At 65.6% G+C, this 55,710-nt stretch carries 56 protein-coding genes (2 of these 56 running past the window's edge); 25 read left to right on the forward strand and 31 right to left on the reverse strand.

Features of this window, described 5'->3' with window-relative positions; translation table 11 throughout:
• Window positions 1-1,356, reverse strand: partial view of a transcription termination factor NusA gene (nusA, locus tag BSQ44_RS03080; protein ID WP_072601890.1) — the 5' portion only. The gene continues 249 nt to the left of window position 1, outside the view; the window shows 1,356 of its 1,605 coding nt (coding positions 1-1,356); it begins with the start codon at window positions 1,354-1,356; the stop codon falls past the left edge of the window.
• A 46-nt stretch (window positions 1,357-1,402) separates the two neighbouring features.
• On the reverse strand, window positions 1,403-2,023 hold the full coding sequence (gene rimP / locus BSQ44_RS03085) for a ribosome maturation factor RimP (RefSeq protein WP_072601891.1): 621 nt from the start codon (window positions 2,021-2,023) through the stop codon (window positions 1,403-1,405).
• 337 nt (window positions 2,024-2,360) lie between these two features.
• Between rimP and irrA the strand changes: the two genes are divergently transcribed.
• On the forward strand, window positions 2,361-2,768 hold the full coding sequence (gene irrA, locus BSQ44_RS03090; RefSeq protein ID WP_235633330.1) for an iron response transcriptional regulator IrrA: 408 nt from the start codon (window positions 2,361-2,363) through the stop codon (window positions 2,766-2,768).
• 88 nt (window positions 2,769-2,856) lie between these two features.
• On the opposite strand, the gene BSQ44_RS03095 is transcribed toward irrA, so the two are convergent.
• Complete coding sequence (locus BSQ44_RS03095; RefSeq protein ID WP_114580041.1) at window positions 2,857-3,396, reverse strand: SH3 domain-containing protein; 540 nt, start codon at window positions 3,394-3,396, stop codon at window positions 2,857-2,859.
• A 199-nt stretch (window positions 3,397-3,595) separates the two neighbouring features.
• On the opposite strand from BSQ44_RS03095, the gene BSQ44_RS03100 reads away from it, so the two are divergent.
• Window positions 3,596-4,600 (forward strand): 2-hydroxyacid dehydrogenase, encoded by a 1,005-nt coding sequence (locus BSQ44_RS03100; protein ID WP_072601893.1) that lies wholly within the window; start codon window positions 3,596-3,598, stop codon window positions 4,598-4,600.
• 37 nt (window positions 4,601-4,637) lie between these two features.
• On the opposite strand, the gene BSQ44_RS03105 is transcribed toward BSQ44_RS03100, so the two are convergent.
• The 3 genes from BSQ44_RS03105 to BSQ44_RS03115 form a co-directional block, all read right to left on the reverse strand.
• Window positions 4,638-5,921, reverse strand: coding sequence for a TRAP transporter large permease (locus BSQ44_RS03105; protein WP_072601894.1), 1,284 nt, complete (start codon window positions 5,919-5,921; stop codon window positions 4,638-4,640).
• 33 nt (window positions 5,922-5,954) lie between these two features.
• Complete coding sequence (locus tag BSQ44_RS03110; RefSeq protein ID WP_072601895.1) at window positions 5,955-6,467, reverse strand: TRAP transporter small permease; 513 nt, start codon at window positions 6,465-6,467, stop codon at window positions 5,955-5,957.
• Between the two features lie 72 nt (window positions 6,468-6,539).
• Window positions 6,540-7,541 (reverse strand): TRAP transporter substrate-binding protein, encoded by a 1,002-nt coding sequence (locus BSQ44_RS03115; protein ID WP_072601896.1) that lies wholly within the window; start codon window positions 7,539-7,541, stop codon window positions 6,540-6,542.
• A gap of 625 nt (window positions 7,542-8,166) precedes the next feature.
• On the opposite strand from BSQ44_RS03115, the gene BSQ44_RS03125 reads away from it, so the two are divergent.
• Window positions 8,167-8,493, forward strand: a complete 327-nt coding sequence (locus tag BSQ44_RS03125; protein WP_072601898.1) for a hypothetical protein — start codon at window positions 8,167-8,169, stop codon at window positions 8,491-8,493.
• Between the two features lie 61 nt (window positions 8,494-8,554).
• Here the strand turns inward: BSQ44_RS03125 and BSQ44_RS03130 are convergent, their stop codons facing one another.
• From BSQ44_RS03130 to BSQ44_RS03165, 8 genes are all read right to left on the reverse strand, one after another.
• Entirely contained in the window at window positions 8,555-8,971 is a 417-nt protein-coding gene (locus BSQ44_RS03130) for an aconitase X swivel domain-containing protein (protein WP_072601899.1), read from the reverse strand.
• Window positions 8,968-10,224: an aconitase X gene (locus BSQ44_RS03135; protein WP_083534406.1), complete on the reverse strand. Its 1,257-nt coding sequence runs from the start codon at window positions 10,222-10,224 to the stop codon at window positions 8,968-8,970. Before BSQ44_RS03135 ends, BSQ44_RS03130 begins: the two co-directional genes overlap by 4 nt.
• Window positions 10,225-10,228: 4 nt before the next feature.
• The gene (locus BSQ44_RS03140) at window positions 10,229-11,008 is read right to left on the reverse strand and encodes a molybdopterin-synthase adenylyltransferase MoeB (protein ID WP_072601900.1); all 780 of its coding nucleotides are present in this window, start codon (window positions 11,006-11,008) and stop codon (window positions 10,229-10,231) included.
• A 31-nt stretch (window positions 11,009-11,039) separates the two neighbouring features.
• Window positions 11,040-12,167 carry a DNA replication/repair protein RecF gene (recF, locus tag BSQ44_RS03145; protein WP_378214936.1) on the reverse strand — a complete coding sequence of 376 codons (1,128 nt, stop codon included), beginning with the start codon at window positions 12,165-12,167 and terminating at the stop codon, window positions 11,040-11,042.
• A gap of 52 nt (window positions 12,168-12,219) precedes the next feature.
• Window positions 12,220-13,338: a DNA polymerase III subunit beta gene (dnaN, locus tag BSQ44_RS03150; RefSeq protein ID WP_072601902.1), complete on the reverse strand. Its 1,119-nt coding sequence runs from the start codon at window positions 13,336-13,338 to the stop codon at window positions 12,220-12,222.
• Between the two features lie 191 nt (window positions 13,339-13,529).
• A complete protein-coding gene (gene dnaA / locus BSQ44_RS03155; protein WP_378214900.1) occupies window positions 13,530-15,086 on the reverse strand; it encodes a chromosomal replication initiator protein DnaA in 1,557 nt (518 codons plus the stop codon).
• A gap of 817 nt (window positions 15,087-15,903) precedes the next feature.
• Entirely contained in the window at window positions 15,904-16,170 is a 267-nt protein-coding gene (gene rpsT / locus BSQ44_RS03160; protein ID WP_072601903.1) for a 30S ribosomal protein S20, read from the reverse strand.
• 296 nt (window positions 16,171-16,466) lie between these two features.
• Window positions 16,467-16,967 carry an MmcB family DNA repair protein gene (locus BSQ44_RS03165; RefSeq protein ID WP_072601904.1) on the reverse strand — a complete coding sequence of 167 codons (501 nt, stop codon included), beginning with the start codon at window positions 16,965-16,967 and terminating at the stop codon, window positions 16,467-16,469.
• Between the two features lie 263 nt (window positions 16,968-17,230).
• Here BSQ44_RS03165 and BSQ44_RS03170 point away from each other — a divergent pair, with 263 nt between their 5' ends.
• From BSQ44_RS03170 to BSQ44_RS03180, 3 genes are all read left to right on the forward strand, one after another.
• A complete protein-coding gene (locus tag BSQ44_RS03170; RefSeq protein ID WP_072601905.1) occupies window positions 17,231-17,851 on the forward strand; it encodes a L,D-transpeptidase in 621 nt (206 codons plus the stop codon).
• A 167-nt stretch (window positions 17,852-18,018) separates the two neighbouring features.
• Window positions 18,019-19,614, forward strand: coding sequence for an alpha-amylase family glycosyl hydrolase (locus tag BSQ44_RS03175; protein ID WP_072601906.1), 1,596 nt, complete (start codon window positions 18,019-18,021; stop codon window positions 19,612-19,614).
• An 86-nt stretch (window positions 19,615-19,700) separates the two neighbouring features.
• On the forward strand, window positions 19,701-21,335 hold the full coding sequence (locus tag BSQ44_RS03180) for an alpha-amylase family protein (protein WP_072601907.1): 1,635 nt from the start codon (window positions 19,701-19,703) through the stop codon (window positions 21,333-21,335).
• Between the two features lie 27 nt (window positions 21,336-21,362).
• On the opposite strand, the gene BSQ44_RS03185 is transcribed toward BSQ44_RS03180, so the two are convergent.
• Window positions 21,363-21,521 (reverse strand): YqaE/Pmp3 family membrane protein, encoded by a 159-nt coding sequence (locus BSQ44_RS03185; protein ID WP_072601908.1) that lies wholly within the window; start codon window positions 21,519-21,521, stop codon window positions 21,363-21,365.
• A gap of 175 nt (window positions 21,522-21,696) precedes the next feature.
• A complete protein-coding gene (locus BSQ44_RS03190; protein ID WP_072601909.1) occupies window positions 21,697-22,473 on the reverse strand; it encodes an MBL fold metallo-hydrolase in 777 nt (258 codons plus the stop codon).
• 267 nt (window positions 22,474-22,740) lie between these two features.
• On the opposite strand from BSQ44_RS03190, the gene BSQ44_RS03195 reads away from it, so the two are divergent.
• The 3 genes from BSQ44_RS03195 to murJ all read left to right on the forward strand — a co-directional run bounded on the left by BSQ44_RS03195 (window position 22,741) and on the right by murJ (window position 28,841).
• The gene (locus BSQ44_RS03195; RefSeq protein ID WP_072601910.1) at window positions 22,741-24,345 is read left to right on the forward strand and encodes an EAL domain-containing protein; all 1,605 of its coding nucleotides are present in this window, start codon (window positions 22,741-22,743) and stop codon (window positions 24,343-24,345) included.
• 76 nt (window positions 24,346-24,421) lie between these two features.
• Window positions 24,422-27,217, forward strand: a complete 2,796-nt coding sequence (locus BSQ44_RS03200; RefSeq protein WP_072601911.1) for a [protein-PII] uridylyltransferase — start codon at window positions 24,422-24,424, stop codon at window positions 27,215-27,217.
• 43 nt (window positions 27,218-27,260) lie between these two features.
• A complete protein-coding gene (murJ, locus tag BSQ44_RS03205) occupies window positions 27,261-28,841 on the forward strand; it encodes a murein biosynthesis integral membrane protein MurJ (RefSeq protein WP_072601912.1) in 1,581 nt (526 codons plus the stop codon).
• Here murJ and BSQ44_RS03210 read toward each other — a convergent pair.
• Together BSQ44_RS03210 and BSQ44_RS03215 are read right to left on the reverse strand one after the other, a co-directional pair.
• The gene (locus BSQ44_RS03210) at window positions 28,816-29,220 is read right to left on the reverse strand and encodes a type II toxin-antitoxin system VapC family toxin (protein ID WP_072601913.1); all 405 of its coding nucleotides are present in this window, start codon (window positions 29,218-29,220) and stop codon (window positions 28,816-28,818) included. The two genes, murJ and BSQ44_RS03210, sit on opposite strands and share 26 nt — an antisense overlap.
• Complete coding sequence (locus tag BSQ44_RS03215) at window positions 29,220-29,465, reverse strand: type II toxin-antitoxin system VapB family antitoxin (RefSeq protein ID WP_072601914.1); 246 nt, start codon at window positions 29,463-29,465, stop codon at window positions 29,220-29,222. Before BSQ44_RS03215 ends, BSQ44_RS03210 begins: the two co-directional genes overlap by 1 nt.
• Before the next feature lie 163 nt (window positions 29,466-29,628).
• On the opposite strand from BSQ44_RS03215, the gene trpS reads away from it, so the two are divergent.
• From trpS to BSQ44_RS03230, 3 genes are all read left to right on the forward strand, one after another.
• A complete protein-coding gene (trpS, locus tag BSQ44_RS03220) occupies window positions 29,629-30,696 on the forward strand; it encodes a tryptophan--tRNA ligase (protein ID WP_072601915.1) in 1,068 nt (355 codons plus the stop codon).
• Window positions 30,697-30,786: 90 nt separating this feature from the next.
• Window positions 30,787-31,278: a universal stress protein gene (locus tag BSQ44_RS03225; protein WP_072601916.1), complete on the forward strand. Its 492-nt coding sequence runs from the start codon at window positions 30,787-30,789 to the stop codon at window positions 31,276-31,278.
• A gap of 107 nt (window positions 31,279-31,385) precedes the next feature.
• The gene (locus BSQ44_RS03230; protein ID WP_072601917.1) at window positions 31,386-31,955 is read left to right on the forward strand and encodes a NifU family protein; all 570 of its coding nucleotides are present in this window, start codon (window positions 31,386-31,388) and stop codon (window positions 31,953-31,955) included.
• Between the two features lie 99 nt (window positions 31,956-32,054).
• On the opposite strand, the gene BSQ44_RS03235 is transcribed toward BSQ44_RS03230, so the two are convergent.
• From BSQ44_RS03235 to BSQ44_RS03250, 4 genes are all read right to left on the reverse strand, one after another.
• Window positions 32,055-32,714 (reverse strand): peroxiredoxin, encoded by a 660-nt coding sequence (locus BSQ44_RS03235; RefSeq protein ID WP_072607826.1) that lies wholly within the window; start codon window positions 32,712-32,714, stop codon window positions 32,055-32,057.
• A gap of 272 nt (window positions 32,715-32,986) precedes the next feature.
• Window positions 32,987-33,397: a curlin gene (locus BSQ44_RS03240; protein ID WP_072601918.1), complete on the reverse strand. Its 411-nt coding sequence runs from the start codon at window positions 33,395-33,397 to the stop codon at window positions 32,987-32,989.
• 216 nt (window positions 33,398-33,613) lie between these two features.
• A complete protein-coding gene (gene csgH / locus BSQ44_RS03245) occupies window positions 33,614-34,015 on the reverse strand; it encodes a curli-like amyloid fiber formation chaperone CsgH (RefSeq protein ID WP_072601919.1) in 402 nt (133 codons plus the stop codon).
• A gap of 79 nt (window positions 34,016-34,094) precedes the next feature.
• Window positions 34,095-34,529 (reverse strand): curlin, encoded by a 435-nt coding sequence (locus BSQ44_RS03250; RefSeq protein ID WP_072601920.1) that lies wholly within the window; start codon window positions 34,527-34,529, stop codon window positions 34,095-34,097.
• A gap of 244 nt (window positions 34,530-34,773) precedes the next feature.
• Between BSQ44_RS03250 and BSQ44_RS03255 the strand changes: the two genes are divergently transcribed.
• Window positions 34,774-36,294, forward strand: a complete 1,521-nt coding sequence (locus BSQ44_RS03255; RefSeq protein WP_072601921.1) for a malonate--CoA ligase — start codon at window positions 34,774-34,776, stop codon at window positions 36,292-36,294.
• Between the two features lie 21 nt (window positions 36,295-36,315).
• Here the strand turns inward: BSQ44_RS03255 and BSQ44_RS03260 are convergent, their stop codons facing one another.
• From BSQ44_RS03260 to BSQ44_RS03285, 6 genes are all read right to left on the reverse strand, one after another.
• A complete protein-coding gene (locus BSQ44_RS03260; protein ID WP_072601922.1) occupies window positions 36,316-36,870 on the reverse strand; it encodes an ActR/PrrA/RegA family redox response regulator transcription factor in 555 nt (184 codons plus the stop codon).
• Window positions 36,871-36,939: 69 nt separating this feature from the next.
• Window positions 36,940-38,262 (reverse strand): ActS/PrrB/RegB family redox-sensitive histidine kinase, encoded by a 1,323-nt coding sequence (locus BSQ44_RS03265; protein ID WP_072601923.1) that lies wholly within the window; start codon window positions 38,260-38,262, stop codon window positions 36,940-36,942.
• Window positions 38,263-38,351: 89 nt separating this feature from the next.
• Entirely contained in the window at window positions 38,352-40,817 is a 2,466-nt protein-coding gene (hrpB, locus tag BSQ44_RS03270; RefSeq protein WP_072601924.1) for an ATP-dependent helicase HrpB, read from the reverse strand.
• Window positions 40,817-41,455, reverse strand: a complete 639-nt coding sequence (locus BSQ44_RS03275) for an ATP-binding cassette domain-containing protein (protein ID WP_072601925.1) — start codon at window positions 41,453-41,455, stop codon at window positions 40,817-40,819. The genes hrpB and BSQ44_RS03275 overlap by 1 nt, the downstream gene beginning before the upstream one ends.
• Window positions 41,456-41,467: 12 nt before the next feature.
• A complete protein-coding gene (locus BSQ44_RS03280; protein ID WP_072601926.1) occupies window positions 41,468-43,144 on the reverse strand; it encodes an ABC transporter permease in 1,677 nt (558 codons plus the stop codon).
• A gap of 40 nt (window positions 43,145-43,184) precedes the next feature.
• A complete protein-coding gene (locus BSQ44_RS03285; RefSeq protein WP_235633402.1) occupies window positions 43,185-44,366 on the reverse strand; it encodes an ABC transporter substrate-binding protein in 1,182 nt (393 codons plus the stop codon).
• A gap of 192 nt (window positions 44,367-44,558) precedes the next feature.
• Here BSQ44_RS03285 and BSQ44_RS03290 point away from each other — a divergent pair, with 192 nt between their 5' ends.
• On the forward strand, window positions 44,559-44,762 hold the full coding sequence (locus BSQ44_RS03290) for a hypothetical protein (RefSeq protein ID WP_072601928.1): 204 nt from the start codon (window positions 44,559-44,561) through the stop codon (window positions 44,760-44,762).
• Window positions 44,763-44,772: 10 nt separating this feature from the next.
• On the opposite strand, the gene phnF is transcribed toward BSQ44_RS03290, so the two are convergent.
• Window positions 44,773-45,516: a phosphonate metabolism transcriptional regulator PhnF gene (gene phnF, locus BSQ44_RS03295; protein ID WP_072601929.1), complete on the reverse strand. Its 744-nt coding sequence runs from the start codon at window positions 45,514-45,516 to the stop codon at window positions 44,773-44,775.
• A 97-nt stretch (window positions 45,517-45,613) separates the two neighbouring features.
• Here phnF and phnG point away from each other — a divergent pair, with 97 nt between their 5' ends.
• The 3 genes from phnG to BSQ44_RS03310 are packed head-to-tail and all read left to right on the forward strand — an operon-like array spanning window position 45,614 to window position 47,824.
• Entirely contained in the window at window positions 45,614-46,084 is a 471-nt protein-coding gene (gene phnG, locus BSQ44_RS03300; RefSeq protein ID WP_072601930.1) for a phosphonate C-P lyase system protein PhnG, read from the forward strand.
• 11 nt (window positions 46,085-46,095) lie between these two features.
• A complete protein-coding gene (gene phnH / locus BSQ44_RS03305) occupies window positions 46,096-46,710 on the forward strand; it encodes a phosphonate C-P lyase system protein PhnH (protein WP_072601931.1) in 615 nt (204 codons plus the stop codon).
• Between the two features lie 4 nt (window positions 46,711-46,714).
• Entirely contained in the window at window positions 46,715-47,824 is a 1,110-nt protein-coding gene (locus BSQ44_RS03310; RefSeq protein WP_072601932.1) for a carbon-phosphorus lyase complex subunit, read from the forward strand.
• Window positions 47,825-47,838: 14 nt separating this feature from the next.
• On the opposite strand, the gene BSQ44_RS03315 is transcribed toward BSQ44_RS03310, so the two are convergent.
• Together BSQ44_RS03315 and BSQ44_RS03320 are read right to left on the reverse strand one after the other, a co-directional pair.
• A complete protein-coding gene (locus tag BSQ44_RS03315; RefSeq protein WP_072601933.1) occupies window positions 47,839-48,270 on the reverse strand; it encodes a type II toxin-antitoxin system HicB family antitoxin in 432 nt (143 codons plus the stop codon).
• Window positions 48,271-48,276: 6 nt separating this feature from the next.
• The gene (locus tag BSQ44_RS03320) at window positions 48,277-48,483 is read right to left on the reverse strand and encodes a type II toxin-antitoxin system HicA family toxin (protein ID WP_072601934.1); all 207 of its coding nucleotides are present in this window, start codon (window positions 48,481-48,483) and stop codon (window positions 48,277-48,279) included.
• A 110-nt stretch (window positions 48,484-48,593) separates the two neighbouring features.
• On the opposite strand from BSQ44_RS03320, the gene BSQ44_RS03325 reads away from it, so the two are divergent.
• The 8 genes from BSQ44_RS03325 to phnE (BSQ44_RS03360) form a co-directional block, all read left to right on the forward strand.
• Window positions 48,594-49,469, forward strand: coding sequence for an alpha-D-ribose 1-methylphosphonate 5-phosphate C-P-lyase PhnJ (locus BSQ44_RS03325; RefSeq protein WP_072601935.1), 876 nt, complete (start codon window positions 48,594-48,596; stop codon window positions 49,467-49,469).
• Window positions 49,469-50,245 (forward strand): phosphonate C-P lyase system protein PhnK, encoded by a 777-nt coding sequence (gene phnK / locus BSQ44_RS03330; protein ID WP_072607827.1) that lies wholly within the window; start codon window positions 49,469-49,471, stop codon window positions 50,243-50,245. Before BSQ44_RS03325 ends, phnK begins: the two co-directional genes overlap by 1 nt.
• Window positions 50,246-50,247: 2 nt before the next feature.
• Complete coding sequence (gene phnL / locus BSQ44_RS03335; protein WP_072601936.1) at window positions 50,248-50,955, forward strand: phosphonate C-P lyase system protein PhnL; 708 nt, start codon at window positions 50,248-50,250, stop codon at window positions 50,953-50,955.
• Window positions 50,952-51,569, forward strand: coding sequence for a DapH/DapD/GlmU-related protein (locus BSQ44_RS03340; RefSeq protein ID WP_072601937.1), 618 nt, complete (start codon window positions 50,952-50,954; stop codon window positions 51,567-51,569). The genes phnL and BSQ44_RS03340 overlap by 4 nt, the downstream gene beginning before the upstream one ends.
• A gap of 122 nt (window positions 51,570-51,691) precedes the next feature.
• Window positions 51,692-52,534 (forward strand): phosphonate ABC transporter ATP-binding protein, encoded by an 843-nt coding sequence (gene phnC / locus BSQ44_RS03345; protein ID WP_072601938.1) that lies wholly within the window; start codon window positions 51,692-51,694, stop codon window positions 52,532-52,534.
• A gap of 82 nt (window positions 52,535-52,616) precedes the next feature.
• Entirely contained in the window at window positions 52,617-53,528 is a 912-nt protein-coding gene (phnD, locus tag BSQ44_RS03350; protein ID WP_072601939.1) for a phosphonate ABC transporter substrate-binding protein, read from the forward strand.
• 86 nt (window positions 53,529-53,614) lie between these two features.
• Entirely contained in the window at window positions 53,615-54,583 is a 969-nt protein-coding gene (gene phnE, locus BSQ44_RS03355; protein ID WP_072601940.1) for a phosphonate ABC transporter, permease protein PhnE, read from the forward strand.
• A 4-nt stretch (window positions 54,584-54,587) separates the two neighbouring features.
• Window positions 54,588-55,710 carry the 5' portion of a phosphonate ABC transporter, permease protein PhnE gene (gene phnE / locus BSQ44_RS03360; protein WP_072601941.1) on the forward strand. 410 nt of this gene lie beyond the right edge of the window, so the window shows 1,123 of its 1,533 coding nt (coding positions 1-1,123); the start codon lies at window positions 54,588-54,590; its stop codon lies off the right edge, out of view.

Consider the following 55,710-nt stretch of genomic DNA (forward strand, 5'->3'; position numbering starts at 1 on the left):
GAGCGTCACCATCATGGCGGTGGTCACGCCGGGCACCTCACGCAGCTCGTCCTCGACGCCCAGCTCGCGCCGCTTGGCGTCGTGCTCGGCCTCGATGCGCTCGAGATATTCCCGCGCGCGTGCCTGGATCTCCGACGCCGTGTCCTCGTCGAACCCGTCGATCGACGCGATCTCGTCGGCGTCGACGTAGGCGACTTCCTCCACGGAGGTGAAACCTTCGGACGCCAGGACCTGACCGACCATCTCGTCGACGTTCAGGGCATCCATGAACAGGTTGGAGCGTTCCACGAACTCCTTCTGACGGCGCTCGCTCTCCTCCTGCTCGGTGAGGATGTCGATGTCCCAGCCCGTCAGCTGCGAGGCCAGGCGCACGTTCTGTCCGCGCCGGCCGATCGCAAGTGACAGTTGGTCATCGGGAACGACGACTTCAATACGTTCGGCATCCTCGTCGAGCACCACCTTGGCGACTTCGGCCGGCTGCAGCGCGTTGACGATGAAGGAGGCCGCGTCGTGCGACCACGGGATGATGTCAATCTTCTCGCCCTGCAATTCGCCGACAACCGCCTGCACGCGGCTGCCGCGCATGCCCACGCACGCGCCGACCGGATCGATCGACGAGTCGCGCGAGATCACCGCGATCTTGGCGCGCGAACCCGGGTCGCGGGCGACCGACTTGATCTCGATGATGCCGTCGTAAATTTCCGGCACTTCCATCTGGAACAGCTTGGCCATGAACTGCGGATGCGTGCGCGAGAGAAAGATCTGCGGACCGCGCTGCTCGCGGCGCACGTCGTAGACATAGGCGCGCACGCGGTCGCCATACTTGTAGTTCTCGCGCGGGATCAGCTCGTCGCGGCGGATGATCGCCTCGCCGCGGCCGAGATCGACGATCACGTTGCCGTATTCGACGCGCTTGACCGTGCCGTTGATGATCTCGCCGATGCGGTCCTTGTACTCGTCGTACTGCCGGTCGCGCTCGGCCTCGCGCACCTTCTGCACGATCACCTGCTTGGCCGACTGCGCCGCGATGCGGCCGAAATCCATCGGCGGCAGCTGCTCGGCGATGAAGTCGCCGACCTGTGCGTCCGGGTTGCGGTCGCGCGCGTCGCGCAGCGAGATCTGCCGGCCGAACTCCTCGACCTCCTCGACCACCTCCATCAGGCGCTGCAGCTTCATCTCGCCCGTGGTCGGGTTGATGTCGGCGCGGATGTTGGTCTCCTGACCGTAGCGCGAGCGCGCCGCCTTCTGGATCGCGTCGGCCATCGCCGCGATGACGATGCCCTTGTCGATCGATTTCTCGCGGGCCACGGCGTCCGCGATCTGCAGAAGCTCCAGCCGGTTTGCACTGACTGCCATGATGGTCTCCCTTGCTTCGCCCCGGCGCTCCGGCCGCGCTGCGAATTCAGTCCTGCGTTTGTTGTTCGTCCTCGCCGTCCGGCTCTTCGCCGCGGCGTTTCTTGCGTTCCTGGCGCGCCTTCTTGTCCTTCTGGAGCGCCTCGCGCACGAGGTCGTCCGTCAGCACCAGCCTTGCCTCCGAGATGAGATCGAACGGGATGCGCACCACCAGCTCGTCGCCGTAGCTCGCCTGGTCGCGCTCGATCACCACCTCGGTGTCGTTCGCCTCGGCGATCTTGCCGCGGAACCGCTTCTTCTCGGCCACCGGCATCGAGGTCTCCAGCTTGGCCAGGTGCCCGGCCCAGTGGCTGAAGTCGCTCTTGCGCACCAGCGGCCGGTCGATGCCGGGCGAGGAGACCTCCAGGTGATAGGCCTTGTCGATCACGTCCTCGACGTCGAGCAGCGGCGACACGGCGCGGCTCACCTCCTCGCAGTCCTCGACCGTCATCGTGCCGTCGAGGCGCTCGGCCATGATCTGCAGGGTGAGCCCGTTCTGTCCCGACAGCCGCACCCGCACCAGCCGGTATCCCATCGAGCGCAGCAGCGGCTGGATGAGCAGTGCCACGCGCTGGTCGGTTCCGGTTTCGCGGATGATGCGGTCGTCCGCCTCGGTCGTCTGGTCCGTCATTCCCGTGCGTATGTCTCCGGAAGGGCCGCGCGGGTAACAAAAAAGAGCGGGACCGGGTGGACCCACTCTTGCGCCGTACGACCAAGAATTTGATCGCTATATACCGGTTCCCGCGAAGGATTTCAAGAAGCTTGAGACGCCCCGGCGCCAGAGCCCACCGTCAGCCGCCCGCCAGACCCTTTCCCGCCTCCACGACGAACCCGTTCCCGCGGCCCGTTTCCCCGGCCACGTATTGATCTCGACCGGTGGAACGAATATATCGTGTGGCTGGCATATTGCGCGATCCATCGGGTCCGCGGGGCACGAGACACTGGAAGACCTTCTTATGGAAGAGACAATGGCAGGCATCGTCGGCAGGGTGCGCGAGGCGGGTCTGCGCCCGACCCGGCAGCGCGTCGCGCTGGCGGACATGCTCTTCGCCAAGGGCGACCGTCACATCTCCGCCGAGGAGCTGCACGAGGAAGCCGTGCAGGCAGGCGTCCCCGTGTCGCTGGCCACCGTCTACAACACGCTGCACCAGTTCACCGAGGCCGGCATGCTGCGCATCCTGGCCGTCGAGGGCGCCAAGACCTATTTCGACACCAACACCTCCGACCACCACCATTTCTACGTCGAGGGCGCCAACACCGTGATCGATATCGCCAACGGCCCGGTCACCGTGCACAACCTGCCCGAGCCGCCCGAGGGCATGGAGATCGTCAACGTCGACATCGTTGTGCGCCTGCGCCCCAAGACCGCGCGCTGACACCCGAATCTTCCGCGACCACGAAAAAAGCCGCCCGCGAGGCGGCTTTTTCATGTCCACACCGACAGGACCGGCGTGGCGAAGCGCCTCAGTCCTCGACAGTCTCGCCCGGATAGACCCCCCACACCAGCGACTGCTCGATCCAGCCGTCGTAGCCGGCGAAGCTCATGCGGCACCATTTGCCGTCGCAGGCCTTCACCGTGCCCATCACGCCCGGCTGCAGCTTGGCCACCACGCGCGCGTCCTCCTGCGGCTTGGCCAGCAGCGGGATCTCGATCTGCTTGCCCTGCTGCCAGGGCGCGGCCAGCGCGGTGCGCTTGCCCGAAAGCAGCGACTGGTTGATCCAGCCCTCCGCGCCCTCGGCGTCGCGCACGCGGCGCCAGGTGTCGTATTCCTGCACGATCTCCATCGGCAGGCCCGACTTCAGGTACATCCAGTCGACCGAGTAGTTCAGCCCCGGCCCGATCCTCAGGTTCACCTTGCTGGCCTTGAGGCTGACGAAGCGCGGCAGCGGCAGGCCGCTGGGGCCGAGCGTCACCGGCTCGGCGCCGGCCGCCGCATGGGCCGGCGGCGCGCCCTGGGGGCTGAGGAGAAGTGCAGCGGCCAGCGCCAGCGGGGCGGCGGCCATGCGGAAGGCACAGGGAAGGGACACGATACGAACCTCGACTTCCATGTCACGCCGGTCCGGCGGCCGGACCTCGGCGATCCCGTTTTTCTTTGTCTTGGCCCGGCCCTGTTGCTAGAGAGGGCGAGGGCCGTTCACAGGGTTTGGATTATCGCCCGTCTTGGTTAAAGAGGTCTCAACAGGACCCGGAAACGAGGAAATCATGGCGGGCAAGAAGAAGCCTCTCGTCGTCATCACGCGCAAGCTGCCCGACCCGGTCGAGACGCGCATGCGCGAGCTGTTCGACGCCCGGCTCGTCGTCGACGACCGTCCCATGACCCAGCCCGAGCTCGTCGCAGCCGTGCGGCAGGCCGACGTCATCGTGCCCACCATCACCGACCGCATCGACGCCGCGCTCATCGAGCAGGCCGGGCCGAACCTCAAGCTCATCGCCAATTTCGGCAATGGCGTCGAGCACATCGACGTCGACGCCGCGGCGAAGAAGGGCATCACCGTCACCAACACGCCCAACGTCCTCACCGAGGACACGGCCGACATGACCATGGGCCTGATCCTCACCGTGCCGCGCCGGCTGATCGAGGGTGCGGGCATGCTCACCAAGGAAGGCGGCAAGTGGTCCGGCTGGTCGCCCACCTGGATGCTCGGCCGCCGCATCTGGGGCAAGCGGCTCGGCATCGTCGGCATGGGCCGCATCGGCACCGCGGTGGCGCGCCGCGCCAAGGCCTTCGGCCTGTCGATCCACTATCACAACCGCAAGCGCGTGGCCCCCGCCATCGAGGACCAGCTGGAGGCGACCTGGTGGGAAAGCCTCGACCAGATGCTCGCCCGCATGGACATCATCTCGGTCAACTGCCCCTCCACCCCGGCCACCTTCCACCTCCTGTCGGCGCGCCGGCTGGCGCTGATGCAGCCCTCGGCCTACGTCGTCAACACCGCGCGCGGCGACATCATCGACGAGGCGGCGCTGATCCAGATGGTCCAGGACGGTCGCCTCGCCGGCGCCGGGCTGGACGTCTTCGAGCACGAGCCGGCGATCAACCCCAAGCTGGTAAAACTCGCCGCCCAGGGCAAGATCGTGCTGCTCCCCCACATGGGCTCCGCCACCATCGAGGGCCGCGTCGACATGGGCGACAAGGTCATCATCAACATCCGCGTCTGGGCCGATGGGCATCGGCCCCCGGACAGGGTTCTGCCGCACAGGGGGTGAGGGAGGACGCTTCGTTCCCTTCCGCGGCTTCCGGAAGTCAGTATCCGCTGATACGCGGCAGCCAGGTCGAGATTGCGGGAACGAATGTGAGGAGCAGCAGGATCGCCGCGTAGGCGACGAGGAAGTACGGCATGTTGCGTATGATCTCGCTGACGCGCACCTTCACGACGGAAGATACCACGAAGAGGAGGGCGCCCACCGGCGGGGTTACAAGCCCGACCGTCAGGTTCACGATCACCACGATCGCGAAGTGGATCGGATCGATGCCGAGAGTATGGGCTATGGGGCTGAGGATCGGCACCAGAATGAGGACACCCGGCAGCGGGTCCATGAACAAGCCGAACGCGATCAGCAGCAGGTTGACGGCAAGGAGGAAGACGATGGGGCTCAGGTCCCAGGCCCCGATCGTGCCGGCGATGCTTTGCGGTATGCCTTCGATGATGATGATCCATGCAAAGGCGCGCGCTGCCGCCAGGATGAGCAGGATCGCCACGGAAATCAGTGCCGAGCGAAGAAGGATCCCGGGCAGGTCGCGCAGACGCAGCGACCGGTAGACGAACATCCCGCAGAGCAGCGCATAGAAGACGCCGACGACGGAAGCTTCCGTCGGGGTGAAGACGCCGGTGCGAATGCCGCCGACGATGATGACGATCATCATCAAAGCCGGAACGGCCCGAAGTGTCGTCCGTGCCATCTCGCGCCATGGCGGGCGCGGATCGCCTCCTTTGTAGCCACGCTTCCGGCTCACGTGCCAGTTCACGGCTGCCATCGAGAGCGAAATGAGCAAGCCCGGAATTATTCCTGCCATGAAGAGCGCTCCCACGGAGACACGACTGTCCTGCATGGCATAGAGGATCATGATGATCGAAGGCGGGATGATCGGTCCCACCACGGCGCTGGAGACCGTCAGCGCGCTGGCATAGCTCTTGTCGTAGCCCCCCTTTTCCATCATCCGGATCATCATGGCGCCGGGGCCGGCCGCGTCTGCCAGTGCAGAGCCGGAGATGCCTGCGAACATCGTCGACGATAACACGTTCGCGTAGCCGAGGCCTCCGCGATAGTGGCCGACGAATTGGGAGGCAAAGCGCAGCAGCACCTGCGTCATCGCGCCTCCGGTCATGAGTTCGGCGGCAAGTATGAAGAAGGGGACAGCCATCAGGGGGAAGCTGTCGAGACCGGAGAACATCTCCTTGACGACGACGATCTGGGGATAGCTGCTGCCGAGACTGATCGCGGCTCCGGTGGCGATGGCGAGCGCGAAGGCGACCGGCATGCCGATCAGAAGTAGACCGAAGAACGCGACGAACAGGATTACTGCCATCGGGATTCTCCACGCATCATGCGCGATGAGCTTTCAGTCGAGGCGGAGCGCATCGTCTTGCGGATCGTCCAGCGTTTCGAGGCGGCTCTCCAGCACGTAGGACTTTGCGACCAGCAGCAGATGCACGATCAGCAGGATGAAGCCTATCGGCATTGCGGCATAGATGTAGCTGAAGGAAACCCGGGTTGCGGGAGTCACCTGGAAGCGCATTCGCGACAGGTAATCGTATCCCATCCAGACCATGACGACGCAAAAGGCCAGCAGCAGTATGGCGACGACCGTGCGCGTCAGCCGTTGCGCTGGCAACGGCAGCATCTCCTGAAAATTGTTTATGGCCACATGGCCGCCGAAGCGAAGGGCCAGGCCAGCCCCGATGAACGTCATCCATATCATCAGGTAGCGGGCGACTTCTTCGGACCAGGTGATGGAGAAGTTTGTCAGGAAACGGAGAGAGACGTTCGCGAACACGATGCAGGACATGGCCGCCAGCAGCAGCACGAGCGCCCACTTGTTCGCCTCGACGAACCAATGCTCGAACGCCTTCAACTCGCCCTCCCGAAGTTGCAACGGCGCGCAGGGTGCTTCCCTGCGCGCCTGGCGGATCGCGGTGCCGACCGCCTACTTTGTGGCGATGATCTGGTCGATCAGTTCCTTGTCGTACGTCTGATAGTACTGCTCGTACGCGCTCGCCAGTTGCTCCTGGAACGCTGCCTTCTGCTCGGCCGAGAGCTCGCCGACTTTCATGCCGGCTTCCTTGAGCTTGGTAACCCCGGCGCTTTCGACGTTGTCCACGAAGCCGCGCATCGCGCTTACCGCCTCTGTCGCGCCTTTGCGGAAGGCTTCCTGATCCTCTGGCGTCATCTGCTCCCACAATTGCTTGGAGACCAGAAGCATGGCCGGCGAATACACGTGCCCGGAAAGTGTGAGATACTCCTGCACTTCCGACAGCTTGGCTGAGGTGATCACCGAAAGCGGGTTTTCCTGCCCGTCGATCGTACCCTGCTGCAGCGCACTTATGACTTCCGGCCACGCCATCGGCGTCGGTGCCGCTCCCAGCGCCTCGAACGCCGCGATGTGAATCGGATTCTCCATCGTCCGGAGCTTCAGGCCCTGGACGTCCTCCGGGGATGCGATCGGGTTGCGGTTGTTCGTGATGTGACGAAAGCCCTGCTCGCCCCACGCGAGGGCGACCAGGCCGGCATCGTCGAACTTGGCCAGGATGTCCTGACCGATCGGGCCATCGAGTACGTTGCGCGCATGAGCGAGGTCACGGAACAGGAACGGAATGTCGAACACACCGGTCTCCGGCACGAAGTTGCTGAGCGTGCCGGATGAGACGATCGTCGCTTCCACGGTTCCGAGCTGAAGTCCTTCGATCACCTCGCGCTCACCGCCGAGGCCGGAGGATGGGAAGTGACGGAACGAGTAGCGACCGTCCGTCTCGGCCTCGACCACTTCCTGCCACTTCTCCGCGGCGACTCCGTAGTGCGAGTCTGGCGCGGCGGCCAGGGCGTAACCGATCTTCACCTCCTGCTGGGCGGATGCCGGCGCAGCCCAGACCAGACCTGCAAGCGCCAGCGCCAGAGCGGCGGGTGCAGTCGACCTTGCAAACATATTCATCAATTCTCACTCCCAGTTGCGCAGCGTCTGCTACATTCGAGGTTCCTCACCTACTGCCTTTCCTGCAACACCGCTACCCGGAAAAGGGCGGGGGAGCGGCCATCTTCCAAAGCCATTGCCCAAGCAAGCTGGCTCGCGAGACTGCGACGTGCGAGTGGAACGCCCGGCCGGGACAGCACCGTCTTCATGGCGAAAGACCCCGGTGCGAGCGTGGACAAATCCCTCCCCGCGGAAAAAATCCCCGCCGCCAACTCCCTGATTTCCTTCCCCGACTGCCGACTGCCCACTCCCGACTGCCTCCATTCCATCCACGTCTCCCGCACCCCCGCTATCCTTCTCCTCGCAGCCTGCCGTCGGGAACGGGACGTACGACCGGACGACCCAGGCAGGTGTGGCGCCGGAGGATGCCCGCGAACGGTGGCGGGCGTGTTCCGGCCCCCGTCCGGACCGGAGCTGCCCCGCGAGGGGATGGCCGGGATGGCCGGGGGGAAAACGCCGCCGGCGCATGGCAGCGCGTCGAAACACAAAAAGAAACGGACGCGATGCCATGCGCCGTCTCCCGACTGGAAAACCCCGGCCTGAAGGCGCGGGAACGCGCCCGCGCGCCACGACGAAAGGACGAGTGATGGCAAGGAAATCGCGACAGCCCAGATGGACCCCGAACCCCGAATGCGAGGCCGCCTTCGAGCGCATCACGCGGAACGCGCACCAGTGCGCGGCGCTCCTGTGGGGCGAGAAACCCTGCGAGAACCCTGAAGAGGAGGCTTCCGGCCGCGCGCTGATGCTGGCCATGGCCATGGGCTACTTCCTCTGCCGCATCGACCCGAAGGACGCCCTGGCGCTGTATTCCGGCAAGGGCAGCTTCGCCGATTTCGACTACAAGCCCTATCCGCCCGGCTATCGGGTGAAGGACGGCCTCTTCAGCGGCCCCACGATCGCGCCGATGCAGTGAACCGTCGCGCGGAGAGGGGTACTTTCTGACGGGTTGAGAGCGCATCCAAAGACAAAGCGCTCTAAGTGCCCGCCTCCAGCGCCCCCTCGGCACTGACGGCGACCGTCGTCCCGGCAAAGCGCTCGTGAAGCGTCCGGTCGAGCCGCAGCGCCGGCGGCGCCGGCCAGCCCATCTCGCCCGCCACGATCAGGCCCAGCAGCAGGATCGCGTCCGGCTCGTGCAGGACGATCGCCGCCGGCGCCCGGCCGGCGTGGACGAGTTCGAGCAGCACGGCCGACGCCGAGGACGAGCCGATCGTGCCCGGCAGGAAGAGCACGCGCCCGGCGACGCTTTCGCCGTGCTGCGGGTGGCGCACGTCGGCGATGGTTCCGGTCTTCGGATCGACCCCGCCCCAGAAGCTGATCGGCGCCGAAAGCACCAGCGCCGGCCCGCCCGCCGCCGCGCCGGCCACCAGCACCTCGCCCCGCGCCGGGCTCACGCGTCAAGCTCCCGCAGCACCGGCCGCCCCGCCACCGCGCTCTCCACGCAGTCGGCCAGCGACGCGTAGAGCACCGCGTACCCGGTATTGCCCGGCGCGTATTGGGCGAACTTTCCCGAATTCGTCATCAAAACGCCGCCCGCCACCTCCGCCATGATCGGCGTCACCACCACGCAGGTGTCGGCCACGATCACCACCCCCGCCCGTTCGAGTGCAACGCGCCGTTCGGGGCCGGAGGCGTCGAGCGCGTGCCGACCGGTGCAGGCGAAGAGCGGCACGGCAAGCTTTCGGCCTGCCACCAACCGCTCCAGCGCCTCCAGTTCGCGCGGCGAAAGATGCGGACTGCCGATCGCCACCGCGTCGATCCTGTCCGCCCTCTCAGCCGTCGACAGCCGCCGCTGCGCGTCGAGCGCCATGGCCGGCGTGACCGCGATGACCTGCTCCGGTGGCTGCCCGCCCAGCGCCGCCTCGAGGTCCGGCGCCTCCGGCGTCACGCCCGCGATATGGAACAGCCCCACCGCCCCCGTCGAAGCCGCCGCCGCCCCGAAGGCCTTCAGCGCATCCTCGCCCGGGTGGCCGGCAATCCCCGTGACGACACCTACGGCGTTCCCGACCATGCGCCCGAAAAGACTGCCCAACACCGGCCACGCGATCTCCGAGGCGAGGAACGCGGGGGGTAGCGCCGAAACATCGAACACGATCCTCGCCCGCCGGTTCTCCACCCGATGCAGCCCGTTATCCGGCGCCCGTCCCGTGATCGCGCAGGCGATGTCGAGAAAATCGCCGTACCGGTTCGTGCGCGCCCCGAGAACGGAGTTGCAGAACACGACGGCGTTGGATTCCCCCCAGGCGACGTCGGTGCCCTTCTCCGGCCGATGCCCGGCCTGGTAAGGCGCGCAGGTCCAGGAGGGTTCGCAGCCGAGGTCGCGATACGCCCGCATCATCCGCCGCGCCATCTCGCGCTCGGTCCCTTCGAGCCGCACGCGGCAGCTGCCGGTGAGATCCAGCGCCCCGACGTTCAGCGTCGCCCGCACCGCAACCTTCGCCCCGCCGGCCACCAGTTTTTCCGCGAACAGGGTCCCGGAATCGCCATGGTACAGCGCCCCGTCGATATGGGCCGACCGGACCGGAATCAGCCGCGTCGCGCCGATCAGCCGGGCGCTCTCGGCCAGGATGCGCATGGCCATCGACGCGCCGTCGCCATCCCGGCCGGCCGCGATCGCGCGCTCCTCGTCGGTGAGCTGCAGCGCCACGCCCCTACTCGGCCGCCTCGCGCCGGGCACGGTAGCGCATCACGTCGAAGCGCGCGCCGAGCGCGTCGTAGAGAAGCAGCCGGCCGATCAGCGGCTCGCCGATGCCGGCGATGAGCTTGATGGCCTCCATCGCCTGCAGCGTCCCCATCACGCCCGTCAGCGCGCCGAGCACGCCAGCTTCCGCGCAGGAGGGCACCAGCCCCGCCGGGGGCGGTTCGGGAAAGAGGTCGCGATACGAGGGCAGGGGCTCCCCCTCCGGCCCGTTCTCGAAGGGCTTCAGCACCGTCAGCGACCCGTCGAAACGCCCCACCGCCGCCGCCACCAGCGGCTTGCCCGCCGCCGCGCAGGCGTCCGCGACCAGATAGCGGGTATCGAAATTGTCCGAACCGTCGATGACGAGATCGTAGGCCGAGACAAGCTCGGCGGCGTTACCGGCATCGAGACGGACATGATGCCGCTCTACTGCCACATGCGGATTGATCCGGCCGATGGTCTCCGCCGCGCTGTCGACCTTGGCCTTGCCGACCGCCCTGGTGTCGTGGATCACCTGTCTTTGCAGGTTGGACACCGAGACGATGTCGTCGTCGACGATGCCGAGCGTGCCGACCCCGGCGGCGGCGAGATATTCCAGCACCGGGGCGCCGAGGCCGCCGGCGCCGATCACCAGCACGCGGGCGCGCTTGAGCTTCTGCTGGCCCGGCCCGCCGATTTCCGGCAGCACGATGTGGCGCGCATAGCGCTCCAGTTCCTCAGGCGTCAGCGGGTCAGGGCGGCTCTCGTTCATGCCGGGATCATACGCCGCGGCACGCGGAAAGTCAGCCGGCCTCGTCGGCGCGGATCGTGCCTCCCGACACGGTCAGAAACTGTGCCCGTCCGTCGAGCGCGGAGAAGAGGTCGCGTTCGGTGCCGGTCATGAAGACCTGGCAGCCCAGGTCTTCCAGGATGTCAAAAAGCGCGGCGCGGCGGCCCCGGTCGAAATGCGCGGCGATCTCGTCGAGCAGGAGCACCGGCGCCATCCCCGCGATCTCGCCGGTCAGCCGCGCATGCGACAGCACGAGCCCGACCAGCAGCGCCTTCTGCTCGCCGGTGGAGCAGAGCTCGGCGGGCATGTCCTTGGGGCGGTGGCGGGCGAGGAGGTCTGAGCGGTGCGGACCTTCGAGCGTGCGGCCGGCGGCGCGGTCGCGTTCGCGTCCCTCCGCCAGGCGGCGGCGAAAGTCTTCCTCGGCGTCGAGAGACGCGCTCGCGGCAAGCGCTTCCTCCAGGGGGCCGGAAAGCGCCAGGTCGGCCTTCGGGAAAGGACCGGTGTCGGGCGCCCGCTCGATCATGGCCTTGAGCAGCCGCACCATCTCGAAGCGTGCCGCGGCGATGGCGGCGCCGGTCTCCGCCATCTGCGCCTCGATGGCCTCGAACCAGGCTTCGTTTCTTGATCCCTCCGCCAGCAGGCGGTTGCGCCCGCGCATCGCCTTCTCGTAGTCGAGCGCGCGGCGGCCATGGGCGGGGTCGATGGTCAGCACGAGCCTGTCGAGGAAGCGCCTGCGGTCGGAGGCCGGACCGGTGAAGAGCCCGTCCATAGCCGGCGTCAGCCACATCACGCGCAGCCATTCCAGCATCTCGTCGGCCGATCGTGCGGTCGCGCCGTTGATGCGGACCTTGCGCCCCCCGTCCCCCTCGGCTGCGATTTCGCCCGCGCCGGTGCCGATTTCGGCCTCGCCCGACGGACCTTCGATCCGCGCATGGATGGCGAAGCCCCCGGGAGCGGCCTCGCGAACCAGGTCCGCATAGGGTGCCCGGCGAAGCCCGCGGCCGGGCGAAAGCAGGGAGATCGCTTCCAGGAGATTGGTCTTGCCCGCGCCGTTTTCGCCCGACAGCACGACGGCGCCCGGAGCGAAATCGGCGGCGAGGCTGGCGTAGTTGCGAAAGTTCGTCAGCTTGAGCCGGCCGATCGCGGCCCGGCGAGGCCGGCCGGCGGCTTCGCGATCCTCGTCGGCCACCGCCTCAGACGCGCATCGGCATCAGGACGTAGAGCGCCTGTTCATCCGCGAGATCGGTGATGAGCGTCGGAGAGCCGGCATCGGCGAGCATGAATTGCGCCTCCGATCCGTTGAGTTGCGCCGCCACGTCGAGGAGATAACGCGCATTGAAGCCGATCTCGACGGGATCGGAATCGTAGTCGGCCGCGATTTCCTCGACCGCGCTGCCGGAATCGGGATTGTTGACCGTCAGTGTGACCTGGCCGTCGGCGATCGACAGCTTGACCGCGCGGCCGCGCTCGGAGGAGATGGTGGAGACGCGGTCGACGGCCGCCGCGAAGCTCTGGCGATCGATCACGAGCTTCTTGTCGTTGCCCGACGGGATGACCCGCTGGTAATCCGGGAAGGTGCCGTCGATGAGCTTCGAGGTGAGTACGACGCTGCCGATGGTCAGCCGGATCTTGGTGTCGGACAGCTCCACGACCACCTTCACGTCCGGATTGTCGACGAGTTTCTGGAGTTCGCTGACCGTCTTGCGCGGGATGATGATGCCCGGCATGCCTTCCGAACCGGCAGGCGCCTCGATCTCGGCGCGCGCCAGTCGGTGGCCGTCCGTCGCGACGGAACGCAGCATGAGCTTCCCGCCGCTCTCGTGCGTGTGCAGGAAGATGCCGTTGAGATAGTAGCGGGTCTCCTCGGTCGAGATCGCGAACTGGGTCTTGTCGATCAGGCCCTTCAGGGCCGGCGCCTCGAGGCGGAAGATGTGGGAGAAGGAGCCCGCGGTCAGTTCCGGGAAGTCGGACTGCGGCAGGCACTGCAGCTTGAAGCTCGACCGGCCCGAGATCACCGACATGGAGTGGCCTTCCGGATCGGTCTTCAGCATCACCTCGGCACCGTCCGGCAGCTTGCGCACGATGTCGTAGAGCAGATGCGCAGGGACCGTCGTCGCTCCCGCCTGTTCGATCTGCGCGGGCGTCGCCTCCGTCACCTCGAGATCGAGATCGGTCGCCTTCAGCTCCAGGACCGCGCCGTCGGCCTTCAGCAGCACGTTCGACAGGATCGGGATCGTGTTGCGCCGTTCGACCACGCGATGCACGTGGTTGAGCGACTTGAGCAGGTTGGAACGTTCGAGTGTGACGCGCATGACGGACCGGTCTCGTGATCAGGGATGCTTCGAGCGCGAAGCGCAGAAACGAACGGCCCGAAACGGGCCGACAACGAGGGGCAAAATGACAGGAAAAGCGCGGCAAAGGCAAGCCCGCGCGAGGGCTACGCCCCCTTCGCGCGGGCATTCCCGGGGGAAAAGCGCCCCGGTCCGCCGCCCCGCGCGACCGGTCAGGCCGCCTGGTCGTTTATGAGCCTGCGCAGCAGCTCCAGTTCCTGCTCCAGCTTCTCGTCGGTGCCCGAGAGACCTTCGATCTTTCGCACCGCATGCAGCACGGTCGTATGGTCGCGTCCGCCGAACCGCCGCCCGATCTCGGGAAGGGAGCGCGGGGTCATCACCTTCGACAGATACATCGCCACCTGACGCGGCTTGACGATCGTGCGGGTGCGCCGGTTCGAGAGCAGCTCGGTCTTGGATACGTTGTAGTGGCGCGCCACGATGCGCTGGATATCCTCGATCCGCACCCGCTTCGGTTCGCCCGACCGGAACATGTGGCCGAGCAGTTCGTCGATGCGGTCGATCGTCAGCTGTGGTTCGAACGACTGCCGAAACAGCAACTGGTTGAAGGCGCCCTCGAGTTCGCGGCCGCTGCCGGTGACGGTGCGAGCGACGTGCTCCAGGATCTCGTCGGGAATTGCCAGCGACTGGTCTTCCGAGCGGGCCGCTTCCAGACGCTGCTTCAGCATGGACAGGCGCATGGCCATGTCCGGCGCCGACATTTCGAGCGAGACCCCGCCCTGCAGACGCGACCGGACGCGCGGTTCCAGCGATTCCAGATCAGACGCGGGACGGTCGGCAGCGACCACGACCTGTTTGGCGCTGTCGAGCAGCATGTTGATGAGATGGCAGAACTCGTGCTGGATCGACTTGCCCTGCAGGAACTGCATGTCGTCGATGATGAGCAGGTCGATGTCGCGAAGCTGTTCCTTCAGCGTCAGGGCATTGTTGTCGCGGATCGCGGTGGCGAAACGCCACATGAAGTACTCCGCCGTCAGGTAGACGACACGCGAGCCGGGGCGCCGCGCCAGCGACTCGGCGGCGATCGCCTGGAGCAGGTGCGTCTTGCCGAGCCCCACGGAGGCGTGGATGAAGAGCGGATTGAAGCGGATCGAGGTGGATGCATTCTCCGCCACCGTCCGCGCGGCGGCGAAGGCCACGCGGTTCGAGGGACCGTCCACGAAACTGTCGAACGTGTAGCGTCCGTCCAGCGGCGACCCGAGGATGCTCTGCCGAGGGGCGTTGTCTTTTATCGGGGCGCGGGGCTGCGCCTGCTTCGGTGCCGCCAGGACACCGTTGCCCAATGCCGTCTGGGGATTGCGCGTGGCCGGCTTGGCCGGGGCCGGCTCGGCCTCGATCAGTCCGCGGGTCGACCTGGCAGCGGTACGGACGACGATTTCAAGCCGCAGGATCTCGGGCTGTTCCTTCTTCCAGAGCTCGGTGATGAGGGACAGATAGTGATTGTTGATCCAGGAGCGCAGGAACGCCGTGGGTACCGATAGCCTGACAACGCCGCGCGAAGCTTCCGCAAGCTTCATGCGTCCGAACCAGCTCGAATAGACGTCCGCGCCGAGGCGCGCCTGCAACTGAGCCCGCAACTTGTCAAAGATGGAGTCTGCTTCCGAAGCTCCGCCGCGCATCGTGCCTTCTCCGCCGTTGTTGACAATGAAAGGAAGCCCCGCCTGTGCCCCCGTTTCAATTCCGCCGTACATGTCCTCGTTCCTTTTCATTGATCAAAGCTGCCCTCTCGCTCGCAACGGAACGGTCGCGAACGTCCTCGATTTTATCAGGCGGCCGCAGGCCGCACTCCTCGCTACACGTCCCCATTTCCTGCCGCCCCATTCGGGACGGCACGTCCCACTCCAGGCGCTCACGCGCCTTGGTCCCCAGTTTTCGGACAGCGCAAGGACCCCGCCCTGGCGCATACGCCAGGAGACACACGTCCTCACCTTACGCTGGACACGACGCTGACCGCCGCCTCAAACGGGCAAAACTCTAGCGCTCACCGGTTTCAATCCGGCGTGTGAGCGGTTCGAATTTTCCTGGGTATTAAGGGCCGCAGCCCTGTCCCGTTTGATGCTTAGACCTTAGAAAATGCGCTTCCGAGAGGCAAGGCCGCTTCATCGGTTTTTTACGGATATGGCGTAGCCGAGAGGTTGAAATCGGAGCCCTGAACTCAACCGTTCGGATAATTGCTTTGTGAATCAAACTGTTCCGAAACCGGGCATTTTGCGTAAGCGGCTATTAAAGAAATGATAATTTTCTGCTTGACATAATTAATTCACGCTAGCGTGAGGCTGCTGATGAACAAGCTGTGGACATCCCCGCGCAAGCTGTTGTTTTTGCTCCAGAAATCGTGAGCGCCGCTTTGCGGTTGCAAGGGTCCGTTTCCCCACGCCGGTCTGCAGGACGGTTATGCCGGCAAACGAAAAGCGTCCCGTTTTTCGCAATGCACTATGATGCCATGGGCAAGCCATTGGAGGCAAACGAAAAGCCCGGCGTTGCCGCCGGGCTTCATCAAGAATTGCTTAGCCGTATGACGTTGCGTCAGGCGCCGAGAGCCTTCACGCGCTGTGCCAGACGGGACACTTTCCGCGAGGCGGTGTTCCTGTGCAGGACGCCCTTCGTCGCGGCGCGCATCAGCTCCGGCTGAGCGTCCCTGAAAGCCGTCTCGGCCGCCGTCTTGTCTCCGGAAGCGATTGCTTCCTCGACCTTGCGCACGAAGGTGCGCACGCGCGAACGGCGGTTCTTGTTCATTTCGGTCCGGCGGGCGATCTTGCGCGTAGCCTTCTTGGCCGAGCTCGTATTGGCCATGGTGCCTCTCTCGTTTTGCCAGGGTCGCGCCACTCCGATGCCGGCAGGCGCGAAAACAAACGGGCGGCCGGATGGGCCGCCTCAGTCGTGCGGGCTTATAGTCGAGCTTCGGCGATGCGTCAACGCCTTCCGGCGGTGAAATACGAGAGTTTCACGGGCCCGATCGAGTCCTACCAACGGACGGTCGATCGTGCCGGGAGTCTCACCGACGAGGCTCCGATGAGGCGACGGAATGCTCCTCGCTCCGGGGAGCGGTGACGACTTTTATTATATGAGTTCGCCAGCGACCGCAGCCGTCAATCGCTCTCGCCTTCGATGGAGGGCACCGAAACGCCGGCCATCTCGGCGGCAAGCAGCCGCGCCGCGCCGGCGCGAGCGAACCGCATCAGGAGGGACTTGCGGGTGGCCGGCGCCAGCCGGTGTTCGGGAGCGTCGCGGACCACTTCCGCGCCGTAGCCGTCCGACAGGATGAAGCCGCACTCCTCCGGGAAGATCGAGGCCGGGACCTCCGGATGGGTGGCGAAGAAGAAGCGATCTGAGTGAAGCCGGTACTCCGGCCATTTCCGGTCGACGCGGAAATCCTCCACCGAGGACTTGATCTCTATGATCCATATCTCGGCATTGCGGGTGATCGCGATCAGGTCGGCCCGTCGGCCGGATGCAAGCGAAAGCTCCGGCAGGACGTGCGCGTTCATCTGCAACAGCATGCGCTGGACGCCGCGCCGGACCAGAAGCGCGCGTTCCGACTGACGGCCGTCGACGAGGGGATTGAGGGGAATCGGCGAGACGATGGGCATCGGCGCAGAATGCCACCATCGGGTTCGAAGCGAAACCTTCCGTCCAGCAGGTGCAAAAAGGCTCCTGCCATAGCGGCGGTCGCGAGGCCGGTCGGGGCTCCGGGGAACGAAGATGTTGCCGAACTGCAATAATTGTGGCTGAATTCCGCCCGTGGGGACGCGCCGGTGCCGATGAGGCTTGGCAAAATCAAGGTAAACTGCCGTTAAGATTTCGGACCTAATCATGGCTCGAATCGGGCAGGGCCTTCAATCGGGAACGAAGCATGAGAACAAGAGCAATCGTCGTCGCGGCGGGGTTGGCACTGGCGACGGCACTCGCGGGCTGCACGTCCGACGGCACCATCAGCATGTTTTCCTCCTCGTACGGATCGAAGAAGGATTCCGGCTACCAGCTGCCGTCCATTCCCATCTCCAAGGTGCCGCGGAAGTATCATCGGCAGACCGTCCGCTACGACACGAAGGAGAAGCCGGGTACCATCATCGTCGATACCAACGAGAAGTTCCTCTATCTCGTCATGCCGGAAGGCAAGGCGATGCGCTACGGCATCGGCGTCGGGCGCGAGGGCTTCGAGTGGAAAGGCACGGCGCGCGTGGCCATGAAGCGCGAGTGGCCGACCTGGACCCCGCCCTCCGAGATGATAGGCCGGCAGCCGGAACTTGCAAAATGGCGCGGCGGCATGCCGCCCGGTCTGATGAACCCACTCGGCGCGCGGGCGCTCTACCTGTTCAACAAGAATGGCGACACCGGATACCGCCTCCACGGCACGCCGGAATGGAATTCCATCGGGCAGGCGATGTCTTCGGGATGCATCCGGCTGATCAACCAGGACATCATCGACCTCTACGAGCGCGCGGAGAACGGCGCCAAGGTCATCGTTCTCTAAAGAAGAGCGCGGGTCGCCCCATCGCGGCGGCGACCCTTCGATCGTGCCCGGATCCGGCAAAGGCCCGGCACGATCACACCACCTGACGGGTTATTAAGCGCATTCCGGTCGGAACAGTTTGCGGGCGCGGTGTATTGCGTCCTGTGAACAGCCACGGGAGTGCTCAGATGCCGGACCAGATCTGGTGGAAGCGCGGGATCGTCTACCAGATCTACCCGCGATCCTTTCAGGACACCAACGGAGACGGGATCGGCGACCTGGAAGGCATTCGCCGCCGGCTCGACTATCTTGCCTGGCTCGGTGTCGAGGCCATCTGGATTTCGCCCTTCTATCCCTCGCCCATGGCCGATTTCGGCTACGACGTGTGCGACTATCGCGGCGTCGATCCGATGTTCGGGACGATGGAGGACTTCGAGCGGCTGGTTGAAGACGCGCACGCCCGCGACCTCAAGGTTATCCTCGACTTCGTGCCGAACCACACTTCCGAGGAACATCCCTGGTTCCGGCAAAGCCGGCAGTCGCGCGACAACGACAGGCGCGACTGGTACATCTGGCGCGATCCCGCTCCCAACGGAGGGCCGCCCAACAACTGGATCAGCAATTTCGGCGGCTCCGCGTGGCAATGGGACGAAGCCACTGGACAATACTACTACCACGCCTTCCTGAAGGAGCAGCCGGACCTCAACTGGCGCAACCGCGAGGTTCGCGAGGCGATGTACGATGCCATGCGCTTCTGGCTCGACCGCGGTGTCGACGGGTTCCGCGTCGACGTCATCTGGCATCTCATCAAGGACGCGGAGTTCCGCGGCAACCCGCCCAACCCCTCCTTCCAGCCAAGCCAGGCGGAGATCAACCGTTTTCTTCAGGTGCATTCGGCCGATCAGCCGGAGGTGCACGAGGTGATCGCCGAGATGCGGTCGGTTCTGCAGGAGTATCCGGAGCGGGTGCTGATCGGCGAGATCTACCTGCCGCTCGAAAGGCTCGTTGCCTATTACGGCGAGGACCTGAAGGGCGCGCACCTGCCGTTCAACTTCCAGCTTCTCCAGGCCAGCTGGCGCGCGGAGGAGATCGCCAGGCTGATCGTCGAATACGAGGACAAGCTCCCCGATGGCGGCTGGCCGAACTGGGTGCTCGGCAACCACGATCAGAAGCGGATCGCCGCGCGCGTGGGGCTGGAACAGGCGCGGCTTGCCGGCATGCTGCTCCTGACCCTACGCGGGACACCCACCATGTACTACGGCGACGAGATCGGCCTCGGCGAGGTGCAGATCCCGCCGGAGGCCGTGCAGGACCCGTGGGAGAAGAACGAGCCGGGCCTCGGCGTCGGCCGAGATCCCGCGCGCACCCCGATGCAGTGGGAGGACGGGGCCAACGCTGGCTTCACGGCAGGAAAGCCCTGGCTGCCGCTCGCAGCCGATAATGGCGATTGCAACGTCGCCTGCCTTCGTGATGACAAGAACTCGATTCTGTCGCTTTATCATCAGCTGATCCATTTCCGGCAGAGACACCCCGCGCTGAGCGTCGGCTCCTTCGAACTCAGTGGTGCCGAGGGCAACGTGCTGGCCTTCGAGCGCCGCCACGGCGACGAACGCTTCCGGATCGTGCTGAACTTCAGCAAGGAGAACCGCTCCTGCGCGATCCCTCGGGGATCGAAGGCACGTATCGTGCTGTCCACGGCTCTCGACCGCACAGGCGAGGAACTGGATGGATCGGTCGAGCTGCGGCCGAACGAGGGCATCCTGGCGACCCTCGAGCGCGACTGACCGACAAAGAGCCATCCCATCTGCTGTCGGAACGTGACCGCGCGGGAACCGTTGTCATGCCACATTGAAACGGGACGGGTTTGCCGATGCTGGACCTCTGGTACAAGAACGCGGTCATCTATTGCGTCGACGCGGACGCCTTCATGGATTCCAACGGCGACGGGGTCGGCGACTTCAAGGGCCTCGCCGACCGGCTCGACTACATCGAATCGCTCGGCGCCACCTGCATCTGGCTGCTGCCCTTCTATCCGAGCCCCAACCGGGACAACGGCTACGACATCACGGATTTCTACGGCGTCGACCCTCGCCTCGGATCGCTGGGGGATTTCGTCGCCTTCACGCGCGCGGCGCACGACAGAGGGATGCGGGTCCTCGTCGATCTGGTCGTGAACCACACCTCGATCGACCACCCCTGGTTCCAGAGCGCGCGCAGCGACCCGAATTCTCCCTACCGGGACTGGTACGTCTGGTCGGATGAGAAGCCGGAGAACATCCACGACGGCGTGGTCTTCCCGGGCGTGCAGGAGGCGATCTGGACGTACGATCGCAAGGCGAAGAGCTGGTACCTTCATCGGTTCTACAAACATCAGGCTGATCTCAACACCGCCAATCCCGAGGTGCGGGAAGAGATCGACAAGATCATGGGCTTCTGGCTCCAGCTCGGGGTCTCGGGCTTCCGCATGGACGCGGTCCCGTTCCTGATCGAGTACAAGGGGCTGAAAGAGCGTCCGAAGGAGGATCCGGCGGACTATCTGTCGGATTTGCGCCGGCTGCTGTCCTGGCGTCGCGCGGAATCCGTCCTGCTTGCCGAGGCGAACGTCACCATGAAGGAGGTGACCGACTATTTCGGCAAAGATGGAAACCGCATCCAAATGGTCTTCAACTTCATGCTGAACCAGCACATGTTCCTCGGCTTCGTCCGCAAGGATGCCGAGCCCATCCGGCGGGTTCTCGCCATGATGCCGGACCTGTCGATCGAGGGGCAGTGGGGCACGTTCCTGCGCAACCACGACGAACTCGATCTCGGGCGCCTGTCCAACCTGGAACGCCAGGAGGTCTTCAATGCGATGGCGCCCGATCCGGGCATGATCGTCTACGATCGCGGCATCCGGCGGCGCCTGGCGCCGATGCTCGACGGGGACCAGCGCCGGCTCCGGCTCGCCTACAGCCTGATGTTCTCGCTGCCGGGTACGCCCGTCATCTGGTACGGCGAGGAGATCGGCATGGGCGAGAACCTCGATCTCAAGGAGCGCGAGGCGGTCCGCACGCCCTTGCAGTGGTCGTCCCGGCCGAATGGCGGCTTCTCCGTCTGCCCCGGGGAGGACCTCGTCCGCGAGATGAAGGAAGATGGCGAGTACGGCTACGCGAAGGTCAACATCGACGCCCAGAACAATGCCCCCGATTCGCTGCTCAACTTCATCCGCGGCCTGATAAGGGCGCGGCGGGCGGTGCCCGATATCGGCTGGGGGAAGTGGGAGGTCCTGGAGCTCGATTCACGGCTGCTGGGACTGCGGTGCTCCTGGCGCGGCAACGAAATCATCACGATCCACAACCTGTCGGACCAGAACGTCGAAGCCAGGATAGAGGGGAAGGACGAAGGCGAGCCGCTGGTGCCGATCCTGAGCGGAAGCGGCGGACGTGAACCGGTCACCTGTGGCGAGAAGTTCAGCCTGGGACCCTACGATTTCGTGTGGCTGCGCCCCGACGAGGACCGTCGCTGAGCCCGCGGTCGCAGCCCCAAGACCCAGCTATTTGCGCAGCACCACCCAGATAGCGTGGATGATGCCGGGAATGTAGCCCAGCAACGTCAGCAGGATGTTGAGCCAGAAGTGCAGCCCGAGCCCGACCTGGAGGAAAACCCCGAGTGGAGGGAGGATGACGGCTGCCAGTATCCTGATGACGTCCATGATGGGCTGCTCCCTCGCTTTCGACTGCCGAACAACCGCCCGCGGCGCAAACGGTTCCCGCACAACGACAGCCTTGCGCCGTTGCGCGGGGGGACACGGACCGGCGGATGCGATGATGGCGATAGCGTCGGAAGGCCGGGACGGCGCTGTCCGCCGTCCCGCGAAGGGCGAATGGTCAGCCGTACCAGGGACCCATCACCACTTCGGTCTCGGCTTCCGACTCCCGGACCTGCTCGGCGAAGGCCTGGGGATCGCTGTCGCGATAGTGATAGGGGTAGACATATTGCGGCGCGAACTCGGCAACGGCCGAGGCTGCCTGGTCGACATCCATCGTGTAGGGCAGGTTCATGGGGACGAAGGCGATGAAGATGTCCTCCAGCGCACGCATCTCGGGAATGTCTTCCGTATCGCCGGCAATGTAAACGCGCCGCCCGTCGATCGAGAGCACGTAGCCATTGTCGCGCCCCTTCGGATGGTACTGGAGGCGATCCTCGGTGGTGTTGTGGGCGGGGATCGCCGCGATTTCCATTCCCTCCACCGTGGTGCTCTCGCCGTTCCCGATCGCGGTGGCCTTCGATTTCAGGTCCTCCGGAAGCATGTCGTAGACGGCCGGGTTTGTCACGAGGCGCGTATTCTCGGTGACGATCCCGGAGAGCGTTTCCGCGTCGAAGTGGTCGCCATGCTCGTGGGTGATGAGGATGAGGTCGGGCTCCGGTTGCCCCTCATAAGCCGCCGCACCCCCGACGGGGTCATTGTAGATCGTCATGGCGGGCGTGGTCATGACGAAGGAGGCGTGGGAGATCGGATGGATTGTGATCTGGCCGCTCTCGGTGTCATAGGTGTCGCCTTCGCCGTCCTGCGCCCGCGCCGCGTAGGGCATGATCGTGGTCGCGCCGATCGTCGCTAGGCCGGTAAGTCCGAGCATGAGCGTTCCGCGTCGGGTGATGTGCATGGCGTTCTCCGTAGCTTGATATCGAGGGACGTTTGCCGGTTGACGCCGTTCCCCATCGTGAATGGTAGGGAGTGATCGACAGGCGGCGACCACATGGCGTTCAACTCTTCATGAACGTGTCGTGATCGAAGTTTTTTCTCGGTCGCCGACAACGAGAGCCGGGGAAATGTTTCCGCAGCTCGGCATGAGTTCAATCACAGCGAGAAAATTACATAAGTTAACTCCGTTTTGAGCATTTGGGATCAGGCTGATCGAAGGGGAATTTCGATGGCCAAGCTCGCCGGCATCTTCATTTCGACACGCAACCTGAAGCTGATCGGGATCGCCGTCTGGTTCGCCGCCTTTGTCGGCACCGCCTTGGTGCTGGCGGCGTTCAGCTACATGCAGGTCCGGGAAGCGATGCGGCAGGACGCCGAAGCGGGCCTCGAGCAGTTTGTCCGCCTCGACGAAAGCATCCGCGCCGCGTTCCAGGCACTCCGCGCGGATATCGCCGACGCGCCGTGTTCGGCGGGGTTCCAGCTGCACATGAGGAAGGTGGCCTATCTCCCGGACGGCCTCAACGAGTTCTTCTACGCGCCCGGGGGCATTGTCGAATGCTCAGTCAACGTGGAGCGTTTTGCCCAGCCGGTGCCGCTCGGCGAACCCGACTTCGCGACCGCGGACGGGAAGAGCTTCTGGATCGATCGCGACATCAGTTTCGCTGGACTGCCGGGCATGGTCGGCACCATCGTCCTCCATGATCGGTTTGCCGCCGTGGTTCCGCGCCAGGAGATGAAGCTTCCGTTGCCGGCCTGGATGAAGGCCGAGGCGGTGCTGGTAGCGCCGAACGGTCGCTGGTGGCATCGCAGCGGAAACGAATGGGTTCACCAGGACGAACAGCTTTCGAAACGCCGCGGATGGACGGATGGCCTGTTCGCGGTGCGCCAGAAGGTCTGCGTGACAGAGGGGTTCCACTGCATCTCGATGCGCGCGGCGGTCGCCGAACTGGCTGCGCACTACAAGCTTCCGGTGGCGGTGCTTCTCGTCCTAGCAGGCACGATCGCCAGTTGGATTACGCGGCTCGCTCTCAGGTTCATGCGCCGCTTATGGTCCTTCGAGGCGCGCTTCCTGCGCCATCTCGACGAAAACTCGATCGTTTGTGCCTACCAGCCGATCATCGAGGTGAAGACGGGCGCGGTCATCGGCTGCGAAGTGCTCGCCCGCTGGCGCGACATCGACGATGCGATCGTCTATCCGGACCGCTTCCTGCCTCTCGTGCAGAAACACGAACTCACGTCGCGGTTCACCCGACTCGTCATCGAGAAGGCATACCGCGACCTCACCGCGGCCTCGTTCGACGGGCAGCGTCTCCAGGTGAACTTCAACGTCTTCCCGCGTGATCTCGATGCCGCCGCGCTCGTGCGCACCTTCTCCATCTTCGACGACGCACGAGACCGGTTCGAACTCGTGCTCGAGATCGTCGAGTGCGACCACGTCGACCTGGCAAAGGGGCAGTCGCATATCCGCGCGCTCCGCCGGGCCGGTTTCAAGGTCTACATGGACGACTTTGGGACCGGATACTCCACGCTGAAGCATCTGGCGGAACTCGACGTGGACGGCGTTAAGCTGGACCGATCCTTCGCCATGGCGCCCACCGGCAGCATCATGTCCGAAATGCTCCGTCACGCCATAGACATGGTGCATGCCGCAGGCAGGAAGATCGTCGTGGAAGGCGTCGAGACGGCCGAACGGCTGGCGCAGCTTGAGGCGGACACGGCACGCGTGGACTTCGCACAGGGCTATTTCATCGCGCGGCCACTGGATCTGGAGCGCTTTTCGCGCTTCGTGCTCGACAGATCCTTCGAGGCCGTTCCTCAGCGAAACGCCGCCTGACGAGCCGGCCCTCCCGTATCCATTTCCCATGTTTCGCGCTATAGACCGCGCCCAGAACCCGAACTGCGCGGCACTGATGGCGAAGACAGCCCTGAAACTGGATGAAATGATCGATGGTGAGGCACTCCGGCGCGAGTTGACCGCACTGACCCTTGCAGACAGCGGCGACGGATCGACGCCCGAGATACGCGCCTCGGTTCTTCAGAAGCTGCGCGAGACACTGGCGGCAGGCCATCGCAAAGCCGAGGCGATGTTGATGGAAGACGGCGGCGGAACGGCTTGCGCCGCCCGGCTGTCGCATCTCATGGACGAGGTCATTCGCGCCCTCTACGACTTCGCCGTCACCCACGTCTACCGCTCCAAGAACCCGTCCGCCGGAGAGCGCATGACCGTCGTCGCGGTGGGCGGATACGGCCGCGGGACCCTGGCGCCGGGTTCAGACATCGACCTGCTTTTCCTGCTGCCCTACAAGCAGACACCGTGGGGCGAGCAGGTGGTCGAATACCTGCTCTACATGCTGTGGGACCTCGGGCTGAAGGTCGGCCATGCGACTCGCAACATCGACGAATGCGTGCGTCTTTCGCGCACCGACATCACGATCCGGACCGCCGTGCTCGAGGCGCGCTACCTCTGGGGCGATACGGGCCTGTTCGACGAACTCGTGAAGCGCTTCGACAAGGAGGTCGTCAGTTCCACGGGCGCCGAATACGTCCAGGCGAAGCTCGCGGAGCGCGACGAGCGGCACCGCAAGGTCGGCGCCAGCCGCTATCTCGTCGAGCCCAACGTGAAGGACGGCAAGGGCGGGCTGCGCGACCTGCACACGCTGTTCTGGATCGCGAAGTACTACTATCGCGTCCGCACCGGCGAGGAACTCGTCGAGAAGGGCGTCTTCACGCGCAAGGAATACCTTCAGTTCCGTAAAGCGGAGGATTTCCTCTGGGCGGTGCGCTGCCACCTCCACTTCCAGACGGGGAAGGCGGAGGAGCGCCTGCATTTCGACATCCAGCGCGATATCGCCGAAAGGCTCGGCTATACGAGCCATCCCGGCCTATCGGCGGTCGAGCGCTTCATGAAGCACTATTTCCTCGTCGCCAAGGAAGTGGGTGATCTGACCCGGATCTTCTGCGCCGCGCTCGAGGAAGAGCAGGCCAAGCACGTGCCGGGGTTCAACCGCCTTCTTCAAAGCTTCCAGCGCAGGCGGCGCAAGCTCGCCGGCACGTCGGACTTCATCGTCGACAACGACCGTATCAACATCGCCGACGACGGGGTTTTCGAGCGCGATCCGGTCAATCTGCTGCGCCTGTTCTGGTTCGCCGACAAGCACGGGCTCGAGTTCCATCCCGATGCGCTCAAACTTGTCACTCGTTCGTTGAAGCTGATCGACCGCGATCTCCGCCGCGACCGGGAGGCGAACCGGCTGTTCATGGACGTGATGACGTCCGGCCGGAATCCGGAGCTGAACCTAAGGCGCCTGAACGAGGCAGGGGTGCTCGGGAAACTGATCCCCGATTTCGGCAAGATCGTCGCGATGATGCAGTTCAACATGTACCACCACTACACGGTGGACGAACATCTCTTGCGCTGCATCGGCGTGCTGGCCGAGATCGAGCGGGGCGACGGCGAAAAGGCCCATCCCCTCGCCCACAAGCTGATGCCCGGCCTGAAGCCGCAGCGCGAGATACTCTATACCGCCCTGCTCCTGCACGACATCGCCAAGGGCCGGCCGGAGGATCATTCGGAAGCGGGTGCCAAGATCGCCCGCAAGCTTTGCCCGCACATGGGATTCTCGGCTGCCGAGACCGAAACCATCGCCTGGCTGGTGGAGCACCATCTCCTGATGTCGATGACGGCGCAGACGCGCGACCTCAACGACCGCAAGACCATCGACGACTTCGCCGACGTCGTGCAGTCGGTCGAGCGGCTGAAGATGCTGCTCGTACTGACGGTCTGCGACATACGCGGGGTCGGGCCGGGGGTCTGGAACGGGTGGAAAGGACAATTGCTGCGCACCCTCTACTACGAGACCGAACTCCTGCTCACCGGCGGTTTTTCGGAAGTCTCGCGCGCCAAGCGGGCCGAACAGGCGCGGGAGCAACTCGCCGAAGCGCTCTCGGGCTGGCCGGAGCGGGAGCGCGACAACATTCTCAAGCTTCACTACGACAACTATCTGCTGACGATGGATCTGGAAGATCAGGTCCGGGACGCGGAGTTCATCCGGGAGGCGGACGCCAACGGAAAGGTGTTCAGCGCTGGCGTGACGATGCGCGCGTTCGAAGCCGTGACCGAGATCACGGTGCTTACGCCCGACCATCCGCGCCTGCTTTCGGTCGTCGCTGGCGCCTGTGCCGCGGCCGGCGCCAACATCGTCGATGCGCAGATTTTCACCACCACGGACGGCCGCGCTCTGGATACCATCCTCATCGGCCGCGAGTTCGACCGCGACGAGGACGAACAGCGCCGCGGGGTGCGCGTCGGGCGGCTCATCGAGGACGTGCTTTCGGGCCGTAGCGAGCTGCCCGAGATGATCGAGAAGCGCGCCAGGCCGAAGCGCGGCCACAAGACGTTCCGCATCGAGCCGCGGGCCGAAATACGCAACACGCTCTCGAATCGCTTCTCGGTGATAGAGGTCGAGGGGCTGGACCGGCCGGGATTGCTGTCAGAGATAACCGGGGCGATCTCCGATCTTTCACTCGACATCACCTCGGCGCACATCACCACCTTCGGCGAAAAGGTGATCGACACCTTCTACGTGACGGACCTGACCGGCCAGAAGGTCGAGAACCCGACCCGGCAGGAGGCGATCCGCGACAGGCTCATTGCCACGCTCGGCGGTCCCAGCCGGGCGCAGAAGCTGAAGCTCGCCGCCGAATGATCCAACTGGTCCGGCGCTTGGCCGCGGAAGGCGGTAAAAGGTCATGAGTCTCGTCGGCAAGTTCGCCAGCGTCGGCGGCGCGACGATGGCAAGCCGCGTTCTCGGCTTCGTGCGCGAGGCGCTGATCGGGGCCGCCCTCGGCGCCGGTCCGGTCGCGGATGCCTTCTATGCCGCCTTCCGCTTTCCCAACCTCTTCCGACGGCTCTTCGCCGAAGGCGCGTTCAACACCGCCTTCATCCCGCTCTTCGCAAAGGAGCTGGAAGCGGACGGGATGAACGGCGCGCGCCGTTTTGCGGAAGAGGTGCTGTCGGTGCTGGTCGTCGCGCTGCTGGTCCTTTCCGTCATCGCCATCTTCTTCATGCCCGCCCTCGTCGGGACGATCGTCGCGCCGGCCTTCGCCGACACGCCGGAAAAGTTCGACCTCACGGTCCTGATGACCCGCATCATGTTCCCGTATCTCTTCTGCATGTCGCTGGTGGCGATGCTGTCGGGGATCCTGAACTCGATGCGCCGGTATTTCCTGGCGGCCATCGTGCCGGTGCTCCTCAACGTCATCCTGTCGGTGGTGCTGGTCGCGGCGCTCTACGCCGGGGTCGAATCGCGCACCACGGGCATCTGGCTCGCCTGGGGCGTCCTCGCGTCCGGCATCGCGCAGCTCTTGTTCCTGATCATGGGCGTAGGGCGCGAGGGCTACTCCATGGGCTTCCGCCGCCCCCGCATGACGCCCAAGGTCAACCGCCTGCTGCTCCTGATGGGACCGGCCATGCTGACCGGCGGCGTGACGCAGATCAACCTGCTCGTCGGGCAGATCATCGCCTCGGCGCAGGACGGGGCCATCGCGCTGCTCAACTATGCCGACCGCATCAACCAGCTGCCGCTCGGCGTCATCGGCATCGCCGTGGGAGTGGTACTGCTGCCGGAGCTCTCGCGTGCCCTGAAGGCGGGCGACGAGAAGGACGCGCAGCACCTGCAGAACCGCTCGCTGGAATTCGCGCTCGGCCTGACTTTCCCAGCTGCCGTCGGCTTCCTGGTCATGCCGGGGCCGATCGTCAGCCTGCTCTACGAACGCGGCGCCTTCACCGAGCAGACCACGCAGCTGACGGCCGCCGCACTCGCCGCATTCGCCGCCGGCCTACCGGCCTATGTCCTCATCAAGGTCTTCTCGCCTGGCTTCTTCGCGCGCGAGGACATGAAGACGCCGATGTGGTTCTCGATGATCGCGGTGGCGGTGAACATCGCCGGCAGCCTGGCGCTGTTCCCGTTCTACGGCCATGTCGGCCTCGCGGCCGCGACGTCGCTCTCGGCCTGGATCAACGTGATCCTGCTCGCCGCCACGCTGTGGCGCCGCGACGCCTTCCGGCCGTCGCCGGCGACGCTGCGGCGGTCGGGCCTGATCGTATTCGCAGGCTTGGTCATGGGCGCCGCGCTCTGGGTGCTACAGGTGACGCTGGCACCGTGGCTCGACGGCCCGCTCTTGGTCCGCCTGGCAACCGTGCTCGGCATCATCGCCGCCGGGGCGATCGTCTATTTCGGGATCGTGATTGCGACAGGGGCGCTGGATGGAAAGCAGATCGCGGGGATGCTGCGACGACGGAAGGTCAAAGGACGACTTCCAGGTCCGTGAATCGGAACTCGTCCGCGGTCGATAGGATCGGGATTCCGTGGTGTTTCGCGCAGGCGTAATGGAAGCAGTCTCCCAGATTGAGGCGTCGCCGGCCGCTGCCGAAACGTTCCGCAGCCTCGACGGCAAGGAGGGCAACCTCGTCGGCGGGAGGAAGATCGATCAGGTCGATGCCACGTTCGTCCATGAAACGGCGGACCAGACCAGCTGCCTGGGTGGGGGCAATTCCGAACTTCCGCGGATTTGCGAGCGCCATTGCCGCCTCCCAGACCGCGATGGGCGAGGTACTGCGGGTCTCAGCAGACGCAATGGCCTCGGCGCATCTCGCGGCCTCCTGCTCGTCGCTCAGGATCGCTATGATCGCCGCGGCATCGACAAACATCAGGAGTCGCCGGAAAGGTCGTCGAAGAACGATTGCGGCAGGGGGGTGCGTGCCTGGTCGGTGAGTTTGATACCGAACTCGGCGCGCAGCCGCGCCGCAGTCTCCATCGGCGTTTCCTGCTCCCGACGGCGTTCGATCGCTTCGCGCATCGCCATGATGACGGCTTCCGAAAGTCCGATCCCTTCCATCTCCGCGAGCCTGCGCGTCAGGCGATCCGCTTCCTTGTTGGTGATGTTGATGGACATTGGTTGACCCTACCGTGTAGAGGGGAACATGTAGATAAAGCTGGCAACAGTCAATTCTCGTCATCGCAGCGAGGACGCTCTTGCGCGTCTCCACGCCTTGCCCCATAAGCCCGCTCGATTTTCGCCGCGCGCGAAACGGCCCTCCACAAGCCACGAGGAAACTATGTCCGCCTTCAAGCCGCTCGTCTTCTCCGGCGTCCAGCCGACCGGAAACCTCCATCTCGGAAACTATCTCGGTGCGATCCGCAAGTTCGTGGCGCTGCAGGAGACGCATGACTGCATCTATTGCGTCGTCGACCTGCATTCGATCACGGCGCAGCTCGTCCATGACGATCTGGTCGAACAGACGCGGTCCATCACCGCGGCGTTTCTCGCCTCGGGCATCGATCCGAAGAAGCACATCGTCTTCAACCAGAGCCGCGTGCCGCAGCACGCCGAACTCGCCTGGATCTTCAACTGCGTGGCGCGTATCGGCTGGATGAACCGGATGACGCAGTTCAAGGACAAGGCCGGTAAGGACCGCGAGAACGCCTCGCTGGGCCTGCTCGCCTATCCGAGCCTGATGGCGGCCGACATCCTGGTCTACCGCGCGACCCATGTGCCCGTCGGCGACGACCAGAAGCAGCACCTGGAACTGACACGCGACATCGCGGCGAAGTTCAACAACGACTTCTCCGCCAGGATCGCTTCGCTCGGCCTGGGCGTCGAGATGGAAATGGGCGAGGAGACGGTGAACGGCTTCTTCCCGTTGACCGAACCGCTGATCGAAGGCCCGGCCACGCGTGTCATGAGCCTGCGCGACGGGTCGAAGAAGATGTCGAAGTCGGACCCGTCGGACCTGTCGCGCATCAATCTGACAGACGATGCGGACACGATTTCCAAGAAGATCAGGAAGGCCAAGACCGATCCCGAGCCGTTGCCGTCCGAACTCGACGGATTGAAGGAGCGTCCGGAAGCCGAGAACCTCGTCGGCATCTACGCCGCGCTTTCGGAACGGTCGCGAGAGGACGTGATCGCCGAATTCGGCGGCCAGCAGTTCTCGGCCTTCAAGCCGGCGCTCGCAGACCTTGCTGTCGACCGGCTCGCCCCGATCGCCGCGGAGATGCGGCGCATATCGGCCGACCGGGCCTTCGTCGACAGCGTCCTTAGGGACGGCGGCGAGCGTGCCGGCGCGAAGGCGGAGGCCACGATGAAGGGCGTGCGCGAGATCATCGGCCTGCTGGCGGATTGAGACCGCGACAGGAGAGTTCCCGCGGGCAGCTTGCGGCTGCCCGACCGCGATGGCAGATTGCGGCCTTCGTCAACAGTGCGGGATGACTGAATGGTCTCGAAACGACTGAGCCGGGAAGCCGGCCACCGGCGCAAGTTCCTTGCCATCGTGGACGACACGCCCGAATGCGAGCGGGCCGTGGCCTACGCATCGCGCCGCGCGGTGAGCACCGGCGGAGCGCTCGTCCTTCTCTTCGTCATCGAACCGGGCGATTTCCAGCAATGGTTCGGCGTCGAGAAGATCATGCGCGAGGAGGCGAACGCGACGGCGTCTGCGGCGCTGGACGCGGCGGCGTCAAAAGTGCGGGAACGGTCGGGCATAGAAGCCGAGCTCGTCATCCGCGAAGGCGATCCATCGGAAGAGATCCACGCACTCATCGAGGAAGACCAGGACATAGCGATCCTCATCCTCGCCGCGGGCTCCTCCAAGGAGGGGCCGGGCCCCCTCGTCTCGTCGATTTCGGGCAAGGGAGTGTCGTTCCAGATCCCGGTGACGGTGGTTCCCGCGAACCTGACCGACGAGGATATCGACAGCCTCGCCTGAAAAGCCATTCCGCTTATGCGACTCAACGCGGTTCGGAATTGCTTGATAAGGGCGCCCGTTGCGCCTATTTAGAACTATTCAAAACTACAGAGGCAGGAGATCCCGCCATGTTCATCCAGACGGAAGCCACGCCGAACCCGGCGACGCTCAAGTTCCTGCCGGGGAAGGTCGTCCTCAACGAGGGAACCGCAGATTTCCGCGATGCCGACAGTGCCCGCGTAGCCTCGCCGCTCGCTGCCCGCATCTTCGACGTTCCGGGCGTGACCGGCGTCTTCTTCGGCTATGACTTCGTCACCGTCACCAAGGACGGACCGGAATGGCAGCATCTGAAGCCCGCGATCCTGGGCTCCATCATGGAGCATTTCATGTCCGGCGCACCGGTCATGGCCACGCCCGAAAGCACCGGCGACGCGGAGAGCGGCGAAGAATTCTATGACAAGGCGGACTCGGAGATCGTCGTCACGATCAAGGAGCTTCTCGACACGCGCGTGCGGCCGGCCGTTGCCCAGGATGGCGGCGACATTACCTTCCGCGGCTTCGAGAACGGCACGGTCTTCCTGCACATGAAGGGTGCCTGCGCCGGCTGCCCATCGTCCACGGCGACGCTGAAGCACGGCATCCAGAACCTGCTCCGGCACTTCGTCCCGGAAGTCCAGCAGGTCGAACAGGTCGTCTGATCAGGCTTTTTTGCTTTACGGCGAATGTGGAACGAGCGGGCCCTTTCGGGCCCGCTCGCATTTTTGACCTACTCTCGTCGTCCGGTTGGACGCTGGCCCTCAGGCCGCCGGCTGCTTCGTCTTCCTGAGGTAGGGCAGGATGGTGTCGAAGGAGCCGAAGCGGTTTTTCGCATCCTCGTTCGAGACCGCGGCGGTGATGATGACGTCCTCGCCGAACTTCCAGTCGGCCGGGGTGGCGACCTGATGCTTGGCAGTCAGCTGGATCGAATCGATCGCGCGCAGGATCTCCGAGAAGTTCCGGCCCGTGGTCATCGGATAGCTCAGCACGAGCTTGATTTTCTTGTCCGGTCCGATGACGAACACGGAACGCACGGTCGCGTTGTCGGCCGGCGTGCGGCCCTCCGAACTCTCGCCCGCACCAGCGGGCAGCATGTCGTAGAGCTTCGCGACCTTCAGGTCCTTGTCGCCGATGAGCGGGTAGTTGACCGAATGGCCCGTCGCGACCTGTATGTCTTCCTTCCACTTCGCGTGGCTCTCGACCGGATCGACCGAGATGCCGATGATCTTCACGCCACGCTTCTCGAATTCGGGAGCGTAGCCGGCCATCGATCCGAGTTCGGTCGTGCAGACGGGGGTGAAGTTCTTCGGGTGGGAGAACAGGACCGCCCAGCCGTCGCCGATCCAGTCGTGGAAGTTGATGGTTCCCTGCGTGGTCTCGGCGGTGAAGTCCGGCGCGGTATCGTTGATGCGAAGGCCCATGATGGCTTCTCCTTCTGTGAAGGGCCGCCTCGGCGGCCCGGATGGATCAGCGAGGAGGATAGCGCTTTCGACGAAGCCTGCGAGGCAGCCAAAGCCGGAATTCGGCATGGAAGAGGACAGTATTCCGGTCGGAAGGCTCGAAAGAGAACCTTTTTGCGGAGACTGCCGACCGAAGTCTCCAGACGCAACTGCCGCCTGCTCCAGACCATGCAAGCGGCGCGTCCGGAAGGACGCATCGGCGGGCGGCATGGCCTCGATGGCATTGAGACGAGCTACCAGCCGAACTGGATGGTGGCGCCGGTGCGCCCGCTGCCATTTTGGACGGCGTGGCCGCTGGTGTTCCTGCCGAACTGGAACAGGCCGTAGGCGTTGCGGTTGCCGTTCTGCCGGACGGTTCCGTTGTGGCCGTTGCCTTCCTGATGGACGATACCGAGATTGCCGCCGCCGTTCTGGAGCAGGCCGGCGACGTTTCCGGAGCCGCGCTGCTTGATGCCGCCGTTCTTGATACCGTTGTAGAGAGAATACATCTGCAGACCCGCGCGCAGGGCTTGCGCATCCCGTGCATTTCCGGGTGCGATGTGGAACGAGACCGAGCCACCCGCCGAAGCCGGGACAGTGAGACCCGCGGTGGCGATGGTGAGGGCCACGAGGCTTGCCGCGGCGGTCTTGATCAGCTTGGTCATAGTCTCTCTCCTGGATTTGACTTCGCTCTTTGCGGCTGTCAGTCCTTGTCCAGCCGATGAGGAGAGTTTGACGTGTTGCCGCTGAACCGTGCCGGAACCATGCATTCAGCGGGCGTTCAGGGGCGCGGACACCTTCGTCGCACTGCCGCGGATGCGCGACGCAAAAGGGGCCCCGGCGGATGCCGGAGCCCTCGTGCAGAAAGAGCAAGTTGAAGTTCAGGTGGCTCCGCCGACGCGCTCGTCGCAGCGATAGGTCTTGCCGCCGGCGGTGACTTCGAGGCGGGCATCGTAGATCGAGCCGTGACTGCCGAGCATCACCTCGCTGAGGGTCGTGGGGCTGCCGGCCTTCGCGGAGAAGTCGCCGCCCTGCGAGATGTCGGAACTGCCCGATCCACCGGCGCTCTCCACCCGGAAGGTGTAGGACCCGCTGACGGCCTTGTCGGCGCGCACGACGCCTTGCAGCGTCACCATGCCGCCAGAAGTGATCGCCTGGATTTCGCAGCGGACCGGGCCACTGGAGGAACCGGCCTGTCCGGCGCCGACCGATGTGGCGGCCGCGCCGGCCCCCAGCAGGAGCGTGGCGGCGGGAATGAGCATGCGTCTGCCTGTTGAAAACATCGTCTTTTCTCCTTCGTCATCGAGGAAAGCCGGGGAAAGCCGCTCGCTTCCCCCGGCCGGTGAAGCCTTGCTCGGACGATCACGGGCAGGTCTGGACGAATGCCGCCACGTTGCCGTTGCCGCCCTGCGAAACGTTGGCGTTGCAGCCGTTTCCGACCTGTACGCCGGCGGCGATGTTGCCGTTGCCGTCCTGGGTGATGATCGCGTTGTGGTTGTTGCCAAACTGGCCGACGCCGGCGGCGTTGGCCCTGCCGCGCTGCCAGGTGTCGGCGTAGTTGTTGTAGCCCTCCTGGCCGATTGCGGAGAGGTTGCGCCGGCCTGTCTGGTTGGCGATGCCGGTGTTGCGGCCGCCATTCTGGTAGAGGCCGATCTGGTTGCGCTTGCCGGTCTGGGCGCCGCCGGCCGCATGGCCCCAGCCGTACTGCTGGATCTTGACCTGGTTGGCCATGGCGGGGACCGAAACGATGCCCATGACGGCGGCGACGGCGGTGGTGATGAAGAACTTGCGGGTCATCTCGATTTCCTCTTCTCGTTGGGGCGGTCGTTGCCGCTTGCTGACGGTTCGAGTTCTAGGGGAGCGGTCCGGAACCCGACCTGAACCGGCCGTTCAGATTGGGTTCAGTGGAAAATGACCCGCAGCCACCCTTCGAGAACCGCGGGCGATAGGCGCTGCCTTTCCAAGGGCCGCGTTCCTGCTGTAGGTCTTTCGGCCATCATGGAGCGGTGCCGGAAAGTGCCGGACGCTGGGGGAGACGAGAATGACGAACCACATGTTCGGTGCCATCCGGAATGCCGCCACGGAGTTCGGTGCGCTCTTCGTGGAAACGACCGACGGGCGGCGCTGGACCTATGGCGACATGATCGCGGAATCCGGCCGCCTTGCCGAAAGGCTCGTCGAACGCGGGGTGCAGCCCGGCGACCGGGTTGCCGCGCAGACCGAAAAGAGCGTCGAGGCGCTGATGCTCTACCTCGCCTGTCTCCGGGCCGGCGCCGTCTATCTGCCGCTCAATCCCGCCTATACGCTGCCGGAACTCGGGTACTTCGTCGGCGACGCGGAGCCGCGACTGCTCGTGGTGGCGCCGGAAAAGGCTGCCGGCGCGCGTGAGGTCGCCGATCGCCACGGCGCGCATCTGGACACGCTCGACGCCAATGGCGGGGGTTCACTGCTGGAGGGGCTGGAGGCGACATCCGGCGATTTCAGCGACGTCGCGCGGGGCGCCGACGACCTCGCGGCAATCCTCTACACCTCCGGCACGACCGGCCGATCCAAGGGGGCGATGCTGACGCACGACAACCTTCTGTCGAATGCCGTCACCCTCGTCGACTACTGGGGCTTCACGTCGGACGACCATCTCATCCATGCGCTGCCGATCTTCCACACGCACGGCCTGTTCGTCGCGTCGAATGTGGTGCTGCTGTCGGGCGGGTCGATGATGTTCCTGCAAAAATTCGATCCCGAAGAGGTGCTGCGCCTCATGCCGGCTGCCACGACGATGATGGGCGTTCCCACCTTCTATACGCGGCTCCTCCAGCATCCGGGCCTGAACCGCGAGACGGCGGCGGGGATGCGGCTCTTCACGTCGGGATCCGCGCCGTTGCTGGCCGAGACGCATCGGCAGTTTAAGGAGAGGACCGGTCACGCGATCCTCGAGCGCTACGGCATGACAGAGACGAACATGAACACCTCAAATCCCTATGACGGCGACCGGATCGCCGGGACGGTGGGCTTCCCGCTGCCCGGCGTCGACCTGCGCATCGTCGATCCGGAGAGCGGCGCGGCGGTACCGCAGGGCGAGACGGGCATGATCGAGGTTAAGGGTCCCAACGTCTTCAAGGGCTATTGGCGCATGCCGGAGAAAACTGCTTCGGAGTTCCGCGACGACGGCTTCTTCGTCACCGGCGACTTGGGCATCGTCGACGGGCGCGGCTACGTCCAGATCGTCGGGCGCGGCAAGGACCTCGTCATTTCGGGTGGCTACAACGTCTATCCGAAGGAAGTCGAGACCGAGATCGACCAGCTTCCAGGCGTAGTGGAGAGCGCGGTGATCGGCGTTCCGCATCCCGACTTCGGCGAAGGGGTGACCGCGGTCGTGGTGAAGGAGGCGGGGGCGTCGATCGACGAGGCGTCGGTCGTCGCGAGCCTACAGAACAGGCTGGCACGCTACAAGCAGCCGAAGCGGGTGATCTTCGTCGCGGACCTGCCGCGCAATACGATGGGCAAGGTGCAGAAGAACGTGCTGCGCGAGGAGTATGCCGCGATCTACGAAAAGGCGCGGTAGGGACGACCGCCCGCGAAGGCTTCAGCGCGGCGCGCGCTTGGCCAGGATGCGCTGCAGCGTGCGGCGGTGCATGTTGAGCCGGCGCGCGGTCTCGGAAACGTTGCGGTCGCACATCTCGTAGACGCGCTGGATGTGTTCCCAGCGCACGCGGTCGGCCGACATCGGGTTTTCCGGCGGCTCGATCTTCTCGCCCTTGGTGCGGGTGAGAGCCGCATAGACCTCGTCCGCATCGGCTGGCTTGGCGAGATAGTCGATCGCGCCGAGCTTCACGGCCGTCACCGCCGTTGCGATGTTGCCGTAACCGGTGAGGATCACCGTGCGCGAATCCGCACGCTTCTCGCGGATGGCCGAGACCACGTCGAGGCCGTTGCCGTCGCCCAGCCGCATGTCGACCACCGCGTAGGCGGGCGCTGCCGTCTTCACCTTGGCCTGCGCCTCCTCCACGCTCTCGGCCGTCTCCACCTCGAAGCCGCGGCTTTCCATGGCGCGGGCGAGGCGGGTGAGGAACGGTTTGTCGTCGTCGACGATCAGGAGCGAGCGATCCTCGCCGAGTGCGTCGTCTGTTTCTGCGGTCATGATGTCGTCATCCGGGAAGCTTCGCCCCTTATGTATTCAAAAAAAGCTCTATGTCCATTCGGGCGGGCGTCATCCGGCCGCCTCCGCCAGCCCGCCTTGGCTCAGGAAGACCTCGCGCGGCCAGGTGACCTCGACCTCGGCGCCCTGTCCGGGTGCCGAGCCGTTGCGGAAGGCCACCGCTGCGCCGGATCGTTCGAGCAGCGTCTTGGCGATGAAGACGCCGAGACCCAGGCCGCCGCCGCCTTCGACCTGCGCGCCGGAGCGGGTGGTCATGTAGGGTTCGCCGATGCGGTCCATGATCTCCGGTGGAAATCCCGGCCCGTCGTCGCTGACATGAATCCTGACGCGGTCCTGGTCCCAATCCCATCGGATGGCTACGCTCTCGCGGGCGAAGTCGACGGCGTTCTCGACGAGATTGCCGAGCCCGTAGATGACGCCCGGATTGCGCCGGCCGACGGGCTCAGGCCCGATCATCTTTCCTGGCTTCAGGTGAATCTCGATGCCGAAATCGCGGTGGGGCGCGATGACGTCCTCGATCAGCGAGGTGAGCGGCAGCCTCGCAAGGTGTTCCTCGCTCTGCGACGACAGGCTGGTCAGCCGCTTCAGGATCTCCTTGCAGCGCTCGCTCTGGGAGCGGAGCAGGGCGATGTCCTCGTGCAGCTTGGGATCGTCCGCAAGCGCGAGCTGCATCTCCTTCGCCACGAGCGCGATGGTGGCGAGCGGCGTGCCGAGTTCGTGGGCGGCCGCCGCCGCGAGCCCGTCGAGCGCGGAGAGATGCTGTTCGCGTTGCAGGACGAGTTCGGTCGCCGACAGCGCCGCCGCGAGTTGGCGCGCCTCCTCGGCCACCCGCCAGGCGTAGATCGCAGTGAAGGCGATAGTGGACAGGATCGCCATCCAGACGCCGGTCACATAGAGGAAGGGAACAGCCAGCCCCGAGGCTTCGTACCAGGGGAGCGGAAGATGGTATACCGCCAGCAGCGAAGCCGCCGCGCCGACGATTAGCCCCAGCAAAGCCGTGTACATCAGCGGCAGCGAGGTCGCCGAGATGACGACCGGGACGATCATCAGGATGGCGAAGGGGTTGGCCAGGCCGCCGGTCAGGTAGAGAAGCCCGGCCAACTGCAGCGCATCGACGACGAGGATCGCCAGCGCGGCCACCGGCTGGAGGCGATGCGTCGCCGGATAGCGGAAGGCCAGAAAGAGATTGATCCACGCCGAAGCGGCGATGAGCGCGAAGCAGGCGGCGACAGGGGTCGTGAACTCGAACCAGTAGGCCACCACGAGGATGGCCGCGCTCTGGCCGATGATCGCCAGCCAGCGGAGCCTGATCAGCGTGTTGAGGCGAAGCCGCCTGCTCTGCTGGTAGTCGAGTGTCCGAGGATCTTTCGGCATCGGGAAGCTATACTGCCTTTCCGGTCCGGATTGAAACGATCTCCCCGGGAAACGTCGCCACTGGAATGTCATCGGTCTGTTATCCGTCGTCAGGTGCCACGGGGCTTGGCGCGCGACGTTGCCTGCGCTTCCAGCGGGTTTTCGGGCCACACGTGCCGAGGGTAGCGGCCGCGCATGTCGGACCGCACGTCGGCCCACGAGCCACGCCAGAACCCCGGCAGGTCGCGCGTGGTCTGGATCGGGCGATGCGCTGGCGAAAGAAGTTCGACGGTGAGCGGCACCGTGCCGCCGGCGATCGAGGGATGCCGGTCCAGCCCGAACAGTTCCTGCACGCGGATCGACAGCACCGGATGCTCGCCTTCGTAGCCGATGGGCACGCGGCTGCCGCTCGGCGCTTCGAAATGGGTCGGCGCGAGGTCGTCGATCCGCCGCTGGAGATCGTAGGGAACCAGCGACCGCAGCCCATCGCAGAGCGCCTGCTCAGGCAGGGCGGCAAGCTTCGCCTCGCCGCGCAGGAAGGGGAGGAGCCAGGTATCTAGCACCGAGAACAGTGCATCGTCGGCCATGTCTGGCCATGGCGGGCCCAGGCCCTCGAAGAGCCATCCGAGCCGGTGCCGCAACGCCGTCGACGGCCTTCCCCAGGGAAGAATGGCCAGCCCGTTCTCGCGGATTGCGTCGAGCACCGCCCGGTCGGCCTCTTCTCCGCGCGGAGCGGGCAGGAGGCGTTCCGACAGGACTATCGCGCCGAGCCGCGCCGTCTCCCGGACCCGCACCGCCTTCTTCTCCGGATCAAAGCTCGACCGGATCTGGCGCTCGATCCGGTGCGAGAGTTTCTGCCTGATGTCGGCTTCACTCACGACGGCGGCCGAGACGATGCGGGCGTTCTGCGCCTTCCCCTGCAAGTCCGCCACGACCAGGAACTCCTGCCCGGCGAGTGGGTCCGTCTCGTCGACGACGGCGCCCCTGCCATTGGCGAGCACGAAGCGGCCGCGCGCGCCGCGGGCCCTGGCGACACGGTCAGGCCATGCGTCGAGAAGGAGGGCGCCGACGCTCGCGCCAGCGGACACGTCGGACCGGGCGGATAAGGACGTACCGGCCAGGCGCCGGGCAAAGGATCGTGCGCCGTCGGCGCGGGGGCCGCGTTCGGTGCGGAATCGGGACAGGCGCGTCTCGAGATCGGCGCTGTTGCCGCCCAGGCCCCGTTCCGTCATCAGGACGGCGAGTTCTGCGGCGATAAAGGCTTCACCCCGGCCCGCGGCTTTGGCGACCATGTGAGCCAGCCGTACGGGCAGGGCCAGCCGGCGCATTGCCTTGCCGTCCGCCGTGATGCGGCCGTCCCCGTCGATCGCGCCAAGATCGAGGAGGAGCGTCCGGGCCTCCGCAAGCCCCGCCTTGGGCGGCGGGTCGAGGAAGGAGAGCGTTTGCACGTCGGAAACGCCGAAGGCGGCGCCATCGAGCACGAGGCCGGAAAGATCCGCCTCGAGGATTTCAGGCGGGGTGAAGGCCGGCAGCGCCGCCGTCTGCTCGGCGCGCCACAGACGGATCGCGATTCCGGGGCTGGTGCGGCCGGCGCGGCCCGCGCGCTGGTCGGCCGAGGCGCGGGAGACCCGCACCGTCTCGAGCCGGGTCAGGCCGGTCGCCGGCTCGTATCTCGGCAGGCGGGACAGGCCGCTGTCGACGACCACCCGCACCCCATCGATGGTGATGGACGTTTCGGCGATCGACGTCGCGAGAACCACCTTTCGCCGCCCCGCCGGCGCGGGGCGGATCGCGGCGTCTTGCGCGCGGCTTTCCATGTTGCCGAAGAGCGCGATGACGTCGGTATCGGCGGCGACCTTGCCGGCCAGCCGCTCCGCCGTCCGTTCGATCTCGCGCTGGCCGGGCAGGAAGGCCAGTACGCTGCCCTGCTCGCCGGCCAGCGCGCCGCGGATCGCCTGCGCGATGGCGTCCTCGACCGGTGTTTCGGGCGGGCGTTCCTGGTAGCGGATGTCGACGGGGAAGCTGCGGCCGGCGCTTTCGATCACCGGCGCATCGCCGAGCAGGCGCGAGACGCGCGCGCCGTCGAGCGTGGCCGACATGACCAGGAGCCGCAGGTCCGGCCGAAGTGCGCCCTGCACGTCGAGCGCAAGCGCGAGGCCGAAGTCGCCGTCCAGCGAACGCTCGTGGAACTCGTCGAAGAGTACGGCCGCTATGCCCGGCAGTTCGGGATCGTCGAGGATCATGCGCGAAAGGATGCCTTCGGTGACGACGAGGATCCTGGTGTCTCGGGAGGTGCGGCTTTCCATCCGCATCGCGTAGCCTACCGTGCGGCCGACCTCTTCGCCGATGAGTTCCGCCATGCGTCGGGCGGCGGCGCGCGCGGCGAGGCGGCGTGGCTCCAGGAGCAGGATCGTGCCGTCGCCGCGCCAGGCTTCGTCCATGAGGGCGAGAGGCACGAGCGTGGTCTTTCCCGCCCCCGGCGGCGCGACCAGAACGGCGGCATTGCCGTCGGCGAGTGCCGTGAGCAGCCCCGGCAGCGCCTCGCTTACGGGCAGACGAGGCAGACCGTCCTTCATCAGCCGCCGATCCGCACGACGGGACCGCCCGCGGCCTGCGCATCCGCCTCGTCATGCGTCACCAGAAGGACGGGAAGCCCGCGCTCCCGCGCCTTGGAGAAGACCAGCCTGCGCATCTGCTGGCGAAGTTCGGTATCCAGCTTCGAGAACGGCTCGTCGAGAAGCAGCGTCCTCGGCGCGGACAGGAGAACGCGCGCCAGCGCCACTCGCGCTTTCTGGCCCCCCGACAGCGTGTCGGGATCGCGGTCTTCCATGCCATCGAGCTCCACGCCCGCCAGCGCTTCCCTGGCCAGTCTCATCCGTTCGGACTTTCCCCGGAGTGCGGCGGGGATGGCAAACAGCAGATTTCCGGCCACGGACATGTGCGGGAAGAGCAGCGGATCCTGGAAGAGGATGCCGACATGGCGGTCTTCGGGAGGGAGCGCGGTGAGGTCGACGTCGCCGGCACGGACCCGGCCGCTGGCCTCGAAGACCCGGTCGAGAAAACCGCCGACATAGGCGAGCAGCGTGGACTTGCCCGAGCCGGAGGGTCCCATGATGGTCAGTACCTCGCCGGGCTCGACGGCATGCGTGATCGAGATCAGCATGCGCCCGCCGAGCGCGATCGTCACGCCTTCCAGTCTCAGTCCGTCTCCCATTCGCCCTGCCGATCAGACCCGCATCGCACGGAAGCGCCGGAATAGCAGCGCCGGGACGAGAGTGGCAACGACAAAGCCCATCATGGGAAGGACCATCTGGAGGAAGGCGTAGACCCCGATGACGCGCCGATTGCCGCCCGATGCGAGCGTCACGGCTTCGGTCGTGATCGTCGTCAGACGCCCGGCGCCGATCAGCACCGTCGGCAGGTAGAGGCCGACCGAGACGGCAAAGCCAACCGCCATCGCGGTGAGCAAGGGGCGCGTCAGCATGGGGAGGCGCACGGCGAGGAAGGTCTTCAGCCGAGACTTGCCGAGCCCGGCCGCGATCGCCTCGTAGCGGCGGTCGTAGGCGCGCCACGGGTCGGAGAGCGACAGGAAGACGTAGGGCATGACGAAGACGAGGTGCGCGAGGATGAGCGCAGGCAGGCCGGCGACGGCGCCGGAGAGCAAGAACAGAAGCTGCAAGCCGAACAGGAAGGCCACCTGCGGCACCAGAAGTGGGAGGTAGATCAGCAGCGCCGAGCCGCGGCCGATCCTGCCGGTCTCGTCCTCCCGAAGCAGGCAGAGCAGGGTGATGGCGAACGCGATCAGGGTGGAGACGAGCCCGGCGATCACCGTTGTGGCGAGTGGTGCGAGGATGCGCGGCAGGGCGGTGGTCCAGTTGCGCAGGCTGAAGCCGCGCGGCAACGCGTCGGGGAACTGCCATAGACCGGCGACCGACCAGATGGCGAGCGTCGCCAGCCCGGCGAAGACCGTAGCGGCCGAGGCGAGCATCGCCACGAGCGCGACGGTCCTGACGAGGCGATCCCGCACGCACCGTCGGCCGGCGGCTGCGAGGCGGTCGCGGAACGCGGCGCCGATGTGCTCAATCACGATCCAGAGCAGGATTGCGAGGGCGGAGACGGCGAGTTGCAGCAGGGCTCCGGCGGAGGCGAGGAAGCGCATGGAGAGATCGGGATCGTTCATCCATTCCACCAGCCGCGCCGCAAGGGTTGGTGGCGCGGACGGGCCGAGGATGATGGCGACGGCGACCACCGAGGAGGCGAAGGCGATGACGGCGAAGACCGGCAGCCTGATCTGTCGATAGATCGGCGGCCAGACGCAGAACAGGAAGCCGGCGACGCGGCCATAGCCGAGCGAGGCGACGAGCATGCGGGTGCGCGCCAGCGGCACCTGCGGCAGGGCGGCAAGCGTGACCAGGAGCAGGAACGGGACTTCCTTCACCACCAGCCCGGCGATCATCGACAGGCCCATGGGATCGTTCACGATGAGCCAGTCCGGCGGGCGGGTCCAGCCGGTCAGTTCCGGCGAGACGAGGCGGGCGAGGAAGCCGCTGGGAGCGATGAGGAAGGCGAGCCCGAAGGCCGCCGCCGCATGCGGCACCGACAGGAGCGGCGAGATGACGTGCTGGATGCGGGAAAACAGCGGCGTGCCGGCCCATGCGGCGACGAAGAGCATCACGACGATCAGGGAGAGCGTCGCGGCCGCAAGGCCTGCGAAGAGGCTGAGAAGGGCCGAGTGCGCAATGCCGGGTGCCGCGGCGAGTTCGCGCAGCGGCGCGAGCGAGAATGCCGTACCCCCGAGCGCCGGCAGATAGCCGAAGGCGGGCAGGATCGTTCCCGCCAGCCCGGCGAGGATCGGTCCCGAAAGAAGCAGGACCGCCAGCGGCGGCCCGACGCGGGTCAGCAAGCCCGATCCTCCCCTATGCAGGGAGAAGGACCGGTTTTCGTCAATTGCCGACGCCGTAACGCCGCTTCCACTCGCCTTCCAGGCGTTCCAGCCAGGTGGGGTGCGGTTCGTCGATCGCCGGGCCGAGTTCGTTCGGCCGCAAGGTCGCGACGCCGAGGTCGAGCGCCTCGAAACGGGCGCGGTCGGCTGCGTCGAGCTTGTCCATGGCGAGCACGGTCGGGTCGCCCCAGACCTTCGGATCCTGCTTGCGCGCCTGCGCTTCCGGCGAGATGAGGAAGTTCGCGGCCACCAGCGCGCCGGCCTTGGAGGCGGCATTGTAGGGGATGGCGACGAAGTGCGTGTTGGACAGCGTGCCTTCCGGGAAGGTGAAGGAGCGGACCGTGTCGGGCAGCTCGCCGTTGGCGATCGCGCTGGAGGCTTCGGAAGGGTTGAAGGCGAAGATGATGTCCATCTCACCATCGGCGAGCATCTGCTTCATAGCCGGATAGTTCTGCGGATAGGCGCGGCCGGACCGCCACATGAGCGGATGGAGCTCGTCGAGATAGGCAAAGAGCGGCGCAACCGTCTTGTCGAACGTTGCATCGATCACCGGTGCGAGCAGAACGGACCGGTCTTCGACCAGTTCGGAGAGGATCTGTTTGAGGAAGGACGAGCCGATGAAATCCGGCGGCTGCGGGTAGGAGAACCGCCCGGGATTGGCCTTTGACCAATCGAGCAGCGAGCGCGCATTCGTCGGCAGGGTGTCGGGGTCGGTGCGCGCCTGGTCGTAGAAGAACACCAGCTTGGCCATGCCCCAGGGGCTTTCGAGACCCTCGACGGGAATGGTGAAGTCGGTGCGGATCGTCGGCTTGTTCTCGATGTCGACATACTGCCAATCCGGCAGCACCTCCGCCCAGCCGGGGGAGAACAGGAGGCCCTGTTCCTTCATCGAGGCGAAATTCTCGCCGTTGATCCAGATGAGGTCGACCGAACCGCCCTCGTCCTTGCCCGCGGCCTTCTCCGCCACGACCTTGGCGACGGCGTTGGCGGTGTCGTCGAGCTTCACGTGGACGAGTGCGACCCCGTAGCGCTGCTTCAGTTCCTCGCCGGCCCATTCGATGTAGGCATTGATGTTTTCCGAGCCGCCCCAAGCGTTCCAGTAGACGGTCTCGCCCTTCGCCTCGGCGAGAACAGCGTCCCAGTCTTTGGGGTTCGGATCGGCCGCAAGGGCCGTTAGCGTCATGGAGGCGAGGGAGATGGCAGTCAGAAGCAGTGTCTTCACGCTTGTCCTCCTGGACGGAATTCCTTTGCCGGATTGAGCATGCGGGGGCGAAACGGGTCAATCGTGCCGGGGACACGCGGCGTCACTTCACCGTGACTCGGTCGTGAGCCCGATGTACACCGCGAGACGAAGGATCTGGAGGCAAAAAACCGCATGCAGGGATCGGGGCAGGCTTTCTTTCGCCCGCGGTGGCGGCGCATCGCCATCGTCGCCGCATGCGGCGGCTGGGCGACCCTGGAGTGGGTGGGCGGGCAGCAGGGCTGGGCCGCGATCGCCGCGGCGGTGACCGTCTACGGCGTTTGGAGCTTCTTCATCGCCTGGAAGGACCCGCCGCCGGGATCGTCGGAAAACTCCTGAGAAGGACAGCTCAGCCGATTACCGAAAGTTCCACGCGGTCGGCGGCGAACCTGGTTTCGGAGAACTGGACGGGCCGCCCCTGTGTGTCGACGTTGAGGGCGACCGCAACCAGCACGATCGCGCCGGGGGCCAGCTTCAGGTCGGCCAGATCGGCACCCTCGGCATGACGGGCCGAGACGACGGTGGACTTGCGGAAGTAGTCGTCGACGCCATGGTCGCGCAGGGCGAGGGTTACCGAACCCGACGCGGCGAAGGCATCGGCAATGCCCGAGAAACGCTCCGCTTCGAACCAGCTGGTCGCCCGCGACACCGGCCGGCCGTCAGCCTCGCTCAGCGTCTCAAGCCTGATCACCGGGCTGCCGGGCGCGATGCCGAGCGCATCCGCGATCCGCTGGTCCGCTTCTTCGCGCGCATGCGCCAGAAGATGGCCGCGCCGGTCGCGCGCCTGGTCGCGAAGTCCTTCCGAGAAGCGGGTGCGGGCGGAGATCGGATAGGTGAACCGGCGGCGGCGCTGGATGAAGGTCCCGCGCCCCTGTTCAGCGCGGAGCACGCCTTCCTGCACGAGGGCAGCGATGGCGCTACGAACCGTGTGGCGGTTGATGCCGAACCTTTCGGCCAGAACGGTTTCCGGAGGCAGGCGGCCGTCGCCCTCGTAGTCACCCGCGCCAATACCCTGGCGGATGCGGTCGGCGACCTGGCGCCAGAGCGCGATGCCGGTTTTCCTCTCCATCGGCCTGACGGCTTTCGCCTGCATGGGATCCCCTCTGTCACGCGCCCGTCATGGACAATCGATAGAAGAGGGTATATGTTGTCTACTTGTCTATATCAATAGACAAATACGACGAGAGGCGATGGTGACCGAGAGAAGCCGCGAGAGAAACGAGAACGCCCGCCGCCGGGAGGCCATGGCCACGCTCGCCGCGGCACCCGGCGACCTGCTGTCGAAGGTCTGGCGCGAAACGGGCATCGAGGTCGAGGCCAAGGCCCTGCGGGGACCCGAAACGGGGCTGGTGACGCTGCGCGGCCGCATCGGCGGCGGCGGCGGGCCCTTCAATTTCGGCGAGGCGACCGTGACGCGCGCGACCGTCAAGCTGCCCACTGGCGAGATCGGACACGCCTATGCGCTCGGGTCCGATACCGAGAAGGCCCGCATATCGGCGACCGTCGATGCGCTGTGGCAGCGCGCGGAGCACCGCGCCGGGATCGAGGCTGGGGTTCTCGCACCGCTGCGCGCCGGGCTTGCCGAGGCCGATGCCAGGCAAAGGGCAGAAACCGCGGCGACGAAGGTCGATTTCTTCACCATGGTGAGAGGCGAAGACTGATGGAACGCCCAATGCCTTCATTCGAGGCCGTGCCGGTGGAGGGCGGGTTCGACAATCCGCCGCTCGCCTCGCAGTCGGTGTTCCGCGCAATCATGGATGCCATGGCCAAGCCGGGATCGATCCGTCCTTGCGCACCTCTGGCCCGGCCGCCCGCAACGCTGTCGGCAACCGCGGCCGCGGTCGCGCTGACGCTCTGCGACCACGACACGCCTCTCTGGCTCGATCCGGCCCTGGAAGCGGCCGCGGATGTTCGGGGCTGGCTCGGCTTCCACTGCGGGTCTCCGCTCGTGCGCGTGCCGGCGGAGGCGTATTTCGCGCTGGTCGCCAATCCTGCGGAACTGATCGCGCTGGAGAATTTCTCGCAGGGGACGCAGGAGTACCCCGACCGGTCGACGACGCTGATCCTCCAAGTAGAGAGCCTTTCCGAAGGTCGCGCACTCCTGCTCGAGGGACCCGGCATCGAGACCAGCGCGAGCCTCGCGCCCGCTCCGCTTCCCCGGCACTTCTGCGAGCAGTGGCGGCAGAACAATGCCCGCTTCCCGCGCGGCGTCGACCTGATCCTGGCCGCGCCGGAGGGCATCGCCTGCCTGCCCCGCACCACGCGCATCCGCGCAACGGAAGGCTGACCCCATGTATGTCGCCGTCAAGGGTGGCGAAGCCGCCATCGCCAATGCCCACCGCCTGCTTGCCGACCGCCGTCGCGGCGACCGGCAGGTGCCGGGGCTGCGGCTCGACCAGATCGTCGAGCAACTGGCGCTCGCCGTGGACCGGGTGATGGCGGAAGGGTCGCTCTACGATCGCGAACTCGCGGCACTCGCCATCCGGCAAGCTCGCGGCGACATGATCGAGGCGATCTTCCTGCTGCGTGCCTACAGGACGACCCTGCCGCGCTTCGGTTATTCGCGCCCGGTCGACACGGCGGCCATGCTGGTCGAGCGGCGCGTGTCGGCGACCTACAAGGACCTGCCCGGCGGGCAGGTGCTGGGGCCGACCTTCGACTACACGCACCGGCTGCTCGATCCCGAACTCGCGACGGATTTGCCGGTCGACGAGCCGGCGTTGCGCGAGACGGAAAGGGAGCCGATGCCGCGCGTGACGGAAATTCTGGCCGGCGAGGGGCTGATCGAGCCCGACGGGGCGATGCCGTCGGAGAAGGAGCCAGGCGACATCACCCGCAAGCCGGCGGAATATCCCATGCAGCGCGACGTCCGCCTGCAGGCGCTTTCGCGCGGCGACGAGGGGTTTCTGCTGGCGCTCGCCTATTCCACGCAGCGCGGCTACGGCCGTTCGCATCCCTTCGTCGGCGAAATCCGGATCGGCGAGGTCGAGCTCGAGTTTGATGTGCCGGAACTGCCCTTCCCGGTCTCGCTAGGCCGCATCCGCGTGACCGAGTGCCAGATGGTGAACCAGTTCAAGGGCTCGATGAAGGCGCCGCCGCAATTCACCCGAGGCTACGGGCTGGTCATGGGCCAGTCCGAGCGCAAGGCCATGGCCATGTCGCTCTGCGACCGGGCGCTGAGGGCAAGCGAGTTCGGCGAGGATCTGGTGGCGCCGGCGCAGGACGAGGAATTCGTCATCGCCCATTCCGACAACGTCCAGGCAACCGGCTTCGTCGAGCACCTGAAACTGCCGCACTACGTCGACTTCCAGGCCGAACTCGACCTTGTGCGCCGCATGCGCCGGGAATTCGAGGAGCGCGGCGGCGGCGAGACGGGCGAGCGGAAGGAAGCCGCGGAATGAGTGGCGTGCGGATATCAGGCGGCGTCTATCAGCCGACGCCGCGCGGCGTCCGCAAGGAACGCGGAACGGGACTGGCCCGACGCCTTGGCCGCCCGATCGATTGCCTCGACGAGAGTCTCGTCCATCGAAATGTTGAGCCGGACTGCGCGTCCGGGAAGATCGATGGGTACCATCGCGATCACGGCGCCTTCGGCATCTTCACGGAATACGGGATCGTTCCGAAGATCGGAAAGTCGGCGAACCAGCGGAATGGGGTCGCCGTCCGCGATCATGCCGGCGACATGGAAGGCCAGCGCCTCGCCTCCGCGCCGGATTGCTTCGTCCTCGCTACGGCCCGTGGCGATGCATCCGGGGAAATCGGGAAAGGAAACGCCAAACACGCCATCTTCATGATGGATCAGAGCGTAAGCATAATCGGTCGTGGGTCGCACCATCGCCTTAGCCATTCGTTGTCACCATTCCCATCCCGCCTGCCGGTAGATGGACCTGAGGGTTCCCGTGGGAATCGGGTCCGCTCCCATGTCCAGGGTCACCTTCCCGGGCTTTTCCCGGTGGACATACTGCACGTGATCGCCGGGTCCCTTGCGCTTGACGACCCAGCCGTCGCCGCGAAGCTTGGCGGCGATTTCCCTCGGCGTTCGATTGGCCTTCCGCGGCATCGTCGCTCCAGCACCCTCTTGCGCAACATTACACAACTTTTTCTGCGGTCACAACGTTATGCGTCAGGTCGAGCCTTGGCAGCACTCCCAGGAAAGGCGGGATTGACGACATGAACGAGCAACCCGCCCTCGCCACCTACAACTTCGCCTATCTCGACGAGCAGACGAAGCGCATGATCCGCCGGGCGATCCTGAAGGGGATCGCCATTCCCGGCTACCAGGTGCCGTTCGCCAGCCGCGAGATGCCGATGCCCTATGGCTGGGGCACCGGCGGGGTGCAGGTGACCGCCTCGATCGTCGGACCCGACGACGTACTCAAGGTCATCGACCAGGGCGCGGACGACACGACCAACGCGGTCTCGATCCGCGCCTTCTTCCGGAAGGTAGCGGATGTCGAGACGACCACCCACACGGCAGAAGCGACGATCATCCAGACGCGCCACCGCATCCCCGAGCGGCCGCTGACGGAGGGACAGGTGCTGGTCTACCAGGTGCCAATCCCCGAGCCCCTGAGGTTCCTCGAGCCGCGCGAGACCGAGACGCGGAAGATGCATGCGCTCCAGGAATACGGGCTCATGCACGTCAAGCTCTACGAGGACATCGCCCGCAACGGGCACATCGCGACGACCTACGCCTATCCGGTCAAGGTGGAGGGTCGCTACGTGATGGACCCTTCGCCGACGCCGAAATTCGACAATCCGAAGATGCACATGTCGGCCGCCCTTCAGCTCTTCGGCGCGGGCCGCGAGCAGCGCATCTATGCCATCCCGCCCTACACGCAGGTGGTCAGCCTGGACTTCGAGGATCATCCATTCGAGATCCAGAGATTCGACCGCCCCTGTGCGCTCTGCGGCGCCGAGGGCGTCTATCTTGACGAGGTGATCCTCGACGATCGCGGCGGACGGATGTTCGTGTGCTCCGACACGGATCATTGCGAGGAGAGACGGCTTTCCTCTCCCGCCAGGGAGGAGGAGAAGGAGCCATGATCAACGACACGCCCCTTCTCCGCGTCTCCTCCGTCTCCAAATCCTACGGGCAGCGGATCGGTTGCCAGGACGTCTCGTTCGAGCTCTGGCCGGGAGAGGTGCTGGCCGTGGTCGGTGAATCCGGCTCCGGCAAGACAACACTGCTCAACTGCATCTCGACGCGCCTGCTGCCGACATCCGGCACGGTCTCCTACCGGATGCGCGGCGGGGACTGGCGCGAACTGTATCGTATGAGCGAGGCCGAGCGGCGTTTCCTGATGCGCACCGACTGGGGCTTCGTGCATCAGAACCCCGCCGACGGGCTGCGTATGACAGTTTCGGCCGGGGCGAATGTCGGCGAGCGGCTGATGGCGGTGGGCGACCGGCACTACGGCAACATCCGCGCCACCGCGCTCGACTGGCTGGGCCGCGTCGAGATCGAGGCGGACCGGATCGACGACGAGCCGCGCGCCTTTTCCGGCGGCATGCGCCAGCGTCTCCAGATCGCGCGCAACCTCGTCACCGGGCCGCGCCTGGTCTTCATGGACGAGCCGACCGGCGGCCTCGACGTCTCCGTGCAGGCGCGGCTGCTCGATCTTCTGCGGGGGCTGGTCACGGATCTCGGGCTGGCGGCGATCGTGGTCACGCACGATCTCGCCGTTGCGCGGCTCTTGTCGCATCGCATGATGGTCATGAAGGACGGACGCGTGGTCGAGACGGGCCTCACCGACCGGGTGCTGGACGATCCGCGCGAGGCCTACACGCAGCTGCTCGTTTCCTCCATCCTGCAGGTGTGACGATGCCTACGCCCCTCGTCGTTTCGGAAGTCTCCAAGAGCTTCACCATGCACCTGCGCGGCGGCCTGCGGCTGCGGGTGGTGGAGAACGTGTCCTTCGCGCTCAAGGCCGGCGAATGCGCCGTTCTCGGCGGGCCTTCGGGCGCCGGCAAGAGCTCGGTCATCAAGATGCTCTACGGCAACTACGCCGTGGATTCGGGCCAGATCATCGTCCAGCACGACGGACACCTGATCGATCTCGCCTCGGCTTCCCCCAGAACGGTGCTCGCCGTGCGCCGCCATACGATCGGCTATGTCAGCCAGTTCCTGAGAACCGTTCCGCGCGTTTCCGCGGTCGACGTCGTGGCCGAACCGCTCGCGGTCAGGGGAGTTGATCGGGAGAAGGCGCGCGCGAGGGCGCGGGAACTGCTCGCCCGGCTGAACCTGCCCGAAATGCTCTGGTCGCTGCCGCCCGCGACGTTTTCCGGAGGCGAGCAGCAGCGGGTCAACATCGCGCGGGGTTTCATCACCGATCATCCGGTGCTCCTGCTGGACGAGCCGACCGCCTCTCTGGACGCCAGGAACCGCGCCGTCGTGATGGAGATGATCGGCGAGAAGAGGGCGGCCGGCGTGGCGCTGCTCGGCATCTTCCATGATCAGGACGTGCGCGACGCGGTCGCCGACGCCGTTATCGACGTCACCCGCTTCGCGCCGGGAAGGGCGGCGGCATGAGCACCAGGCTTTCCGTCGAACCCCTGGTCCATCCCACCGCCGAGGTTAGTGACACGACGCTCGGCCGCTACACCGAGGTTGCCGAACGCTGCCGCATCAGCGAGAGCGTGATCGGCGACTACTCCTACGTGATGCAGGACTGCGGCGTCTGGTGCGCCGGGATCGGCAAATTCTCCAACATCGCCGCCGCGGTGCGCATCAACGCGACCAACCATCCGACCTGGCGGCCGACGCTGCACCACTTCACCTACCGCGCCTCCGACTACTGGGAAGACGCCGGCCACGAGGAAGCCTTCTTCGAATGGCGGCGCGACAACAGGGTGACGATCGGCCACGACACCTGGCTCGGGCATGGCTCGACCATCCTGCCGGGCGTCACCGTCGGCGACGGGGCGGTGATCGGCGCCGGAGCCGTCGTGTCGAAGGATGTCGCACCTTACACGATCGTCGGTGGCGTTCCGGCAAAGCCGATCCGCGCGCGCTTCGATCGCAGGACGGCGGAACGCTACCAGGCGCTGGCCTGGTGGAACTGGAATCACGAGCGGCTTCGCATGGCACTCGAGGACTTTCGCGCGCTTTCGGCCGAAGCCTTTCTTGAAAAGCACAGCGGCTGACTGTCTGCGCCTCGCGGCTGTGGACTGTAACGAAACCGTCATCCGCCTGACATTCCCGCTTCATCCAACTTCGATACCCGGTTCTCCCGTAGACGCGAAAAAGCGCGACAACGGGGAGCCGTATGCTTGAAATACGCAAGGTGACGCGCCGCTTCGGCGGCAACGTTGCCGTCAAGAACGTGGAGCTCGATATACCCAACGGCCAGATGGTCGGCGTCATCGGACGCTCGGGTGCGGGCAAGTCGACCCTGCTGCGCATGATCAACCGCCTGATCGACCCGTCCGAGGGCGTCATCAAGTTTTCCGGCGTCGAGGTCTCTTCTCTGCGGGGTGCGAAGCTGCGGGCGTGGCAGCGCGACTGCGCCATGATTTTCCAGCAGTTCAACCTCGTGCCCCGGCTCGACGTCTTGACCAACGTGCTTCTGGGACGGCTCAACCACCGCTCCACCGCACTCAACCTGATGGGCATCTTCTCGGATGCCGAACGCGCCTCGGCGATCGCCGCGCTGGAGCGGCTGGGGATCGCGCAGGCGGCGTTGCAGCGGGCCGGCACCCTGTCGGGCGGGCAGCAGCAGCGCGTGGCGATCGCCCGCGCCCTCATGCAGCAGCCGAAGGTCATTCTGGCCGACGAGCCGATCGCGTCGCTGGATCCGATGAACGCTAAAATCGTCATGGATTCGCTCGCAGACATCAACCGGCGCGAAGGCATCACCGTCGTGACCAACCTGCACACGCTCGACACGGCGCGAAACTATTGCGAGCGCGTCGTGGGAATGGCGGCGGGCGAGGTCGTCTTCGACGGCCCGGCCGAGGACCTGACGACCGAAGCCGTCCGCATGATCTATGGCGCCGATAGCGACGGATCGGACATTTCCGAAGACATCACCTCGACCAGCATCGACACGCGCCGGCCGAGGGTCAAGGCATCCATCGCATCGCTGGAGCCGGCTCTGGCCGACGCCTGACGGGCGGGATCGCGTCGCCCGCGTAACGGGCCCCACGAAATCGAAGCAGCCGGCGCCAGCCGGACCAACAGGAGAGACATCGATGTTCAAAAAGGCACTGATGGGCGCCGTCGCGCTCGCCGCCCTTGCAGTCGGTTCGGCGCAGGCCGAGGATCTGAAGGACTTCCGCATCGGCATTCTGGGCGGCGAGAACGAAGCCGACCGCCTGCGCAATTTCCAGTGCATGGTCGACAAGCTTCCGGACGTTCTCGGCGTCGAGAAGGTTTCGCTGTTCCCGGCGGCCGACTATGACGGCGTGATCCAGGGTCTGCTCGGCGGCACGCTCGACTACGCCGAGCTCGGCGCTTCGGGCTACGCCAAGGTCTATCTGGAGAACCCGGAAGCGGTCGACCCGATTCTGACGACGATCCAGACCGATGGTTCCACCGGCTATCACTCCGTCATGGTTGCCCGAGCCGATTCCGGCCTCACGTCGCTCGAGGACCTCAAGGGCAAGAAGCTCGGCTTCGCCGATCCGGACTCCACCTCCGGCTATCTCGTTCCGGTCGTCACGCTGCCGAAGGATCTCGGCGGCGTCGCGGTGAAGGACTATTTCGCCGAGACCGGCTTCGGCGGCGGTCATGAGAACCTCGTCCTCGAAGTCGTCAAGGGCACTTTCGACGCGGGCACGACCTGGGCCTCGGGCGTCGGCGATTTCAAGGACGGCTACACGTCCGGCAACCTGCGTAAGATGGTCGACAAGGGCATCCTCGACATGGACGATCTCGTCGAGATCTGGAAGTCGCCGCTGATCCCGAACGGCCCAATCGTCGTGCGCACGTCGATGAACGACGATACGAAGACCAAGTTCAAGGACTTCATGCTGGCGCTGCCCGACAGCGACCCGGCCTGCTTCTCCGCCATCCAGGGCGGCGACTTCAAGGGCTACACGGAAGTGACTCCGGCCTTCTACCAGCCGATCATCGACGCCCGTAAGGCGCAGATCGGCTCGTAAGCATCAGACAACCGGACGCGCCGCCCGCCGACTGGCTGGCGGCGCGTCTTGCATGTTCACAGCAGGCATTCTCAGGGCGGGATCGAATGACGGCCACCATGACGGCGACGCCGCTTTCGCAGACGGGCCAGCTCGTCGAGCGCCACTGGCGGGAATTGGCGGGTCGCCGCCGCATGTATACCCTGCTCGGGTTCGGGGTCTTCGTCGCCGCCATGACGGCGTCGCTCTGGTTCGCGAACGAGACCAACGCCGGAAAATTCTTCGACCGGCTGCCCTACTTCTTCGATTTCATTTCCATGCTCGTCCCGCGCGACGGCTGGGAAGTCTGGCGGGCGATGTTCGATCTGCCGTCGCCCCATTTCGACGGAAGCCTGAAGTTCAACTATCCGGAAGGGCGGGTCTACCTGACGGAGACGATCTATCTTCCCGAATATTTCTACAAGATGATCGAGACGCTGAACATCGCGGCGGTCTCGACGCTGATCGGTTTCGGCGCGGGGTTCCTGCTCTGCTTTCTGGCGGCGCGCAATCTCGTCGCGAACCGTTTCCTGCGCTTCTTCGTGCGCCGCTTCATGGAGATCCTGCGCGCCTTTCCCGAAATCGTCATCGCCGGCTTCTTCCTCGCGATCTTCTCGCTGGGCGCGGTACCCGCGATGATCGCGGTGTCGATCCACACGATCGGCGCCCTGGGGAAGATGTTCTTCGAGGTGGTCGAGAATGCCGACATGCGCCCGGATGAGGGCCTGCGCGCGGCGGGGGGCAACTGGACCGAGCGGGTGTGGTTCGGCATCGTGCCGCAGGTCATGCCGAACTTCCTGAGCTACGGACTGCTGCGGTTCGAGATCAACGTGCGCGCCTCGACAATCATCGGCGCGGTTGGCGGCGGTGGCATCGGCGAGGCGCTGAGGCTGTCGATCAGCCGCGGCCACGAGGCCAAGACGCTCGCCATCGTGCTTCTGCTGTTTACCACCATCGTCCTGGTCGACCAGTTCTCCGCCTGGCTGCGCAAGCGTCTGGTGGGGTCCCAGGCCTTCGAGTTCGGCCGGGGAGCCTGAGACCATGGCGCTTCTGTCCGCCGCCGAGACCGGCGATATCGCCGCGCGCCACCCGGCGCTCTTCAAGCGCTCCTTCGCGCAGCGGTTCACCGGTTCGCTGGTTGCCGCCGGGATCGCGCTCTACCTCGTCTTCGTCTGGTGGTTCTTCTCCATCGGTGCGGTCTTCTCGAACGGCAACTGGGACATCGCCGGCAACTATCTCGCCGACTGGGTTTCCTACGAGGTTCGGCCCGACGTGGAGTTCGAAGAAAACCATCTGGTGATCTCCTATCCGCGCTTCTCTCCGCTCGGAGAGGACCCGCAGCCGGACTGGGTGACAACCGAACGCGCCGTCGTCGAGCGCGCAGTCAGCGGCCCCGACACCTCGAAGGGTTCGGGTGGCGGCCAGAACAGTTCGTTCGGCAGCCTGCTCGGGCCGGTCGGGGGAGATCCGGCACCTGCCGCGGAGCCAGATCTTCTGCCGACGCCCGATGCGGCGAAGCAAGAGCCGAGAACGATCCGCGGAGAGGAGATCGTCCGGACCGTCGTCGAGATCGGCCCGACCGCTGCGATCGATATCCGCCCCGGACGCGTCACCGTCACGCGCGGGCCGGAAATCCTCGACATCGATATCGTCCGCGACGAAAGCGTGGTCGCAAGCGCTCCGCTGCCGGCCTGGGCCCAGCAGCGCGCGCCCGGCGGCAAGATCATCGTCGGCTTCGGTTTCTCGGGACGCGCCGAGATCGAGAGCGACGAGGTCAAGATCCGGCACCGTTTCTGGGGCTGGGAGAACTTCGTTTTCGACACGAACTCGCCCTTCTGGGGCAGATCCTTCGGAGAAGTCGTGTCGCTGATCGTGGCGGGACCGAGGCTGGTGCCCGAAACGTCCAACTTCGCCCTTGCTGTGAACAACATCCTCTACAATGCCGAATGGCAGCATGCCGACGTCTGGATCAAGCTGCTGCAGACCATCGTCATGGCCTTCGTCGGGACTGTCTTCGCCTCGCTGCTGGCATTTCCGCTGGCCTTCGCGGCGGCGCGCAACATCACGCCGAACTTCTTCGCCAACCAGGTCTTCAAGCGCCTGTTCGACTTCTTGCGGTCCGTCGACATGCTGATCTGGGCGCTGTTCTTCACCCGTGCCTTCG

Origin of the sequence: Aquibium oceanicum (assembly GCF_001889605.1) — a bacterium.
In the GTDB taxonomy this organism is placed as follows: Bacteria; Pseudomonadota; Alphaproteobacteria; order Rhizobiales; family Rhizobiaceae; genus Aquibium; species Aquibium oceanicum.

Bases quoted from the DNA above. Each gene is read 5' to 3' on its own strand.
- rimP (WP_072601891.1), bottom strand. From the start codon at position 2,023: ATGACGGACCAGACGACCGAGGCGGACGACCGCATCATCCGCGAAACC.
- irrA (WP_235633330.1), top strand. From the start codon at position 2,361: ATGGCAGGCATCGTCGGCAGGGTGCGCGAGGCGGGTCTGCGCCCGACC.
- BSQ44_RS03095 (WP_114580041.1), bottom strand. From the start codon at position 3,396: ATGGCCGCCGCCCCGCTGGCGCTGGCCGCTGCACTTCTCCTCAGCCCC.
- BSQ44_RS03100 (WP_072601893.1), top strand. From the start codon at position 3,596: ATGGCGGGCAAGAAGAAGCCTCTCGTCGTCATCACGCGCAAGCTGCCC.
- BSQ44_RS03105 (WP_072601894.1), bottom strand. From the start codon at position 5,921: ATGGCAGTAATCCTGTTCGTCGCGTTCTTCGGTCTACTTCTGATCGGC.
- BSQ44_RS03115 (WP_072601896.1), bottom strand. From the start codon at position 7,541: ATGAATATGTTTGCAAGGTCGACTGCACCCGCCGCTCTGGCGCTGGCG.
- BSQ44_RS03125 (WP_072601898.1), top strand. From the start codon at position 8,167: ATGGCAAGGAAATCGCGACAGCCCAGATGGACCCCGAACCCCGAATGC.
- BSQ44_RS03140 (WP_072601900.1), bottom strand. From the start codon at position 11,008: ATGAACGAGAGCCGCCCTGACCCGCTGACGCCTGAGGAACTGGAGCGC.
- dnaN (WP_072601902.1), bottom strand. From the start codon at position 13,338: ATGCGCGTCACACTCGAACGTTCCAACCTGCTCAAGTCGCTCAACCAC.
- dnaA (WP_378214900.1), bottom strand. From the start codon at position 15,086: ATGAAAAGGAACGAGGACATGTACGGCGGAATTGAAACGGGGGCACAG.
- rpsT (WP_072601903.1), bottom strand. From the start codon at position 16,170: ATGGCCAATACGAGCTCGGCCAAGAAGGCTACGCGCAAGATCGCCCGC.
- BSQ44_RS03165 (WP_072601904.1), bottom strand. From the start codon at position 16,967: ATGCCCATCGTCTCGCCGATTCCCCTCAATCCCCTCGTCGACGGCCGT.
- BSQ44_RS03170 (WP_072601905.1), top strand. From the start codon at position 17,231: ATGAGAACAAGAGCAATCGTCGTCGCGGCGGGGTTGGCACTGGCGACG.
- BSQ44_RS03175 (WP_072601906.1), top strand. From the start codon at position 18,019: ATGCCGGACCAGATCTGGTGGAAGCGCGGGATCGTCTACCAGATCTAC.
- BSQ44_RS03180 (WP_072601907.1), top strand. From the start codon at position 19,701: ATGCTGGACCTCTGGTACAAGAACGCGGTCATCTATTGCGTCGACGCG.
- BSQ44_RS03185 (WP_072601908.1), bottom strand. From the start codon at position 21,521: ATGGACGTCATCAGGATACTGGCAGCCGTCATCCTCCCTCCACTCGGG.
- BSQ44_RS03190 (WP_072601909.1), bottom strand. From the start codon at position 22,473: ATGCACATCACCCGACGCGGAACGCTCATGCTCGGACTTACCGGCCTA.
- BSQ44_RS03195 (WP_072601910.1), top strand. From the start codon at position 22,741: ATGGCCAAGCTCGCCGGCATCTTCATTTCGACACGCAACCTGAAGCTG.
- BSQ44_RS03200 (WP_072601911.1), top strand. From the start codon at position 24,422: ATGGCGAAGACAGCCCTGAAACTGGATGAAATGATCGATGGTGAGGCA.
- murJ (WP_072601912.1), top strand. From the start codon at position 27,261: ATGAGTCTCGTCGGCAAGTTCGCCAGCGTCGGCGGCGCGACGATGGCA.
- BSQ44_RS03210 (WP_072601913.1), bottom strand. From the start codon at position 29,220: ATGTTTGTCGATGCCGCGGCGATCATAGCGATCCTGAGCGACGAGCAG.
- BSQ44_RS03215 (WP_072601914.1), bottom strand. From the start codon at position 29,465: ATGTCCATCAACATCACCAACAAGGAAGCGGATCGCCTGACGCGCAGG.
- trpS (WP_072601915.1), top strand. From the start codon at position 29,629: ATGTCCGCCTTCAAGCCGCTCGTCTTCTCCGGCGTCCAGCCGACCGGA.
- BSQ44_RS03225 (WP_072601916.1), top strand. From the start codon at position 30,787: ATGGTCTCGAAACGACTGAGCCGGGAAGCCGGCCACCGGCGCAAGTTC.
- BSQ44_RS03230 (WP_072601917.1), top strand. From the start codon at position 31,386: ATGTTCATCCAGACGGAAGCCACGCCGAACCCGGCGACGCTCAAGTTC.
- BSQ44_RS03235 (WP_072607826.1), bottom strand. From the start codon at position 32,714: ATGGGCCTTCGCATCAACGATACCGCGCCGGACTTCACCGCCGAGACC.
- BSQ44_RS03240 (WP_072601918.1), bottom strand. From the start codon at position 33,397: ATGACCAAGCTGATCAAGACCGCCGCGGCAAGCCTCGTGGCCCTCACC.
- csgH (WP_072601919.1), bottom strand. From the start codon at position 34,015: ATGTTTTCAACAGGCAGACGCATGCTCATTCCCGCCGCCACGCTCCTG.
- BSQ44_RS03250 (WP_072601920.1), bottom strand. From the start codon at position 34,529: ATGACCCGCAAGTTCTTCATCACCACCGCCGTCGCCGCCGTCATGGGC.
- BSQ44_RS03255 (WP_072601921.1), top strand. From the start codon at position 34,774: ATGACGAACCACATGTTCGGTGCCATCCGGAATGCCGCCACGGAGTTC.
- BSQ44_RS03260 (WP_072601922.1), bottom strand. From the start codon at position 36,870: ATGACCGCAGAAACAGACGACGCACTCGGCGAGGATCGCTCGCTCCTG.
- BSQ44_RS03265 (WP_072601923.1), bottom strand. From the start codon at position 38,262: ATGCCGAAAGATCCTCGGACACTCGACTACCAGCAGAGCAGGCGGCTT.
- hrpB (WP_072601924.1), bottom strand. From the start codon at position 40,817: ATGAAGGACGGTCTGCCTCGTCTGCCCGTAAGCGAGGCGCTGCCGGGG.
- BSQ44_RS03275 (WP_072601925.1), bottom strand. From the start codon at position 41,455: ATGGGAGACGGACTGAGACTGGAAGGCGTGACGATCGCGCTCGGCGGG.
- BSQ44_RS03285 (WP_235633402.1), bottom strand. From the start codon at position 44,366: ATGACGCTAACGGCCCTTGCGGCCGATCCGAACCCCAAAGACTGGGAC.
- BSQ44_RS03290 (WP_072601928.1), top strand. From the start codon at position 44,559: ATGCAGGGATCGGGGCAGGCTTTCTTTCGCCCGCGGTGGCGGCGCATC.
- phnF (WP_072601929.1), bottom strand. From the start codon at position 45,516: ATGCAGGCGAAAGCCGTCAGGCCGATGGAGAGGAAAACCGGCATCGCG.
- phnG (WP_072601930.1), top strand. From the start codon at position 45,614: ATGGTGACCGAGAGAAGCCGCGAGAGAAACGAGAACGCCCGCCGCCGG.
- phnH (WP_072601931.1), top strand. From the start codon at position 46,096: ATGCCTTCATTCGAGGCCGTGCCGGTGGAGGGCGGGTTCGACAATCCG.
- BSQ44_RS03310 (WP_072601932.1), top strand. From the start codon at position 46,715: ATGTATGTCGCCGTCAAGGGTGGCGAAGCCGCCATCGCCAATGCCCAC.
- BSQ44_RS03315 (WP_072601933.1), bottom strand. From the start codon at position 48,270: ATGGCTAAGGCGATGGTGCGACCCACGACCGATTATGCTTACGCTCTG.
- BSQ44_RS03320 (WP_072601934.1), bottom strand. From the start codon at position 48,483: ATGCCGCGGAAGGCCAATCGAACGCCGAGGGAAATCGCCGCCAAGCTT.
- BSQ44_RS03325 (WP_072601935.1), top strand. From the start codon at position 48,594: ATGAACGAGCAACCCGCCCTCGCCACCTACAACTTCGCCTATCTCGAC.
- phnL (WP_072601936.1), top strand. From the start codon at position 50,248: ATGCCTACGCCCCTCGTCGTTTCGGAAGTCTCCAAGAGCTTCACCATG.
- BSQ44_RS03340 (WP_072601937.1), top strand. From the start codon at position 50,952: ATGAGCACCAGGCTTTCCGTCGAACCCCTGGTCCATCCCACCGCCGAG.
- phnC (WP_072601938.1), top strand. From the start codon at position 51,692: ATGCTTGAAATACGCAAGGTGACGCGCCGCTTCGGCGGCAACGTTGCC.
- phnD (WP_072601939.1), top strand. From the start codon at position 52,617: ATGTTCAAAAAGGCACTGATGGGCGCCGTCGCGCTCGCCGCCCTTGCA.
- phnE (WP_072601940.1), top strand. From the start codon at position 53,615: ATGACGGCCACCATGACGGCGACGCCGCTTTCGCAGACGGGCCAGCTC.